The sequence below is a fragment of the Microcystis viridis FACHB-1342 genome (assembly GCF_014698335.1).
In the GTDB taxonomy this organism is placed as follows: Bacteria; Cyanobacteriota; Cyanobacteriia; order Cyanobacteriales; family Microcystaceae; genus Microcystis; species Microcystis ichthyoblabe_A.
On the sequence record NZ_JACJSV010000012.1, the window covers coordinates 1 to 57,036 of the forward strand.

Sequence of the window (57,036 nt, forward strand, 5' to 3'; positions counted from 1 at the left end):
TTTATAGAGTTTGTCAGCGAAACGTTTTTTTGTCTTTGCTGAAGCGGTAATCCGTTTGAGTTCTTTTTCTAGGGATTCGGGAATTTTTGTCCAATCAATTAATTGGTGAACTTCAGGAAAGAAGAAGTATAAAAACGCTTCAAAATACTCGCTTAATGCTTCTTTCCAGGGTTCATCATAATTGGCTGTTGTTTGGTTCATTTGAGTTGTCCGCTTACTCTTAGGGGTGAAGCGCGATAGCGTAACGCACCGATTTAATAATAGAGGTGGTGGTGGTAATCTGGGGATTTTGTGGTAAAAAAGTGGATATTTGTTCGATTCCGTCTTGATTGGGAGAGAGAATAACCGTGGCGACTTCTGGAATTACCCCAGCTTGGAGACTTTGATAATCGCTAACACCAGCATCGAGGAAAACTACGGTAGCGGTTAAACGCTGATTTCTCGCACTATCCACCCGATTAGCTTGACTCAAGCCATCAGATTGAGCAAAATTGAACAAAACATCGTCAATAGCAGGAAAGCTCGGCAAAAGGGTAGAAGTCATGACGTTAACTGCAAAGGTTTATTGCTAACAGTTTTAGCCCAACAATCCCGAATTTTTCAATACCCCTGTAACAGAAATTAATATTTATTACAAGAAAACGGATTTCTTGAGACAGTCGGGAAAACTATATATAGCGGTTTTCAGTCTGCTGAGGTACAAGAGTTATGGGTTTTAGGCAAGAGGCAAAAGGCAAGAAAAATAGGTGTACCTCACTAGCTTAGGAAACGCTATATTCATAATTTATCATTCATAATTCATCATGCCCACGGGAGCATTTTTGGCGATTAATCCTGTTCCTCTAGCCATTTTTGCCAGAGATCTGGACGACGTTCCTTAGTGCGATCGAGTTGTTGTTGATAGCGCCAATCAGCGATATCCTGATGATTACCCGATCGCAAAACCGGCGGCACTTGCCAACTGCGAAAGACCGGCGGCCGGGTATATTGGGGATAATCCAATAAACCTGCCTCAAAACTCTCCAATTTCAACGATTCTGCCTTACCTACCGTCCCGGGTAACAACCGCGTCACCCCGTTAATAATCGCTAAAGCCGGGATTTCCCCACAAGTTAGGACAAAATCGCCTAAAGATACCTCTCTAGTCACCAAATGCTCACAAACCCGCTCATCTACCCCTTCATAATGGCCACAGATGAGAATTAACTGCCGATAACTACCGGCCCAAGTTTTCAGTAAAGCTTGATTGAGAGGTTCCCCCTGGGGAGTCATCAGCACGATCTCCCGGGGTGGTAAAGTTTCTAAAGACTCGATCGCCTCAAAAATTGGCTCTGGTTTTAATAACATTCCCACACCACCACCGTAGGGTTCATCATCGACGCGACGGTGTTTATCGTGGGCAAAATCCCGGAGATTGACCAAATTTACCCTAGCGATGTCGCGTTCGAGAGCTTTTGCCAACAACCCCGACCGCAGCGGTGAAGTAAAAAAATCGGGAAAGAGAGTAATAATGTCAAACTGCACGGGGAAAATTAAGGCCTAGACTGGGATAGTGTTTAATGTATCATTTTGTCACGGTTCGATCGGTTAAAATCTTGCTAATTTGGCGCTAGTCTATCTCAATAACATGATAGACTATCCTGTACTGTCTAGGGGTTTTTCTGGCTCTAGCTTGAGTGATCGAAGTCTAGCCTAGACTAAAAGTTAACTAACAGTCCGTCATTGCCAGTGGATCGAAGAAAATTGCTAAAATCGCCTCTACTATTGCTTGATGTCCCGAAAAATATTCCTAAACCGCATTTTTTTCCATCAACCGTTCAGGGAAAATAAGATCAAGATACCTGTCCATCTTCCCGAAAAACCTTCCATCCCTAAAAATGTCTATTCGTTCAGTGACATGATCATCGAGCTAGAAACCCAACACCACCAAAATCCTACCCCCGTATCTCTCAAAACGGCGATTTTAGTCATTGGAGGTGCCGAGGATAAAGTCCACGGTAAAGAGATACTGCATACCTTTTGGAATCGCGCTGGGGGTAGCGAAGCAGTGATCGCTATTGTTCCCTCCGCTTCCAGAGAACCGGTTTTAATCGGCGATCGCTATCAGAAGATTTTCGAGGAAATGGGGGCAAAATACGTCAAAGTTATCGATATTCGTGATCGCGTACAGGGAGAAGACCCCCAATTTCAAGCCTACATCGAAGAGTGTACAGGTGTATTTATGACCGGAGGCGACCAGCTGCGTTTATGCGGTTTGCTCTCCGATACTCCCCTGATGGAAAGAATCAGACAAAGAGTGCAACAGGGAGAATTAACCCTGGCCGGAACTAGCGCCGGGGCCGCCGTTATGGGTCATCACATGATTGCCGGGGGCAGCAGTGGGGAAGCACCCAATCGGGCCCTAGTGGATATGGCCATGGGATTAGGTCTCATTCCTGAAGTCATTGTCGATCAACACTTCCACAATCGCAACCGCATGGCCCGGCTAATGAGTGCTATCTCCGGTTATCCCGAACGTTTAGGAATTGGCATCGATGAGGATACCTGCGCTATGTTTGAACGGGATGGCACGATGACAGTAATCGGCTGCGGTACAGTGACGGTAATTAATGCTAGGGAAATGTCCCACACCAACCACCATCACGTCACCGCTAACGAACCCCTGAGTCTGCATAATCTGCGGGTACATATTCTGGCCTACGGTGATGGCTATCATCTCAAAAAACAGCAAGTGATCCCTAAATTGGGGTAAAAAAACTCCTGAAAAACTGTTCACGATGAACAGTTTACCGATCTCGGAAAACCAGACAATAAACAACGGCTTCTTTGTGCTTCTCAACAGCGAACATCAGCTATATCATGAAAATTCTCAGAACCCAAACCCTGCGCGGTCCCAACTACTGGAGTATTCGTCGCGACAAGCTCATTGTTATGCGTCTGGATCTCGAAGATCTCGCAGAGAAGCCATCGAATGAAATCCCCGGCTTTTACGAGGGATTAATCGACGTTCTCCCCAGTTTAGTCGAACATTACTGCTCCCCCGGTTATCGCGGCGGTTTCTTTGAACGAGTCCGCACTGGCACTTATATGGGCCATATTATCGAACATATCGCCCTAGAATTGCAGGAATTGGCGGGAACTCCCGTCGGGTTTGGTCGCACTAGAAGCACCTCCACCCCCGGAGTCTATAACGTGGTGTTTGAGTACGTTGACGAGCAAGCGGGACGTTATGCGGGTCGGGCTGCCGTGCGTTTGTGTCAATCGATTGTCGATACGGGAACCTATCCTAAGGAAGAATTGGCCCAGGATTTAGCCGATTTACGCGATTTATGCAATAATGCCTCCCTCGGTCCGAGTACCGAAACTATCGTCAAAGAAGCACAAGCTAGAAATATTCCCTGGTTACTCCTGAGCGCTCGTGCCATGGTGCAATTGGGCTATGGTGTTCACCAAAAGCGCATTCAAGCCACTTTAAGCAGTTTTTCGGGGATTTTAGCCGTTGAGTTGGCCTGTGACAAGGAAGGCACGAAAACTATCCTCAAGGATGGTGGGATTCCCGTCCCCCGGGGTACGGTGATTCAATACTTGGATGAGTTGTCAGCGGCAATCGAGGAAGTGGGAGGATTTCCCATCGTGATTAAACCCCTCGATGGCAACCACGGCCGGGGCATCAGCATCGATGTTAAAACTCAACAGGAAGCAGAGGAAGCCTATGATCTAGCCAGTGCCGCCTCGAAAACTCGCAGCGTGATCGTAGAAAGGTACTATAAAGGCAGTGATCACCGAATTTTAGTCATAAACGGCAAAGTCGCCGCCGTGGCCGAACGGATTCCCGCTCACGTCGTCGGTGATGGGCGCTCAACTATAGAAGAATTAATCGAAATTACTAATCAAGATCCCAACCGGGGTGACGGTCATGCCAACGTTTTAACTAAAATAACTATTGACAAAACCGCCCTTAATGTGCTAGAGAAACAGGGCTATGAATTAACCAGCATTTTAGCCCACGGAGAGATCGCCTATCTGCGGGCCACGGCTAATTTAAGCACCGGCGGCATCGCCGTGGATCGTACCGACGAAATTCACCCCGAAAACGTCTGGATCGCCCAAAGAGTGGCAAAATTAATCGGTTTGGACATTGCCGGGATCGATGTGGTCACAGAGGATATCCGCAAACCCCTGAAAGAAGTGGACGGGGTAATCGTAGAAGTCAACGCCGCCCCCGGTTTTCGGATGCACGTCGCCCCCAGTCGCGGTTTACCCCGCAATATCGCCGCTCCAGTTATCGATATGTTATTCCCCCCCGGGACTCCCAGTCGCGTGCCAATTCTGGCAATTACGGGAACTAACGGCAAAACCACCACTAGCCGCTTAATCTCTCATATTTGCCGGCAAACGGGGAAAGTAGTCGGATTTACCACGACGGACGGCGTATATATCGATGATTATCTGGTAGAAAAGGGCGATAACACCGGTCCCTACAGTGCCAGTATGATTTTGAAGGATCCCACAGTAGAGATTGCTGTGTTGGAAACGGCCCGGGGTGGTATCCTGCGATCGGGTTTAGCCTTTAATCAGTGCGATGTGGGGGTGGTGTTAAATGTGGCCGCCGACCATTTGGGTATCGGTGATATCGACACCATCGAACAAATGGCGAAGGTAAAAAGCGTTGTGGCCGAGGTGGTTAGCGCCGAGGGTTACGCGGTTTTAAATGCCGATGACCCCTTGACCGTTAGTATGGCCGAAAAAGTCAAGGGAAGAGTCGCTTATTTTTCCATGAGTCCCGATAACCCGATTATTCACGACCATATCCGTCGCGGTGGCATGGCCGCCATTTATGAGAATGGCTATCTGTCGATTCTAGAGGGAGAATGGACGCTGAGAATCGAGGAAGCAGTCAATATTCCCGTGACTATGCAGGGAATGGCTCCTTTTATGATTGCTAACGCCTTGGCCGCCTGTTTAGCCACTTTTGTGCAGGGTATCGATATCGAGTTAATTCGCCAAGGGGTGCGGACTTTTAAACCTTCCGTGGCCCAGACCCCCGGTAGGATGAACCTGTTTGACTTGGGACACCATCACGCTTTAATCGATTATGCCCATAATCCCGCCGGATACGAAGCCGTCGGCGGTTTTGTCGGCAATTGGTCCGGCGAAAAAGTCGGCGTGGTTGGGGGGCCGGGCGATCGACGGGATGATGATTTAATTTTATTAGGGAAATTATCGGCGCTTATGTTCGATCGAATTATTGTTAAGGAAGATAACGATACTCGCGGTCGCCGCCGGGGGGAAGTGGCCGATTTAATTCTCCGGGGAATTAGCGAAGAAAATGCCAGTTTGCGTCCGGAAGTTATTCTCGATGAAACGGAAGCTTTAGAGAAGGCTTTAAGCACGGTTTCTGAGGGTGGTTTAGTGGTAATTTTCCCGGAAAGTGTCACCCAGGCGATCAATTTGATTGAGAAACATCGACCCCTGACCGATAATCAGGGTTAAAAGTTGGGATATTCTGCCTATAGAGTCACTTCTAGCCCGATGGTCTGTTCCCCTGTCTAGGCAATGGTTGATCTACAATGATTATTGTAGGCTTTCATCGAAGGAATAATAATATTGATGCAGTTATTCACCATCGGTCACTCTAATCACGAAATTGCCTCATTTATGCTTCTACTTAAGAAGCATAATATAACTGCCCTTGCTGATGTTCGTTCTCATCCTTATAGCCGATTTCTCAAGCATTTTAATCAGTCAATATTGTCAAATGCTTTAAAAAGTGAAGGCATTTACTATGTGTTTTTGGGCAAGGAATTAGGAGCCAGACCGAGCAGCGAAGAATGTTATGTCAATGGTAAGGCTTTATACGAAAAAATTGCTAAAACATCTGCTTTTAATCATGGAATTGAACGAATTTTACAGGGAGTGAAAAAACATCGAATTGCCCTTATGTGTGCGGAGAAAGACCCGATTGAATGTCATAGAGCGATTCTGGTTTGTCAACATCTACGTCATTGCGATTTAGATATTTATCATATTCTCAAAAATGGTGACTTGGAATCTCATGACCATCTGGAAGAAAGAATGCTGTTTAAACATAGTTTGACAGATTTTTCAGCAAGTAGTCAAAAAGAAATTCAGCTTTCTTTATTTGTCGAGCCAAATAGCAATCTTCTCACAAAAGCAGAATGTTTGGAGAAAGCTTATAAGCTTCAGGGTGATGCAATTGCTTATATAGAAACAAGTGGTAATTATGATGAACAGGACAATCAATCTCTTTACAATCGGCTTTACTCAAAAGACTGCACAGAAGTTCTTTGATGACTTACAAAAAGCTGGCGTTAAGAGAGTTATAGATACTCGTTTAAATAATGTTTCCCAATTAGCAGGATTTAGTAAAAAAGCTGACCTAGAATATTTTTTAAAAGTCATCGGTGGAATTGAATATGTTCATGTTTTAGACTTAGCTCCAACTCAAGATATTCTTGATGAATATAAAAAGAAAAAAGTTGATTGGACAATATACGAACAAAAATTTAGACAACTTATTAGTAGCCGCAGGATTGAAACAAAAGTTTCTCCAGATGTAATTAATAATGCTTGTTTACTCTGTAGTGAGGCAAAACCTCATAATTGTCACCGTCGTTTAGTGGCCGAATATTTAAAGGATAAATGGGGGAATGTCAATATATGTCATCTCTGAAAAAAATTGTCTGTCTTGCTAATTCATGGAAATTAAATGAACGCTGTATCGCTGGAATTGATATTAGTTCAGGAAATTGGGTTCGTCCTGTGTGTGATTCTCTTTATCCAGAAGATGGCAGGGTTCCACGATCAGTTAGACTAATTTCTGGTAAAGAACCAAAAGTTTTAGATATTCTCGAAATTCCCCTTGCTGATACTGGCAATGATTTTGGGTTTGAATCGGAAAATCTTTCCGTTTTACCCGGTGAGTGGAAATGTGTAGGTAGATTCAATATCAATGATTTGGGAAAGTATTGTAGAACCCCAACAAAAATACTGCACAATTCAATTAAATATGTTAATCCTTCTTATTTGAAAAACCTTAATTTCAATCAGCGTTATACTCTCCAGTTGATTCATGTGCAGAGTTTTAGAGTATATCCAAAAGAAAATTCAAAAGTAAATTTTGAGTGGCGTGGCACAATTACAACAGCGAATGGTAACAGTTTGACAGAAGCAAAGATAACTGATCCCGTATTTGTCGAGAAATTAAATACAGGCTATCAACCTCAGCAAAACTGTTTTGTTACCGTCAGTCTTAGTCTGCCTTGGATCTCTTCGGCAAATTGGGAAGGAGAAGCTCCCTGCTGGAAATTAATAGCAGCTGTAATTGAATTATAGGAATTACGGCTAGACAACTTTTTTATAGGTTGTTGGCTCGAAAAAATCTCTGTTCGTGAAATTTTCAGAGCTATGAACAGTTGAGTTTAACAGACTGAAGTGGGCGAGGTAAATTTAGCATAAATGCTGGAGCGATCAAGCGAAAATAAGGCTCTTCTCAACTTTGTGTGATAAGTTTAACTTATATAGTAGCGATCGATCTTTGTGTTCTCTGTGTCTCTGTGGTTCCTTCCACTCCCTCGCCCGCAAGACTGTATCTTAGAATACATTTTACCCACCAAATCCAAAAGAACCCCATTTCCCTATCCTTGTCAATTGTGGATCAAAGCAGCTTGACATCCATATCTTGATAAAGTTATCAAAGTTACTCTGGTTTGAGACTATCTAAAATTAATTGTATATCTAAATCAAGAGCTTGAGCAATTTGTTCGATCGTTAATCCTAATCCTATTAGTTTGGGAACAGTTTCTAGTTTTGCTTTAATAACATTGTTTTCAGTTTTATAAATATGATAATTTTCTATTTCTCGATTATTAGAAGGGTTATGACAAAAAGTAACCTGATCAATTTTTACAGAATTTACTATGTTATTGGTACTACTCGTGGTAATAAATCTTTCAATTGCTGATCGAACAGTTGATTTATTTAATTCTTCCCCTAACACTTCCGAAAGAATGCGCCAAAGTTCATAGGCTTTATCTCTGGCATGACCTTCAGAACAATTATATTCTTCTGCTATTTTTGCATATTTCTGACCATCAAAAACGTTCTTTAAAATCCCTAATTGCAATGTATCGAGATGCTTTCCCGTGTGGTCAAAAACCAGATTATCAATAAGTGAGAAGACTTCTTGGGTATCCATGGGAGTAATGTTAAGATTTGGGGACATAATACCGTCATTATCCGTTATTTTCCGATATTTGTAAACATAGTTAACAAAACTTCCGACAATATCCGTTTTTTTCCGTCTTGAAATAATTTTAACTGGTTGATACATTGTCGGTAGTGTGGCTTGTTAGTTGTGTCAAATTTTCAGGAAATAAAATTATGCTCTATCCAACAAAAAAATCAATCAGTGTGTTGACTTTAGCAGGGTGTTTTTCAATCCTCCAGTTTACAGTAGGGGTAACTAATTCTAACGCACAAAGTAGTGAAGTTCAGCAATTATTGAACGAATTAAACCTTATGGAGCGGGAAGCTGACCCGCTAATACAGCAAATGATAGCTGAAGACTGGCAAAGAATTTATAGGCTTTCTTGTCAAGGATTAATTCAAGAGGCCAATCAACTCACGAAAAATGGAGATTATTGGGCGACTCAAGTTAATATACCACATTATGCAGCTAGGGCATCGGGAAATTATGCCGCCTCTGAACGGAGATATCAAGAATATAATAGAAGATGTCGGTAATGCCAGTCCATTAATCGGGTGTATCTCAAAATGTTTTTAACCTCAAAGTCAAATCAAACTTATCGCTCAATTTGGTAAAAATCACATGAAAAGTATTCTCGTAACAGCTTCAGCATTTTTATTGGTCATGTCTCCTGTTAACCAAGCAAAAGCTTCTACTCCTGATAATGTACAAACTAAAAACATATTGTGTTTAGACGTGTCAACAAATCAAACTTTTGCTAATACCGAAACTATTTTGTTGGTACAGCAACCTGTGGACCCGGTGTATATTGCTCCATCAACAGGACCAGAGAGCAACTGTACTTATTATATAGTGCGTGGTAAAGATGGAAAAATTTATGACTGCCGAAAATGTACATATGGCGGGCCGTATTGTTTTAGAAGAGAGTAGTGCGACTGTTATTTAAGATTCTAGACATCTGGTCAACAGAACTTCTCGCAATACTTCACTTTTCATGTCTCTGGGGATGCAAGAGAAAACCCTATCCCCATTAGACGATTTAGGTTTAAGGGAAAAATGAAAAATAAACTACTATTGATCTTGAATGTCTTAAACTTATGTTTTTGCATAGCTTTAGCTACCTTGTTGGCTATTATGGGTGAGCCAATACCTGCATTTTTGATCGGATTTATTGTGTTTATCTTCCTAGGGATAGTTCTTGGAATAATCTTCCCAAGTCGGTAGCCTTAATATCTTAGCCCAGACTCTTGAAAAATGGCTTAAATTCATTTTAAATAGGTTGTTATAAACTTACTACTGTTGCTGTTCCTTTTGTTACTGTTGCCAAAACTTCTAAAACTTTAGGAACCAAAGGCTTTAAATCAGCCAAACGATTTGATTGTGATTGTAAAATAATAATAGCTAGATTAAACTGCGGTAAATTTTGCTCAAACGGCAAATTCTTATCCACTGTAATAAAAATATCAAATTCTTGTGAAGCTAAACCTAACAGTTGACCATTCTTGATCCCAGTCCATCCCATTTGCGGAACAGTTTTGATATTATAACCTGTAAACTCCCTCATTAATCTTCGGTCAATACATTCATCTAAAAGAAGCCTCATTTCACGCTACCCTATCAATAAGCTCTTTTTCAAATTCTGCAAGTAAGCTAATAACTTGTTCTCTTGTTACCGTTGGAAAACCCTCTAAAAAATCATCAATTGATTCTCCTGCTTTAAGATAATCAAAAAGTGTTTGTATCGGAACTCTAGTACCTGAAAAAACAGGAACACCACTCATAGTTTCAGGAGATACATGGATAAGAGGCGAATATTTAGCCATTTTGATTACCTTCTTAGCTTCTACAGAGTAGATTAACCCAGAGCAATACGTCTTGTCTTTATATTCTAGCCTAGATTCTTGAAAAATGGGTTAAACTGATGCTAAATAGGGTTTGCTGACAAAGTACGGGCGAAGCATTCGGGCAATAACCTATCGGTGAAACCGTAGATTTTTTATCCGAATGCTTCGCCCCTACAGGACGCGGGCCGATGAAGACGCAAGGTTTTGAAGCACGATTCTCTCAAAATCTTGCACCTGTGGGAGCGAGAAAAGCCACAAAACCCTTACCTTGCCTACATTTCACCTTTATTCAGCAAACCCTAAATAGGTTAGGGAAGTGACTTTCAGTTAATGATGCTAAAAATGAACAATAATCTAAAATCAAGCCGATAATGACTAAATGCAACCGACGGAAGCCCAACTTAGACAACTCTATCAGCTAATTTCAATAAAGTCCGAAAACTATGGACGGGTAGGTTCTTTATGGGAGGGGAGGTCGGCGACGACCTTCTCGACCCCTAACTATCAGTCAACGATTTTTAAAAGCTTCGATCGCCGCTGGCAAAGTATAGTAAATTCTCTCCTCGCTAATTTTATCTAACAAGCGGGAACGTTGCAATTCTAAGTACAGATCGTGTTTAACCCTAGCGAGGGCGAAAACTATACCCTGTCTTGATAATTCTGCCGCTAATTCCTCAAGAATCTCCACTGCTGTACTATCCAATTCCCCAAGGGCCTCCGTATTCAAGACAAACCATTCTACCGGTTTTGTCTCCCGGGCAATGGCACTGAGAGCGCGACGTTTAAAGTCGGCCGCATTAGCAAAAAATAAGGGGGCATCGTAACGATAGATAACTAACCCCGGTATTGTTTGCGCTTCCGGCCAATCCTGGAGCGCGTGTAAACCCATCACCCCCGGAACCGTACCCAAGACGGCATCATCAGGCCGAGTAATGCGGGCCAATAAATCGATAACCGAGAGACCGATGGCGATAGCAACCCCGCTTAAAATCCCCGTGGTTAGCACCCCCACCATGGTCAGGACAGCGAGATTAAACTCACTATTGCGAAAGCTTTTTAGTCGTTTAGCGCCGGCGATATCCAGCAGTTTACAGGCTGCATAAATCACCAGCGCACCCAAGGCAGCCTTGGGAAAGAGTGCCAGTACTGGACCGAGCAGGAAAATGACCGCCACCACCACCACTGCCACCACCAGGGAGTAAATCTGACTTTTACTGCCCACAGAATCCCCCACCGCAGTGCGACTGGCGCTGCTGCTGATGGGAAATCCCTGACAAAAACCCGCCGCCAGATTCCCCAGTCCTAGGGCTAAAAATTCTTGATTGGCATCGATTTCTTGGTTATGACGTGCGGCGAAGGCTCTAGCGGTCAAGACGTTATCGGAATAGCCGACCAGGGCAATGCCGACGGCCGCGGTTCCTAGGGGTAGTAATTGGGAAAAATCTAGGGTTGGTAAGCCAAAATTAGGCAAAGTCTTGCTAATTTTCCCCACTACTGCCACCCCCTCCCCATCGAGATGGAAGGTGGCGACGGCGAGGGTTCCCAGTAAAACTGCCAGCAAGGGACCCGGTGCTTTGGGAAAATATTTTTGGATGATAAATAGAAATAGTAGCAGCAATAGAGCTAGGCTAAGGGTTGGCCAGTGCCATTGGTTTATTCCCCAGAAAAAAGCGAAAATTTCTTTAAAAACCGTATTTTCACGGATTGACAAACCACTAATTTTACCCAGTTGTCCCGCAATCATGATCACCGCCACTCCCGCCATATAACCGATTAGAATCGGTTTGGAGAGTAAATTAGCTAAAAATCCCAAGCGGGCGATATAACCAACTAAACAGATTAAACCGACCATTAGGGCTAAAAAAGCCGCTAAACTGCCGTAATTTTCCCCTTGAAGGCTCACCAGAGGTGCGATCGCTGCCGCCGTCATCACTGCCGTGGTCGATTCTGGTCCGAGGGATAGTTGCGATGAGGAGCCGAAAAGGGCGTAAACTAGGGCGGCTGGCACGAGAGTCCACAATCCCACCACGGGATCGACCCCGGCCAGGTCGCCGTAAGCCATACACTGGGGAATAGCGTAGGCTGCCACGGTGACACCGGCGAGTAGATCTCGGACTAGCCACTGCCATTGATAGGAGCGCAGGTTTTTTGGCCCGGGTAAATCAGAAAAATCGACTCGTCGGGAGTTTTTACTCATAGTTTTTCTCTCTTAACGGCGACTTAAGGGACTTGCGTGGGAATAATATCCCAGCCAGAAAATCGCTCTGTAGAAGAATCAGATCAGCCAGATGGCACATGATCAAAGCGCAAGTCCCTTAGCTGCGGGGGCTCTCCAAGGCTCTCGCCCCACTTAGGGTGATCAGCAAACCTGAGCGAGCGGAGGGCGCAAGCTTTGCGCCCCTACAGTAACGGATTTTGTCCACAATGTAGGGGCGAACTGCGTTCGCCCAAAAGGTACATTATCAAAGCGCAAGTCCCTAACCTAATTTTAACGGAAGAATTGGCTAGGAAAAGCCTTGAGGCTGAGACATTTTCTGTCAGCAGGATATTTATACCATTTTAGCCGTAATTTTAGTTAAACTGGCTAAATATACTCGGAAATATCCTCTTGACAATCATCGGCTAAGTATGATAGAGCGCGGAAACGTAAACCGACTAATTGTTCGTAGAGAGGATTTAACTTGCACAGAGGCGGAATATGGACTAATTTATGGCCAAAAAGCACGATATCGCGTTCAAAAGGACATTGAGGCGGCACCATTTTGCAGATAAACCGGGCCAAGCGCGGATCGTGCATTTCCACCCCATCTAACCAGTCTTTGAGGGGATGCAGCAGATCTGGGTGGGGATGTTCGGCACTGATAAACTCGGATTTATTCGCTTCTGTGGTAATTTCGGGAATTTCACAGATAGTATGTTCTAAAGCTGACAAGGCCTCGATTTCTAACCCGAAAGCATCCCGATAACTACGCAGTAATTGCGCTTCTGCGGGGGAATAAACGCCATCGGCGATCGCTACCATAACCGCCGTGCGGAGGAAGTTTTCTGATATTTTGGGGTCATGACCGAAACTTGCGGCCAATTCTTCGGGACTAATCGATTGATAGAGAACGTGGTCGTCATCTAATTCTAATTCGTGAGCGAAACGGGCGATCGATTCCTGCTCGCTGGTGCTATAATCCCCATCAGACCAGGCAATTGTCAGTAATCCCCGTAACCAGTCCCTAACTTGTTCGTTAGTGTAGCGGTATTGAACAGAGCTAACCATAGGTATGTATTGCTAAAACTGATTCTAGTTTCTCAATTTAATTCTACCCATCGCCCCTGGATTCTAGTGGCTCCTGTTCATATCATTTAACTATAGCCAATAACCCCATGGTCAGATCGGAATTTTTCGTTTTTCAGCCAGCATAATCGGGCAATTTTCGCCCCTAGGAGCAGGGGTAAGTGGTGCTGCTTCTTGTACCTTCCCCAACCGCGTCAGTCCTACTGAAAAGGCGGATTCCTAGGATTAACGGCCAATACCGAGGTAACGGAAACCAGCTGCTGTCACCACCGCAGGATCGAGGAAATTGCGACCATCAATTAACACGGGTTCGCGCATGGTTTTAACCATTTTGCCGTAGTCGAGACGGAGGAATTCTTGCCATTCCGTCACCACCACCAAAGCGTCACAACCATCGGCCAATCTTTCTGGATCCGATTCGATAATCACACCGCTTAAACCGTGACTTAAACCACTTTGGGAAACGATCGGATCATAAGCTTTTACCTTAGCACCTAAACGATTTAACTGTTCGATCATGGTTAAAGCCGGGGCATCGCGCATATCATCGGTATCGGGTTTAAAAGTTAATCCCAACAAACCGACGGTTTTACCCTTGAGGATTTTTAATTCCTGTTGCAGTTTTTCGATCGCGATTGTCCGTTGACGTTTGTTAACATTGATAGCGGCGTTAAGTAATTCCGTTTCGTAACCGTAGTCTTCTGCGGTATGTACCAAAGCCGACACATCTTTGGGGAAACAGGAACCCCCCCAACCGATCCCGGCCGAGAGGAACTTGCTGCCGATACGGGAATCTAAACCGATACCTTTAGCCACTTGGGTGACATCGGCCCCCACGCGATCACAGATATTAGCTACTTCGTTAATAAAGCTAATTTTGGTGGCTAGGAAGGCATTAGCGGCGTATTTAATCATTTCCGCCGAACTGAGATCCGTAACCACCACGGGAACGGGAGGCAAGGAGGGATCGTCAGCGAATTGGCGTTTAACCAAAGGAGCGTACAATTCCTTCATCATTTCAATAGCTTTCGGGTTATTACTGCCTAAAACAATGCGATCGGGGTTAAAAGTATCATAAACTGCCGAACCTTCGCGTAAAAATTCGGGATTGCTGACCACATCGAATTCCGCTTCGATGCGTTCTAGTGTACTAATACCGCCACCAGCGGCCACGAGATTTTTTTGTCTCTCGGCCACCCCATCGAGGACGATCATCCGTACCCAATCCCCAGAACCGATGGGAACGGTAGATTTATTGACGATTACTTTATAACCACCGTTGAGATGGGCCCCAATACCCCGGGCCACCGCTTCCACATAACGGGTGTCACTTTCTCCCGTGGGTAGTGCTGGTGTACCAACAGCGATAAAGAGGATTTCACCGTGTTTAACTCCCGCTTCTAGGTCCGTGGAAAATTCCAGATTGCCAGAGGCTGCTGAAGACTGCATTAATTCCGATAACCCCGGTTCATAGATGGGGGATTGTCCCGATTTCATTAATTTGACTTTTTCTTCATTGTTGTCAATACAGATGACATGATGGCCGATATGTGCTAGACAAACCCCAGTGACTAAACCCACATAACCCGTTCCGATAACACAAACACGCATGATAATCACTCCAGTGACAATTAAGTTAATTTTATTGATTAGGGATTAGCTTAGACGAGAACGGAAATCCTCGATCGTCATTTTTAAACCCTGACTTAGAGGAATAGTGGGACTCCAATCCAGATAGGTTTTAGCACGAGTGATATCCGGTTGTCGTTGCTTGGGATCATCTTCCGGTAGTGGTTTATAGACTAATTCGGCATCGGGATTAATCATGCCTTGGATCACTTGCGCTAATTCCAGAATTGTGTATTCGTCGGGATTGCCGAGATTAACTGGCCCGATAAAGTCCCCATTCATCAAACGCATTAACCCTTCCACTAGGTCAGAAACATAGCAAAAACTGCGGGTTTGGGAACCTTGACCATAAACCGTCAGGGGTTCACCGCGCAAAGCTTGCACGACGAAATTACTCACCACTCGTCCATCGTTTTCCAACATTCGCGGGCCGTAGGTGTTGAAAATCCGGGCCACCCGGATATCGACTTTATGCTCCCGATAATACTCAAAAGCCAGGGTTTCCGCTACCCGTTTACCCTCGTCATAACAGGAACGCGGCCCAATGCAGTTGACGTTGCCTCGATATTCTTCCGTTTGCGGATGCACATCGGGATCGCCATAGACTTCTGAGGTAGAAGCGAGCAAAAATCGCGCTTTTACCCTTTTAGCTAGGCCCAGCATATACAGAGTCCCTAAAACATTGGTTTTAATCGTTTTTACTGGGTTATATTGATAGTGGATTGGGGAAGCAGGACAGGCCAGGTGATAGATCTGATCAACTTCTAGACGGATCGGCTCGGTTATATCGTGACGAATTAGCTCAAAATAAGGATTTCCTAGCCATTTAACGATGTTTCGGCGCACCCCCGTGTAGAAGTTATCCAGACAGATCACTTCATGACCCTGTTCCATCAAGCGATCGATTAGATGAGAACCGATAAAACCCGCACCGCCTGTAACTAGGATTCTCATGTAATTGACAAGTAAACATATAAAATTATTCTTAAAATACCCTTACGCTGGCTTTTTGGCAAATATTTTTTTTGACGGGGTGTTATCAGCGATCGCCGATTCAAGGCTAATGGCTGAATAATGGCTCGGTAATCCTTAAAATGGAAATAACACGCAAATTTGAGGCTAGATTATGACCAGTGCCGGGCAAAATAAGTTATTTATCCTGATCGATGGGCATTCTTTGGCTTTTCGTGCCTATTATGCCTTTGCTAAGTCTCGTTCTGGTCCTCTGCGTACTTCTACCGGCATTCCCACCAGTGTTTGTTTTGGGTTTTTAAATTCTCTGCTGCAGTTACTAGAAACTCAAAAACCCACTTATTTAGCAGTTGCTTTTGATTTAGCAGTCCCTTCTTTTCGCCATGAAGCTGATGTTAATTATAAGGCTAATCGGCAAGAGACTCCCGAAGAATTTCGCCCCGATTTAACTAATCTGCAAAGTCTCTTGGCAGCGATGAATATTCCTGTTGTGACTTCTCCGGGTTATGAAGCAGATGATGTTTTAGGAACTTTGGCAAAACAGGCCGGCGATAATGGTTATACAGTCAAGATTTTAACAGGCGATCGAGATTTATTCCAATTGGTAGATGAGGAGAAAAAAACCACGATTCTCTATCTGGATATTAATGCGGTCAAAAGTACATCGGGACAGGGTTATACAGAATTTAATTCCCAAGCTGTCACGGAAAAGTTAGGGGTGACACCAAAACAGGTAGTAGATTTTAAAGCTCTTTGCGGTGACAAGTCTGATAATATCCCCGGGGTGCGCGGAATTGGCGAAAAAACAGCGATAGATTTATTAAAAAAATACGATAACTTAGACGATATATATACCAATCTGGAATCGATCAAGGGAATGGTAAAAACTAAATTATTAGAGGGAAAACCCGCCGCCGAAAGTTCTCGCTATTTAGCCAAAATTGCCCTTGATGCCCCCGTTAGTCTCGAAGAGGATAAATTTCGTCTCCGAGGTTTTGATCGGCGTTTAGTTAAACCTTTATTGGAAAGATTAGAATTAAAGAAAATTCTCCAGAAACTCGATCAAATTCAACAGCATCTAGGTGGCACTCCTACCCTAGAATTAACTAGCGATGCTGATTCTAATCAATTGTCTCTGTTTGATTTACCCCCTATTTCTCCACCAGTTCTAATTGCTCCGGAAATTATTGATACTATTCCTAAGTTAGATGCTTTACTGGCCAAATTAACAACTTTCACTAATCCACATTTTCCTGTCGCTTGGGATACCGAAACCACAGATTTAAATCCTCGTGTAGCCAAATTGGTCGGGATCGGTTGCTGTTGGGGAAAAGAATTAAATTCTATGGCCTATATTCCCATCGGCCACCAGAGCGGTGATAATTTAAATCTAGAGATAGTCCTCGAAAAATTACGCCCAATTTTAGCCAGTGATAATTATCCGAAAGTCTTCCAGAATGCGAAATTTGATATTGATGTTTTTTATCATCAAGGAATTACCGTTAAAGGTCTAGTTTTTGATACTATGGTGGCTAGTTATGTCCTCCATCCCGAACTAACTCATAATCTCGAAGATTTATGCGATCGCTATTTGGACGGTATCAGTTCCCTTAGTTATAAAAGTCTCGGTATTCCTACGGGAAAAACTATCGCTGATTTAGATATTACCACCACTGCTAACTACTGCGGATTAGATGCCTACGCTACCTATTTACTTCGAGAAAAATTACAGGCAGAATTAACTAAAATTCCCCCTTTATATCAATTATTCTCAGAGGTAGAATCTCCCTTAGTCATGGTGCTGTGGCAGATGGAAAATTATGGTATAAAAATTAATATTAACTATCTAAAAAACTTTTCCCAGCAACTAGAAAGAGACTTGGCAGACATAGAAAAAAATGCCTACGAATCTATCGGAGAAACTTTTAATCTTAGCTCTCCTAAACAGTTAAGTGAAATCCTCTTCGATCGATTAGCACTCAACCGCAAAAAATCCAGAAAAACTAAAACAGGTTACTCCACCGATCAAAGTGTTTTAGAGAAACTACAAGGAGATCATCCCTTAGTTGATTATATCCTTGAACATCGCACCTTATCCAAATTAAAATCCACCTATGTGGATGCTTTACCGAAATTAGCCGAACCAAAAACCGCAAGAGTGCATACAGATTTTAATCAAACCATCACCAGCACCGGACGCTTATCATCCTCCAATCCTAACCTACAAAATATCCCCATTCGCAGTGAATTTTCTAGACGAATTCGTCAAGCTTTTATTCCCGAAGATGGTTACTTATTAGTGTCAGCGGACTACTCACAAATCGAGTTAAGAATTCTCGCTCATCTCAGTCAAGAACCAGTTTTATTAGAAGCTTATCGTAGTAATCAAGATGTTCATAAAGTCACCGCTCAATTGCTCTTTGATAAAGGGGAAATTACCTCCGAAGAACGCAGTTTAGGAAAAACAATTAACTTCGGAGTTATTTATGGCATGGGAGCGCAAAAATTCGCCCGTGAATCGAAATTAACCGTAGAGCAGGGCAGAAAATTTATTGAAAAATATCATCAACGTTATGCCCAAGTATTTGAGTATTTAGAGAATAGCAAAAAACAAGCAATTGCTCAGGGATATGTAGAAACAATTTTGGGTAGAAGACGTTATTTTAACTTCGATAATCCCCTCTTAAAAAGACTGCGAGGACTGTCCTTACATGACATCGATTTAGATAGCCTCAAACTCAACAACGAGGAAGCACAATTATTAAGATCGGCTGCTAATGCGCCCATTCAGGGTTCCAGTGCTGATATTATTAAAGTAGCGATGGTAAAATTGGCCGAGGTACTGCAAAATTATCGAGCGAGATTACTGCTGCAAGTCCATGATGAATTAGTCTTGGAAGTACCGAGGGAAGAATGGCCATCCCTAGAGTCAAAAATCAAGACGACTATGGAAGAAGCTGTCTCCTTGACGATCCCTCTCTTGGTAGAAATTAAAGCCGGTGACAATTGGATGGAAACCAAATAAAACTATGATCGAAAACAGACAATTTTTAACCCCAGAAGAATCCGCAGATGTGGACGCTGCCCTCTTGACTTCTCCCGAAAAATTCCTGACTCGTTTAACGATTTCTTCCCTACGCTTATTAAAAATCATCGCCGAAGATACGGGAGTAACCCTAGAAGAACTAACCCATAAACAGGTCATTCAATGGCTAGAAAAAGATAGTAAACTGCGTCGGGAACAGGGGATCGAAGCGGCAGTGCTGAAATGGTAAATAAACTCTTAAAAAATCAGCTACCCCTGACAATTTATGCTAGTTTTTAGCTATAAAGTTACTGGAGTTACAACAATGACAATTACCCTAAAAGTTCCTAGTATTGCCTGTGAAGGTTGCGCTAATACCATTACTAAAGCGATTAATAATCAGCAACCAGCAGCCCAAATATCGGTGGATGTAGCCAATAAAATCGTCACCGTAGAAACCACCGCATCCCCCGCAGAAATTGCCCAATGGATCAGCGAAGTCGGCCATACTGTTGAGTCTAGCAGTGAGGGTTGACATCCTCCCCCGTTAAAAATAGACCTCTGGTAAAAATCAAAAATTGTCGTGATTATTGTTGAATATCATCTCGAATACTGCGATATTTCTTAGCAAGAGTGCGGAGATTTCACTTGAATGTTGCCGAGGCTAAAACTTGAATTATCGGTTGATTAGTCATCTTCTAACCCTTCCCAAAGTTGAGAAACGGGAATGGTTTGTCCTGTCATGGCTTCATGCCAAGCTTGCCGAAAGTCTGCTAAAATTTCTGCTTGAGATGTATCTTGGGTTTCCTCCTCTGGGATGAGAATAATAACTTCTACACGGCTGTTTTTGTCTATGATTAAAGGATGATCTAGGGTGAGTTGTCCTTGTTCATCAATGGTTGCCATAACCTTGAGTGCTTTCATGTTTCTCTGCTTGAGTGGGTTAGTTCAATATCTAAATGCTGCTAATTTTCCCAAAGTTTTACCTGCTCAGAATCTTTTCTAGTTCTTTAACTAAAAATGGTAAATCATTTTTAACAGTATTCCAAACAATATCTTCATCAACATTTAAGTAATCGTGTACTACTTTGCTCCGCATTCCGACGACTGCTTGCCAAGGAATTGTTGGATAATTCTCCCGAAAGTCTGGTGATACACGACGCGCTGCTTCTCCGATAATTTGCAATAAATGGGTGAGGGATAACCGTAAAAGTTCGTTATTATCAAAATCTTCTCGACTGACACCTTCTACAAAGCTAAGTGCTTTATTTGCTGTGTCAATCATGTGTTGAACATACACTTGATTATCTTTTTGCGACATAACACACCTCTGCTGTTGCTAAAACACGCTCACGAATATGATGATTAAGAGATTTGATGGTAACGAGATCAATAGTACGTCCATCAAATAATTGAGATAGTTCTTCTTGAATTTGATGAAGTTTGAAAAAACTGGGGGTAAAACCAAGTTCAAACTCAACGAGCAGATCAATATCACTATCTGCGGTGAAATCATCTCGTAAAACTGAACCAAATAAGGAAAGTTTATGAATATGCCAATGTTGGCAAAGTTGTGAGAGTTTTTCTTGAGGAATTTTCATATTTTTGTGTTGATCAGATTAGTTTTACTCCCAAGCTTTCTAGTTGTTGATTTATCCAAGCGGTTGCCGTTTCTTCATCGGTTTCTAATAAAGGGTCTATTTAGAGATTTTTTGCAACTTCATCCCTATTTTTCTCATTTTTGAACTCTCAAAAATTAATTATCCAAGAAGTCTAATCGAAGATTTTAACCGAGGCTAAAACTTCTTCTTTGAGCATAAGTATAGCTTTTGTCATTGCGTTTGTTAGAGAATTAATATCTTTGAGGACATAATCTAAATATCCATTATTAAGTGCAATATGAGCGCGAGGCCAAACATCACAATGAGGCCAAGAAGCATCTGAACATTCAATGTGAAGGTGTAAGCTTTGTTTATATTTAGCATGAGCAGCATCATCAGGTTCATTAGGATCGCAATGAAGTAAACAAAATTCTTTTTCTGCTGGTTCTGGTAAGGTTTTATCAATGATATAAAAATGAAGATAAGCACGGTCTAGATAAAATTTTTCTTTTTTGCCTTGATAGGTTTTATACCATCTTTCATAATAGGTAGCTTGTAAGTCAGGGACAAAAGTTTTAAAACGGCTCTCAGTATATTGATTCGTTGTTGATTGATAAGTATCTTTGACAGACGCAACATATTCGTCACCTTTACTAACAGGTTGAACAAATAGCTTATTTTTTAAAACAAGTGGCCTTAGCATCTTTTTAATTAATTGAGGACGCTCTTTCAAATCTTGAGAGTTTATTTCAATTCTCATCTTTTGTATTCATACACCATAAATAGAACAATCTTCTTCAGTAAATCCGTAAAGCTTAGAGACAGCTTTATCAATTTCAATTTCAAGTTGAATTGCTTCTTTTCCTGATGCTAAAAAACGCTGATCAACAAGACGTAAAAGCTGAGACATATCAAAGGATGACACTTTTGTTGGATCAGGAACAGGAGTTTTTAAAAGCGTTTTTGGTTCTAACATTGAGTAACCACTACCATATTTATGCGAATGTTCAGAAATATAGCGATAGCAAATACTAGAATTCAAAATTGCGACAAAATACCGCAGTAAATCACTCTCCAGTTGACGATCTTTAGGATAAATAATTGGGGAACGAATAACAGCAAACTTGCCTTCAATATCAAGGGAAAAACGAGGCATAATTGACAAATGGGGACTAATAATTTTAGGTCTAAGTAAATAATCACAACGGGGGCTATCTAATTGCCACCATGATTTATTTTCCTTTTTTACGGCGTAACGAGATTCTAACATTTCTTGATGTAGTAACAAATATTTCCAAGTTTTGGGATATTTATTTCTAATCTCATCCTCTTCCAATAATTTTTCCTCAAAATAAGGATAAAAAAGATATTGACTAACTTTCTGAGGAGTAGTATAAACTTCCATTTCTCGATCAGATAAATAAGGAATAAAAATAGCTTCCTCTCCTTTAGGAATATGAGATTTGGATACAATAAATACCTTGTTGTTGCCAGTTTGCACTCCAACGCGAATATTCATAAACTCTGAAAGTTTTGGTAAAGTTTCTAGCTTTTGTTGAATTCGAGCAATTGAAGGAGGTTTGATCAACCAGTCTTCCCCATTAAAAGCATTTTGAGGAACTTTAAAAACACTGTAAAATTGACTTTCTACTTCCCTTCCTTCTACAACATCTTGTAAAGCACGTCCCACTAATTCTTGACAATGAGAAATCGTCGCTAAAGGTTCTGGTTGTACATTAAATCGCTTCTGAAAAATGAGAAGAACAATGTAAGTATCTACTTGACCAAAAATTGGGATAGCAGATAGATCAACTAAGCAACGAATCCAAGCTTCTTGGGTGATAAGTTGACGAATTTTAGCATCACTTTTTGACAAAAGAAATTTATGAGGTAAAACAAATAATCCATAACCACCCGGTTTTAATACTTCTAATGCTATTTTGATAAAAGCTAAAGATAAATCAATTCTTCCCCTTCCATCATCTCCCATAAATTGTGCAATTCTTTTTCTCATTGCTTCTGTTTGATCCGACAAAGCAACAAAGTGGGGATTAGTAATAACTGCACTAAAACTCTCTTTTAATTCGGGATGATCTTGATAGTATTGAATTGACTCTGCTGTTTTAATGGATAATTGTGACGGTAATTGATCTGTCAAAACTAAGTGAAGAAGTGAAAGAGATAAAAGTGCCGCTTGACAAGCATTAGGATCAACATCCAATCCAAAAACATTCTGAAAAGCTGATTGAATCAATTCAGTTGTAACTTCTCCCTGCATAGGATCACACTGAATTTCTAATAAAGTTCTTACAAAGATTCCTGAACCGATAGCAGGTTCTAACGTTTTTAATTGTTGAAATTCAATGGGAGGCATTTGTTCCCGTAGATACCGAGCAAAAAACCTCGCAATAAATTGAGGAGTATAAATACTTCCATAAGCTTTATTTCTCTGCTCTGTTGGTAGGGGGGGAAATAAGCTTAGTTGATCGGATTCTTCAACTCTTAAAATACTGGTATATCTTTCATAAATTCGACTAAGAGCGTGTTTAGAAATGAGAGAAAAATCATATTCGTAAGGTCTTGCAGATTTAATTCTATAAAAATCCTGCAGCAAAGCTTTCACAGTTTGAGTATTTAAACTATCAAAAGCACTGAGTAAGGAGCGATCAATTAAATACTCAGGTATGTTAGTTTGTCCAAAATCTTCAAGAGTTTTAAGAATTGACTCTCGAATGGTTAAGGAATTGCTGTTATTTTTTAAGAAGGTTTCAAATAGGGTATTTGAATTAGAAAATTCGTCATACCTTTGGGGATATAAGCGGCGATAATTATCTTCAACGGCTCTCGTAAAAATAATAGCATTAAACAAAGCCGAAAACTGTTGATTAGATATATTTTCTTCCATTTCGGCATATAGATTTCGCTTCCAGAATGAAATCGTTTCAATCAAAGCATCATCCAAAGCAGGAAGATTAGGATGATGGCGTTGCCCTGAAATGGCTTCAAATACTCCGCTTCTGAGATTGTCTAAATTTTCGCGAGAAATTGGATATGATTTTGCAATTTTTTCTGGGCTACATCTGTTAAAAACATAAAGGATTTTCTCGGATTCAACTTGAATATGCCAGTCAAGTAAATTATTATAGGAAATGCCCAAAAGATTTTTTTTCTGAGTATAATTAAGGTCGGCATAGGGTCTTTTCAAAAAAGTAATAACAGCCTGATGTTCTAATCCATGTTCAACAATAAGATGAGCATTGGCAAAATCATTCGTTGATGGAATATCTAAGCTATCACTGGGTGTCCATTCAAAATTATAGGCAAAATCATTAAGTATTTTCCTAGTACGATCTACAGTCAGCAATGTCGATGACGATGGTGCTGTCAGTTCCATTACTATACTGTAAAGATTTTGTACCATGACAACGATTATCCTTGCTATCGAAACTTTATATCTCCATCAAACAAATGTATCATACTCAGGCAGAATTAGAAAAGTATTTTGACTAGGTTGTTATGGTCATTTCTTTGATGACCGTTAATGGCGATCGCATTTGGGGCAGCTTTGCCGTTCCCATTCTCCCAACTCCCACAAAGCAGCAATCTTCAATCTCTTACCACAGTTCCGACATTGAGACAATTGGGGAAGTGAGGGCAAAGATTAACTGATGGCTGTGGCAATTGTCCGTGACTCAATATCTGTAATAATCTAATAAAGCCCTTGTAAACCTTCTTTAAGCTCTGGGTTTTCGTCTTGATCGAGATGCACAAAATCGCCCTTAGATGAGAATTAGTTTACAAAAATTTACATTTGGAGATAAGGAGCAATGAGTCAAGTTTCCGGTACAGATGTTCCCGATTTGGGTCGTCGTCAATTTATGAACCTGTTGACCTTTGGTACAATTACCGGAGTAGCAGCGGGGGCTTTGTATCCGATTGTTAAGTATTTTATTCCCCCCTCGGCCGGTGGTACGGGTGGCGGTGTCACCGCAAAAGATGCCCTAGGCAATGATGTGATTGTCAGTCAATTTCTGACCACCCATAACGCTGGCGATCGCACCTTAGCCCAAGGCTTAAAAGGCGACCCCACCTATTTAGTCGTCCAAGAGGACAAAACCCTGGCCAACTACGGAATTAACGCCGTCTGTACCCACTTAGGTTGTGTGGTGCCTTGGAATGCCAGCGAAGAAAAATTCATGTGTCCTTGCCACGGTTCCCAGTACAATGCCGAAGGAAAAGTAGTTCGCGGTCCAGCGCCTCTATCCTTAGCCCTCGCCCATGCCAACGTCACCGATAATGATAAAGTCGTCTTCTCCACTTGGACGGAAACCGACTTCCGCACCGGCGAAGAACCCTGGTGGTCCTAGATTATTCAATGTGACGAGATTTGGAATTATTCGACCTATAGAGATGAGAACATTCAACTTTTTAAGCTTCCCGCAAGTCCACAGACAGGCCCTAGTGAAAGCTGTCCTCGTGGCGATCGCTACCGTTTCCCTACTCCTAACCAGCGATGTCATTAACCCCCAATCTGCCCAAGCATATCCTTTTTGGGCGCAACAAACCGCCCCGGAAACCCCCAGAGAAGCAACAGGTCGGATTGTCTGCGCGAACTGCCATTTAGCCCAAAAACCCGCCGAAATTGAAATCCCCCACTCGGTATTACCCGATAGCGTCTTTGAAGCAGTAGTAAAAATCCCCTACGATCCCGCCAGTCAACAGGTGTTAGGAGACGGATCCAAGGGGGGTTTAAACGTCGGTGCAGTCTTAATGCTACCGGATGGTTTTAAAATCGCGCCCCCCGATCGCATTCCCGAAGAAATGCAGGAAAAACTCGGTGGAGTCTATTTCCAATCCTACAAAGAAGGTCAAGATAACGTGGTTATCGTCGGCCCCTTACCCGGTGATCAATACAAAGAAATCGTTTTCCCCGTCCTGGCCCCCGATCCTAGCCAAAATAAAGGTATTCACTTCGGTAAATATGCTGTGCATTTAGGGGCCAATCGTGGTCGCGGTCAAGTGTACCCCACCGGTGAACCCAGCAATAATAACGCTTTCAAAGCTTCTACCGCAGGTACAATTAGCCAGATCAGCAAAACCGAAGCCGGTGGTTATGAAGTCACCATCACTTCCCAAGCTGGCCCCGTGGTGGAAAATATTCCCGCAGGTCCTGAGTTAATCGTCTCGGAAGGTCAAGTGATCGAAGTGGGACAATTTTTAACCAGTAACCCCAATGTTGGCGGTTTTGGTCAAAAAGAGACGGAAGTTGTCCTACAAAATCCCGGCCGGATCAAAGGATTAGTTTTATTCCTCGGTGGCATTATGTTATGCCAAATCCTCTTAGTTATTAAGAAAAAACAAGTGGAAACAGTACAAGCGGCCGAAATGAATTTCTAATCGCAATATTTCGGTTATTTTTGCTAGAAAGCGGGTTATTTGCCCGCTTTTTAGCTTTGAGTCAGGAAAATGCTCACCGCTCGCTGCCGTCTGATACAATCGGTTCAGCTTAACCGATAAGTGTCAATTTTTTATGAATCAGTCGCTTGTTCCAGTCATTCTCGCCGGGGGTAAAGGGGAACGTTTTTGGCCTCTCAGTCGTCTAGCGCGTCCGAAACAGTTTCTCTGTCTTGATGGTAGTGGTCGCAGTCTTTTACAAGCAACGGCCGATCGTCTATTATCTTTAGGGGCAGGTTGGGAAAATCTCTGGGTAATTACCGCTAGTGCGATCGCTGATGGTGTCCGCGAACAACTGCCCGATTTACCGGAGAGTAACCTATTAGTGGAACCGGTGGGCAAGGATACGGCCCCGGCTGTGACTTGGGCTACTTTAGAAGTGATAAAACGTTATGGTAAAGAAGTGGCGATCGGTTTTTTTCCTGCCGATCATTATATTGGTAATCAAGAGGCTTATATTAACACTTTAAAAGCGGCCGTAGAAGTGGCCGTCAGCCAAAAAGCGATCGTTACTTTAGGAATTAAACCCGATTATCCCTCCACCGGTTACGGTTATATCGAACAGGGAGAAAATCAAGGCGAATTTAATGGTTTACCCGTCTATAAAGTGAGTCGTTTTACGGAAAAACCCGATCGCACCACGGCTGAAAAATTCCTAGAAACGGGACTTTTTAGCTGGAATAGCGGAATGTTTATCTTTCAGGGACAAGTGGTTTTAGAGGAGCTAAAAACCCACGCTAATAATATTTTACAACCTCTGAGCGATCGGGGCATCGCTGCCTATGAGGATTTAGAGAAAAAAAGTATCGATTATGCTTTGATGGAAAAAACCCAACTCGCTTACGTTTTACCCGCTAATTTCGGTTGGGATGATCTGGGAGATTGGAATGCTCTGGAAAGATTACTGGAAGCAAAGGGCAAAAATATTGAACTGGCCAATCATGTCGGTTTGGATACGGAGGGGGCTATTATCTATGCTAGTGATGAGGAAGAAGTGATCGTTACTATTGGTTTAAAAGATCTGGTAATTGTTCGCGACGGTAAAGCGACTCTCGTTGTCCACAAAGATCGTACCCAAGATATTAAACAAGTTCTCAAGCACTTACAAACCGATCCCAAATTGGAGAAATTGTTATAGGATCGATATTAGTTACCAGCTTTTTCAGTAATCAGTGATCAGTAAACAGTAATCAGTGAAAAGACAGTAGGAAACCTCTATTTAAGTAAGTAGTTATAATTAAATTGAAGATAGATTTTGTCTCTGATCCCCCCTGCCCCCCTTGATAAGGGGGGTGTCCATCCCCCCTTAGTCCCCCCTTGATAAGGGGGGTATTTGATAATTTTTAACGCCTACCTACTTAATACTGCTCACTTAAAACTCAAATCTGATCACTGGTAACTTACCCACTGATAACTGATAACTGATCACTGATAACTGATAATACCGTGTTCTCACTCCCCCAAACCAGTCAAAGACAAAAAGAAATCCTTGAGATAGTTCTCGGCAACGGTTGGGACTATATGCGCGGGGTTTTAACCCTAGGAAAAACAGAAAATCCCCAGATTCCCACCCCAGAAGTTCTCAAAAAAATCCTTGTGGAATTGGGTCCTTTTTATGTCAAATTGGGACAGTTACTTAGTACCCGTCCCGATCTGCTACCCGCTAATTATATCGAGGCTTTAACTGCCCTACAAGCGCAAGTTCCTCCCGTTGCTTGGACAGATATAGAAATAGTCATCACCGAACAGTTAGCAAAACCGATCGAACAGGTATTTAAGTATATTAATACCCAACCGATCGCCGCAGGATCGATCGGGCAAATTCATCGGGCAACTTTATTATCTGGGGAGGAAGTAGCGATTAAAGTCTTGCGTCCGGGGATCGAAAAAATTGTCGCCCAAGATAGTGCCTTAATTAAGGGAATTGCTGATTTAGTTGCCCTCACAGAATTTGGTCAAAGTTATGACGTTGTTGACTTAGCAGAGGAGTTTATTAAAGCAGTTAATGCGGAATTAGATTTCACCCAAGAAGGTCATTATACTGACCAATTACGCTATAATTTAACCCAGAGTCGGTGGTCAGAACCCAAACAGTTAGTTATTCCTAAAATTTATTGGCACTTAACTAATTCCAAGCTATTAGTGTTAGAATGGTTAGAAGGAAAACAAATTTTAGAGGCTGATGTTTCTAGACCGCCAACTGAGCAAGCAATTTCCCAAAGAAAAAGTGAAATAACTAGAATTTTGTTTCGGTCATTTTTTCAACAAATTTATATTGATGGCTTCTTTCATGCCGATCCTCACCCGGGTAATATTTTCTATCTTGACGATGGTAGAGTGGCTTTAATTGACTGTGGTATGGTGGGCAGATTAGACCCGCAAACTCAACAAATTTTAACAGAATTGTTATTAGCAATTGTTGACTTAGATGCGAAAAGATGCAGTCAACTAACTATTAAACTGTCCGAGTCAGTAGTTCCGATTACTTTAGTACAATTAGAGGTGGATTATGAGCGGATGTTGCGAAAATATTATAACCTCAATTTAAATCAAATTAACTTTAGTGAGGTGGTTTATGAACTTTTGCAAATTGCCCGTCGCAATAGAATTAAACTTCCGGGTAATTTAGGTTTATTTGCCAAAAGTCTCGCTAATCTAGAAGGAACTGCCCGAAAATTTAATCCTGATATTAATATCCTGGAAGAAGTTAAACCGCTATTAACTAATATTCTTGAACAACAGTTAATCGGTAGCACTCCCCTACAAACTGCCCTAAGAACAGTTTTAGACTTGAAATCTTTTTCCCTGAAATATCCCCGTCAAATTGAAGTTTTACTAGATGGTTTAACCTCGGAAACTTTAAATGTTAATCTGAAAATTCGCGACTTAGATAATCTCCGTCGCAGTTTAGATAATTCCGCCAATCGACTAGCTTTTAGTGTGATTATTGGTTCCTTAATTATCGGGGCCGCCATTGTCACAGCCAGCACCCAATCTCGGCAATTAACTATTATTAGTACCGTATTATTTGCTACAGCTAGTTTTATCGGTTTATGGTTAGTTGTCGGTATCCTGCGATCAGGAAGATTGCGCTAGAAATTCTCGCCATTAAATTAAGATTTGTTGTTGTAAAAATTTCGCCCACCGACTAGCCAATTCAACTTCAGTAAAGGGAATTTTTTCAGGCGATCGCTCCTTAAAAATAAATTCTAGAAAAGGGGAACCCTGCGGGGGAAGAGCATCTAAATCCACCACTTGATTATTAACTAGCAGACGGATTTCTTTGACCTCCTCTAGGGAAAAAGTTTGTAAATTGATCACTCCCTTACGAGTTGGTTTTCCCCAAGTGATAATTTTATCTTTTTGACCTAAGACAGAATATATATCATACTTAGCTCGCTCGAAGTTTTCCGCCCATTGTCGATAGATTTCCACTTTTTGGTATTCATTCCAACCACTCCAAGCCAACCAAATAAATAGAATTAATAAAGGTGTCCACAATAACCCGCGTTCCATAAACTATCTCTCCAAAATTCTGGCCAATTAATCGTATTTTAGGCTAATTTGCAGCCAGGAATTATCAGCCGTCGGCCTTTTTTCCCCACTTCCCAACCCGAAACGGTCAAACCCTTTGCTAATTTTTGGCTTTTTACTTGCTATAATCGAGTGTCGAATTTGAGTAGGAGACGGGAGAAAATGGCCGATTGGCAGGAAATAGAGGGGGGGATCACGGCCCCAAAAGGATTTAAATCCGCAGGGATGGCTGCGGGGCTAAAACCGTCCGGTTTGCCCGATTTAGCCCTAATTGTCTCGGAAACAGAAGCGATCGCCGCCGGAGTCTTTACCACCAGTCAAGTGCGGGCCGCTTGCGTCGATTATTGCCGTCAACGCCTACAAACTAAAGCCAGCGCCAGGGCGATTTTGTGTAATGCCGGCCAAGCAAACGCCGCCACGGGGGAAGCTGGATGGCAAGACGCTCTCGATAGTGCCGCCGCCTTGAGCCAAGTTTTAGGGATTCCCGCCGATGCAATTTTGCTGGCTTCTACGGGAGTGATCGGGCAACGGATTCGCATGGATGCGTTAACCGCCGCTTTACCGACCTTAGCAGGTTTATTGTCGGAAAATGGCGGCGAAAGCACGGCCCAGGCGATTATGACCACGGATCTAGTCCCCAAATCGATCGCCTTGCAAACCACCATCGATGGTCGTCCGGTCACAATTGGGGGAATTGCCAAGGGATCGGGGATGATTCACCCGAATATGGCGACGATGCTCTCCTTTATTACCTGTGATGCCGCAGTATCGACGGTTCTCTGGCAAAATATGTTAAGTCGGGCGGCTAATAAAAGTTTTAATCAGATTACGGTGGATGGGGACACCAGTACCAATGACAGTCTGATCGCCTTGGCTAATGGTCAATCGCGCACCACGGCGATCACAGAAATGGGCCGGGATGCCCAAAAGTTAGAGGCCATGTTAACGGAAGTTTGTCAATACCTGGCCAAAGCGATCGCCCGGGATGGGGAAGGAGCCACCTGTTTAATAGAAGTGCGGGTTTCGGGGGCGGCCGATGATCAGTCCGCTCGTCAGATTGCTCGCACCATTGCCGGTTCTTCCTTAGTAAAATCGGCGGTTTTCGGTCGGGATCCCAACTGGGGACGAATTGCGGCGGCCGCGGGCCGGGCCGGGGTTGTCTTCCATCAAGAAGACCTACAAATCAAGTTAGGCGACTTCGTGATGATGGAAAATGGTCAACCTCTGGCGTTCGATCGAGCTAGTGCCAGTAATTACCTGAAAGCGGCAGCAAGCGGGGATTATTTACGAGAAGATACCGTTTTAATGTCTATCTGTATCGGTAACGGTTCGGGAACAGGTACGGCCTGGGGTTGCGATCTTAGTTACGATTACGTCAAAATTAACGCCGAGTACACCACTTAAAGCGATCGATTCTCTAAACAGGCTCTCTTGTCCTTGCTGGATTGTATCCCAACAGCTTGATCAAAGGTTGACGTTAGGCTCTAGTCTATACCGACAATCTCGATGATCGATCCTGTTGATTACACAGCATCCGAGAGAGCCGATTACCCGATTAACAGATAAACTTTAATGGTTGGATTTTACTGAATTTCAACCAACCTCGAAAACAGTTTTGTTAGTCCCTCAGTCCCTTGGCAAAATCCATCTATTGGCGGGGAAAACGCTGCATGGTTCCGAGAAAATCACCACGAATTCCTTTAGAATTGCACCAGATCAAGGCTCACGAGTTTTATCAAAAACGGCTGGCATCGGGTAAAGAAGGCAATGAGATAGATGACTGGCAGCAAGCGAAAGAATATTTGAGCCAACATCCCAGAGCGATTTTTGCTTGGAATCTAAAGATGCCCTATCGCGGGGGAAAAAGGCTAATTAAAAGATTGTTGCTATCGCTCCAGTCTCTTGTCAGAGTTGCTTGGAAACTGCTAATCTTTCCCTTCTGGCTATTTCAGCAAATACCGGGGCTTTTTGCCCGTGAAGACAAAGACAGCCGCACCTTTGCCATTGATGTGGTCAAAACGATTATTTCTGCCCTGGGATTAATTGCTACCCTTTTCGCAGGAATCGGGCTTTTTGTCAATTATCTCAATTCTCAAGCGGAAAGGCAACTGACTCAGGAACGTCTTATTACCGAGCGCTTCTCGAAAGCTGTCGAGCAAATCGGTAATCCTAAAGAGGAGGTGGTAATTGGCGGCATTTATTCCCTAGAGCGAATTGCCAAAGATTCTCCCAAGGATCAATGGAGAATTATGGAAGTGCTGACTTCCTACATTCGTAAAAATTCCCCCATTCCCTCGAATATTCAACAACTGGAGCCAGAGGAAAGAGAGAAGGCCCTAGAAAAGCTCCCTTCCGTGAGTATTCCAGTTCAGGCCGCTTTAACGGTAATCGGCCGGCGTAAAGTTGAGAATGACCAAGCTGGGGATAATTTGGCTGAAACAACTGACCCTAATAAAATTAAAATTCTTGATTTAAGTCGGACAAATTTGAGGGGAGCCAAGCTCAACGGAGCCGACCTCAAGGGAGCCAACCTCGACGGAGCCAACCTCAACGGAGCCAAACTCTGGGTAGCCTACCTCAACGGAGCCAACCTCAACGGAGCCAACCTCAACGGAGCCAAACTCTGGGTAGCCTACCTCAACGGAGCCAACCTCCTCAACCGAGCCAACCTCAACCGAGGCATCCTCACCACAGGCTGGCTCATCGCCAACCTCGACGAAGCCAACCTCAACGGAGCCAACCTCAACGGAGCCGTGGGTCTTAATCCAGAACAAATTAAATCGGCCTGCTTTTGGGAAAGGGCAATATACACGGAAGCCAAGTGGGATGAAGATACAGAATTATGGGTGGCTGCTGACCGGGAAGCCAATCAACGAGAAATCGAGAAACTCAAAAGGGACAAAAACTCAGATCCGCCAAATCCGATCGATTGTAATACTAAATAGGGTTTGCGGCAAAAAGTAGGGGCGAAGCATTCGGATAGGAAATCTCCGGTTTCACCGATAGGTTATGCCCAAATGCTTCGCCCCTACAGGACGCGGGCCGATGAAAACGCAAGGTTTGGAAGCATGATTCTCTCAAAATCTTGCACCTGTTTGGCGAGAAAAGCCACAAAACCCTTACCTTATCTACATTTCACATTTATTCAGCCAACCCTAAATATTATGAAAACTTTTCTGACTTTTCTTCAGCTATTTATGAATGTCTGAATGATGCCCATCTGAAACATAAAAAAGAACTGAATTCCTTGCTTACTCTACCATTTCAGAAGTTGAATAAATCTCAGATTATGAACGTCTAAAGTATAGTTGGTCGTTAATTGCCATGTCTGCTATGATACAATTAGGGGGTGCTGCTTTAGCAAAGATTGATAGTGAACACTCATTATTATATTAATAAATATGAATAAATATGAAGTAATTTAAGTTTCCAAGAGAATGAACCCGATCTTTTTTACTATGGGGGTAAAACTGATTTTCAATTTCTCAGCTTGAAAGGTGAACCCAGATTAAGCTATCTGAACAATAAGAGGACAAGCCAATGTTTGAAGATTTTACCTATATTACCGATGAGGCTTTTTTAGAGAATTATTGGTGGGAAGAAAAAGTTATCTGTTCCCACTGCCAAGGCAAAGGAAGAATCTATCTAGAGACAGAGAATGAATCCGTCCCCTGTAAATTCTGTGAAGGTGAAGGCATTATTCAACGAAAACAAAAGGAGACTAACTATTCCTAAAAATCTGTATAATTAGATACCATATATTAAAAATCTTCTTGAGTTAAAACCTCGGGCTGACATTGTTTAATTTCGCTGTTAATCCCCACAGCAGATTCCGATTGTAGGTCTTCGATATAACCGGATTGATGGGATAAAGCTTCAGAAAAACTCTCAAACGGACCGAAATAATAGAGACATTTCGGCTGGGTGGTGGTGATCTCTATCCACCAGGGTTGAGGTGGTAAACTAGGCTTAATGGAGACAGTTTCTGGGTCAAGAGGCTTTATACTGAGAATCCTGGCACCTTGGCGCAGGAGGCGCTGTGTTTCTTGACTCATGCGGCTTTTAGGTACTCGCAGGACTGTCCGGGAGAAGCGTTGAGGCAAAGAGCCAGAAGAACCGGAAAAAACAACTTCATAGAGAAATATTTGATTCTCTCCCTGATTATTAGCCTCTAGCATACAGAAAAGATTCTCTTTTGGGGGTAAGGGTTAAAAAAAACAGACGCTACTTTGAGCAGATGACTCAAGCAAAATCATCTCCTAACAGAGTAGCGCATCTTGATACCATAGCATAGAGCGGCAAAAAGTTAGGTTTTGACCTATTCTCCCCTCACAGCATGGCTTAAGGGGAGATTCTTCCACAGGAAGAACCCGATAGAGTTCTTTATGATGCTGTAGCCGGATATATGGCTGTTATCTTAATGGTGAGGTACAAAGTTTTTGTTTTCGGGAGTCGGTCGTCGATGCCCAATCCTGTTATACTTCATCTTTATGATAAACAATGTTAATAATATTGACGATAAATAGAGTTTTTTACCAAATATGCAGCCACCAAAATTAAGCTTAGGAACCAGATTATTTTTATCCCATCTCCTCGTTATGGTGGTGGGATTGAGTAGCTTTATTATCATTGCTAAATTATCTTCTCCCCGAATGTTTGTTTTGCGTTTGGAACAGTTAGAAAGGCAGGGATTTTTTACCGTGCGCTCGGCAAGAACTTTCTTGGTTAGGGGTTTTGAGACGGCTTGGGATAGTAGTGCTATTTGGTCATTTATTGCGGGAGGAAGTGCAGCTGGTTATCTGAGTTTTTTGGTTTCTCAACGCATTATGAAACCGGTAAAACAAATCAAACAAATCACTAAAAATTTTGCGGAAGGGGATTTATCGGCGCGAGTTCCAGAAAGCGAAATCCCAGAATTAAATCAATTAGCCATCAGTTTTAATCAGATGGCGATTAGTTTAGCCGATGTGGAAAAACGTCGCCAGGAATTAATCGGTGATCTTACCCACGAATTACGCACCCCTTTAACTGTGGTACGGGGATATCTGGAGGAATTAGCCGATGGTGCGATCGAACCTAATCCAGAACTTTATCAGAAATTAGTGAAAGAAACCCGCCGGTTAGAACGTTTAACCCACGATCTACAGGAGCTATCGCAAGCGGAATCTGGTTATCTCTCGATTAAACTGCAACCTGTTAATTTATTAACTTTGTTAAATTCTCTTATCGAAAAATTTGCCGATCAATTATTAGAAGATGGACCGACTTTACAGTTAGATTGTCCCCCCAATTTACCATCTGTCATGGCCGATCCCGATCGCCTCGAACAAATTTTAGTTAATCTGCTCGGTAATGCCATTCGTTACACCGATCATGGTGCAATTACCCTGCAAGTGACAAGGGACAAAAATCACCTACAAATTGCCGTTATCGACACGGGAATCGGCATCGCAGCAGAGGATTTACCCTTTATTTTCGAGCGCTTTTGGCGGGCCGATCGTTCTCGTTCCCGTTATTCTGGGGGTAGTGGTATTGGTTTAGCGATTACCCGTCGTTTAGTGGAATTACACCAAAGTCAAATGGAGGTAGAAAGTGAATTAGGTAAAGGCAGCACTTTTCGTTTTTCCCTAGCAATATCTCCGAATTGGGAGTAGGGGTTTTTTTAGTGATCGGTAAACAGTAATCGGTAAGGGGAGACGGGAGAAGGGGGAGATGGAGCGGTAAGAGAGAGTTTGAGCATTTGTACTAAAATATCTAATAGACATCTCCAAAAATTATAACCCAATCACAGCTTGCTTTTAGCTTTTGTACTAACTGAGTAGTTCTAAGCTGAAATGTGTATCTATCGTTGCTAATTCAATTTCACTGAAAAAATATGAAACAATTAAAATCATTTTTATTTGCTTAGATTCCTTAACTAGAAAAACTTTTAGTCTTAAGATATAGTCATTTCAGATAATTCTGATACAGTCTAGACTGGTTGAACCCTTATGAACTCTGGCATTGATATTCTCAATCCTAATTGAAATGACTATAATCTTTAGATGGAGGTCTAATAGGCAGTTTCAATGCAGTACGGCTGATAACCAGATGACTATTCAGGAGAAGACAAGTGGCGAAAAATCTGGCTGGCGATGGCTGCACTCCGGCGAATTTGTTCAATTTCGGAAAGACTTTGCCAATCTTCGGTGTCTATAGTGGTTTTGCTCTGGCCATTACGCATAGTATAGGCGTAGGGACGGGCAAAAACCTGTAAATCTTCTGGAGACCATTGGGGAAAAAGCTCGCTAAGACAAACAACAAGGCGATCGAAGTTATCTAATTGACTATTAACTAGATTTTCAGCACTTTCTACTAGACGATTTAAATGTTCGGCTGGCAGTAAAGAGGCAAATTTATCAAAGATATTAGACCGGGATGAAACGGAAACTGTCGGGAATTTTTGGTGTAAACTGCTAAAGAATCTATGAGCTTGTGCCTCGATCGCCGTCGCTTCTAGTCCTTCACACAGAGAAAAAGGCGTTTCTGTCACGTCTAAGGGATCATGACTCTCAACAGCGGTTACATCCCAGGGATAGGTGACTTCTTCTTCGATCAGGATTGCCAGAAGTTCCGCGTTAATCTGTTCGGATAGGGATAAATGGCTCATAAACGATACTCCATATTTTGGCCTTTGTGGCGTCCAATGAGTAACTACATCTCGGTTTTGACAATTCCCGAAGCTACCAACAGACTTCTGGTGGAAGCCAGACGAGAGGTACTCTTGCCATAGTAGCAATAATTAACCCCTGCATATTATAGCGGTTTTCACAGAAGGAGTCCCGATTGAAACGCTGAAACGCCTATCTATCAAGGGATTTACTATACCTTATGAGACTGAAAACCGTTATATTATTGATTACTTTTTGACTTTTGCCAGGGGTTGATGAGAAAAGTGACATAAACTTGTCAACGCCTGAATTTGGTTATTGGCTAACTCTTCTAGGTTAATTGATCGTAGCTCCTGAGCAATTGTACTAGGATAGATAGAATTGCTACGGCGTTTTATTGACTGGTGTGACTAGATAATTTTGCTAACTTTCTGCTGACATTTGCTCCCCCATCTCCCCACTCCCCCATCTCCCTAATCTCCTATGGCTTTTAAACAGGATTTAGTATTAGTACAGTCGCCAGGAATTACCAGCAGCGATCACTTAATTTACCCACTGGATTTTTGTGAGAGAATAGTTAGGGATAATTCTGCTTTGATCTATGATCAAAAAAACCTCTAGAAAACCACGCTATACTCAAATTCGCTGGCTCTGTCAAATAATTGTCGCCCTGATTGTATTCATGTTGCCGGGGACAATTACTCTGCGACTGGTTTTAGGGCTCTTCTCGACTTTGTGTGATAATTTTTGCTTATGGAATCGTGAAATGCTTATCGGGTAACACTTTTAGGACTATTTTGTCGAAGAAACTATCAGTATAGACCTCGTTTCCACACAGAAACCAGAAGAGCCGTTTTAGCTTTTCTTAATGCCTAAACCTTACCCGACTACACCCAGAAAAATCTGACTTAATCCTATGAAATTTGTACCGTTTGTCGATATTAATCAAAGATATTCAATGCCAACTACAGCATCTAAAGCTAGAGGATGGATGAAAAAAATTGGGCATACTTTTGTAATATTTGTTGTAGTTTTACTACTGACTCTCACCTCTCCTCTTTTGGGAATAGCTCAAAATCCGACACAACCGGAAAATAAAATTGACGGCTTTCCAGTTATGTTAGATGGAAAAACTCTCTTTTTTATCCGGCGGGGAGTTTCTTCATTTTCGGCGGAGGAGAGAGCTAACGCTATTACCCAGAGAATTGAAAGAATTGCTCAAAATGATTCTATTCCTGTTGAGAACCTGACAATTAAGCAGATTCCTGATGATAACTCACTTTATTTAAGTGTAGATCAAGAAGTAATTCTAACGGTGACGGAGCGAGATGCAAAAGCCTATCGTTCAACGCCGGAGGTTTTAGCTCAACAAGCTTTACAAAAAATTCAGGTTGCTATCGCTCAATATCGCCAAGATCGAAAACCCGAACAACTACTTAAGAACATCATTTATACGGTTATAGCCAGCTTTGCCTTCCTGATTATTAGCTTTGCAGTTATCAAAATTTCAGGGAAGCTATTTCCCTTTATTAGACGTTTGATTGAATCCTTGACACCAGGCATTCAAATCGGGAATGTTGAGATCATATCTTCCTCTAATATAAGCTTTTTTTGGTTGCGAGTTCTTCGCATAATTCGCTTCTTTGTTCTGTTTTTATTATTATTTAATTATGCCACATTTGTACTTCGTTTATTTCCCTGGACAAGAGTTTTTGGTGAGAGTATTTTAGGCTATTTTTCTCAATCATTAGAACTGGTTTTGTCGTCCATTGGCAAATATCTTCCCAATGCCTTTGTTATTGCCATAATCATTTTTATAACCTACTACTTAATCGGGCTAATCAAGCCCTTTTTTACAGCAATAGAAAGAGGAAATCTGGTTATTCCTGGTTTTTATACTGATTGGGCTAAACCGACTTACAATATCCTATTAGTCATAATTATTGCCATAGCAGCAATAGTTGCTTTTCCCTATTTGCCCGGTTTTGATTCCCCTGCTTTCCGAGGTGTTTCTGTTTTTCTTGGTCTTCTTTTATCCCTTGGTTCTACTTCAGCGATCGCCAATGTTATTGGGGGAATTATTCTTATTTATACCCGGGCATTTCGCATCGGAGATCACATTCAAATAGGAGATGTAATTGGCGATCTAATTGAAAAAAACTTCCTAGTCATCCGCATTTGTACTCCCACTAATAAAATCATTACTATTCCTAACTCATCTTTATTAAGTAGTAATGTGATTAACTTTAGTATTTCCTCGCGGGAATTAAACAGAAATCTAATTATTCAGACAACGATTACCCTAGGGTACGATCTGCCCTGGCGAAAAGCCCACAAAACCTTAATTGAAGCTGCACTAGAGACCGAGCATATTCTCAAAGAACCCGCACCTTTTGTCCTGCAAACTAGCCTAGATAATTTTTACATCAGTTATCAATTGAACGCTTACACTAACCAACCCAATTTAATGGTAATCATTTATTCAGAACTCCATCAAAATATTCAAGATAAGTGTAATGAAGCTGGGATTGAGATTCTTTCTCCCAGTTACACCTCCCTACGAGATGGAAATACAACAACCATTCCCGAAAATTATTTACCTTCCGATTATGTTGCGCCTCCCTTTCGCGTTCAATCTTCAGACAATCAGGAAAACAACACATTATGATAGTAAATCCGTTTTTAAGCACTCACTGTTGGCGGATTATTAATATGATGAGCCAATTCAAGTCTGAATTGCATCACTGTCCGATTTACCTTCATAGAATAGCTGATTTGGGGTACGATAATTAAGACATTTTCGAGGACGATTGTTAATAGAGTTTACGGCTCTTTCTACCTGCTCTAGCTTAAGGATTTTCAAATTCGTTACCCTTGGCAAAAAATTGTCTCAATAGTCCCTTAATCTGCTCGTTTAATCCCCTCTCCCAAGAACGATAAGGATCTGATTTGTTGTTGTATTGATCGGACAGTACCTGATCAGCCTTTCTTTGTTAACTATTGAGGTTGATGCGTTTCATTTTTGAATTGGCTATTACTTAAAAATAATTGTCTTAGTCAAACATTATAGCAGTTATCTTAATGGTGAGACAGGAAGTTTTTTTGGGGAGTCGATCATCAATAGCAAATTAGGTTGTACTTTATCCTGATGAGAAAAGCTGTAACACAACTAAGGTTTTTAAATTGAATAATCGATAAATTTCTCAATTTTATTGTCAAAATCAGTGAGTAAGGTCGCTTTTCTCGGTTTTAAATGTACCGTTTGTTCTGGTTGTAACTGTAATTGCTTGTACTCCTCACGATTGAGATAAGCCACCACCATTTCCCCATCGGCTAACATTAATTCTACTTGTATTTCCCAGCCTAAATGAATAACTCTTTTTACCACTGCCCAACTATTCAACCCATCTTGTTCGGGAATGATTTTGAGGTCGTGGGGACGGATAAAGACGGTGGAATTATCCCCCTGATGATACCCTTTTCCTAATCCTGCTAGATTAGGTAAAATATTCACTTCCCCAATAAATTGCATCACAAAAGGTGTAGCGGGATGATCGTAAATTTCGGCGGGAGAACCCACCTGTTCAATTTTACCATGATTCATCACGACAATCGTATCGGCCACCTCCATTGCTTCCTCTTGATCGTGGGTAACAAAAACACTGGTAACGTGAACTTCTTCGTGTAAATTTCTCAGCCATACCCTTAATTCTTTTCTGACTTTTGCATCTAAAGCCCCAAAGGGTTCATCTAATAATAATACATTCGGTTGAATGGCTAAAGCGCGGGCTAAAGCTACTCTTTGCCGTTGTCCTCCCGATAATTGGGCGGGATAGCGATCACCTAATCCTTGTAATTGAATTAATTCTAATAGTTCCTCAACTTTTTTCTTAATTACCGGCGATTTTTGCTGGCGAATTTTTAGACCAAAAGCAATATTTTGGCGGACAGTTAAATGTTTAAATAGGGCATAATGTTGAAAAACAAAGCCGATATTTCTCCGTCTAGGGTCCAGATGGGTGGTATCTTGTCCGTTAATGATAATTGCGCCACTGTCGGGAGTTTCTAATCCCGCAATTGAACGTAATAAGGTGGATTTTCCCGATCCCGATGGTCCGAGGAGGGCGACTAATTTGCCTTCAGGAATGGTTAAACTGATATTATCTAAAGCTTGAAAATTGCCGAAACGTTTGGAAACTTGGTGGATGGTAATACTCATATTTTTAGGTCTTTTGTAGTTAAGTAGTATGAATTTTGTGGGCGGTTTTACGTTCGAGAATTTCTTTGATAATTAAAGTAACTCCCGCTAGTAAGGCGAGAATAGCCGCCGCACTAAAAGCGGCGGGAGTGAGATAATTTTTATAAGCCTGTTCTACGAAAATTGGCAGGGTGGCAGTTCTCCCTAAAATACTGCCAGAAACCACAGAAACTGCCCCAAATTCTCCCATCGCCCGGGCATTAGTTAACAGCACTCCGTACATCAATCCCCAACGAATATTGGGTAAAGTTACGCGCCAGAAAATCTGCCAATCATTTGCCCCTAAAGTGCGCCCCGCTTCCTCTTGTTCTAAGCCAATTTCTTCTAAGACTGGGATAACTTCCCTAGCGACAAAAGGCATAGTAACAAATATGGTTGCTAATACCATTCCGGGTAAAGCAAAGAGTATTTTTATACTGAAAAGTTCTAGAAAAGAACCTAACCAACCATTGCGCCCATAGAGCAGTACAATCATTAAACCCGCTACCACGGGAGAAACGGCAAAAGGCAAGTCAATTAAACTAATTAATAAAGTTTTGCCGCGAAATTGATTGCGAGCAATTACCCAGGCTGCACAAAGTCCAAAAATTGTGTTTAAAGGTACAGTAATTAGGGCAATAATTACTGTTAATCTTACCGCTTCGATAAAGTCAGAGGTTCCCGCCGCTTCTAAAAAAGCTTGGAATCCATTGCGAAAAGCATAGTAAAATACTGCTGCTGCTGGAATAAATAATAACAGTGCCAGATAGACAAGGGCGATGATAATTAGTAGGGGTTTGTAATCCCACTCTTTCGGTTTAGTTGATTTTTTTAGACTCAGCATTTTTGATCTGTCTCCAGTCATACTCCAATATTTTTTACTCTTTACTTAACTCTGTATTTTTGGCCCCATTGCTGCAGGAAATTAATTACTACTAACATGAACAAAGAAACCAGTAATAAAACCATGCCGATTACTGTCGCCCCTGTGTAATCATATTCCTCTAGTCTTTGGAAGATTAAAACTGGGGCAATTAAATCCTTAAAGGGAATATTAGATGAGATAATAACTACAGAACCATATTCGCCGATCGCTCTGGCAAAACCGAGGGCAACTCCTGTTAAAATAGCGGGTAGTATTGTGGGAAAAATCACTCGCCAAAAGATTTGCCAAGAGGAAGCACCGAGGGATAAAGCCGCTTCTTCTACCTCTTTTTCCATTTCCTGTAAAACTGGCTGTAGGGTGCGGACAATGAAGGGTAAAGCGATAAATAACATCGCCACAAAAACCCCTAAAATGGTAAAGGATATCTTAATACCAAAGGGGGCAAAAAATTGACCGAGCCAACCGTTATCACTGTAAACTGTGGCGAGGACTAAACCAGCAACAGAAGTGGGTAAAGCAAAGGGCAAATCTACACAAGCATCGACAATTTTTTTACCCGGGAATCGATACCGCACTAATACCCAAGCGATAATAGTGCCGAAAACTCCGTCAATTAATCCGGCAATTAAGGAAGTAAAAAAAGTGACTTGGTAAGCAGATAAAGAAATCGGTAAAGTGGCAATGCGCCAAAATTCGGCAAAACCAAGAGTTAGGGATTTAGCAAATAGTGCCGCTGCTGGTAAAACCAACAAAACCACTAGATAACTAATGGTAATTACCCAAGGAATAGAAACTTTTTTCAGGGGTTGACTGGGAGATAAAGATAATTGTGGGTTAGCCATTGTTAATTATTGCTAAGTAAGTAGTTCCAATTAAATAGAAGATAAATTTTGCCTTTGATCCCCCCTGCCCCCCTTGATAAGGGGGGTGGGGGTCTGCCTTGATAAGGGGGGTGCCGATTAGAGATTACCAATTGTCCGCTTCTTCAAGAACTTGTGCTGAATCATACCAAACTTCTACATCTAAATCTGCCAGATAGGAAAGGGCATTTTCTATCCCTTGGGAGTTGCCTTGTAGTTGTAGATCAAACCAGCCATCTTGATTATTATTGGCAGCTAACAAAGCGGAAAATATATTCACTTTTAGACCTGGAAAAGACCCTAAACGTGCTATAATTGGCTCGTTAATATATTGTTTAGGAACCCGAATTTTTATCCGTCGGGACGTGGGGCGATCAAGTCCCGATTGATCGAGATGTAAATCACTTTGGGGATGATTAATAGTCTGCCATTGAGGTTGATTATCCATGGTTTTTCTCCTTAAGATTTACCAGCTTTAGTCAGAATTTTATCGAACAAGGCTCCATCTTCAAAGAATTGTTTTTGTACCTTATCCCAACCGCCTAAATCCTGCACGGTAAAGAGATTTTTTATCTGAGGAAATTTACTCTCAAACTCTTTAACTATCGTCGGTTCAACGGGACGAAACCCCACCTTAGCAAATTCTCTTTGGGCTGCGGGAGTAAATAAAAACTGCACAAAAGCCTCGGCCACTTTTCTCGTACCTTTTTTATCCACATTGGCATCAACAACCGCCACGGGATTATCAATAGAAATATTATAATCAGTGGGAACAGTGTAGGACAACTTCTCGCCTTTTTGGTTAGCGAGAATCATCTCATTTTCGTAATTAATCAGCACATTTCCCTGGCCTTGTTTAAAAAATACATCACTAGATTCGCGAGCATCTCTAGGTAAAACTGGCGCATTTTTAAACACTTTTTCGACAAAAGTTTGCGCTGCTTGTTCACTGCCTCCCGCTTGCGTCACCGAACCCCAAAGAGCGAGAAAATTCCAGCGCGCTCCGCCAGAAGTCTTGGGATTAGCAGTAATAACTTTAATATTATCCTTGGCTAAATCTGACCATTGATTAATTTTAATATTGGCATCACGAGGAACAAAAGCCACTACAGATTTATGAACAATAGAGTCATTGGGTGCTTCTTTTTCCCAACCGGGTTGAATTAATCCCGCTTGCTCAATTTTCTTGGTATCCAAAGCTAAAGCCAACGCTACCACATCCGCTTCTAAACCATCGATAACGGCACGAGTTTGGGAACCGGAACCGCCATAACTCTGTTCAAAAGTGACTTTTTGCCCCGTTTTTTGTTGCCATTCCTCGACAAATTTGGGAATGATTTTTTCGTAGGCACTTTGGGTGACAGCATAGGAAACAAGTGTCACAGTCACGGGTTTTTGGCTGTCATTGCCGCTATTGGTGGGGGATGAGGTACAAGATGCCAGCATTCCTCCCGTCAGGACAGTTGCCATGAGTAGGGATAAACAAGACTGGGATGACTGCATCGGCGGCGCTCCTAAGCTTTACTCTGAGGTTGTATCTGTTTTCAGGTCTGCTTTAATCCTACAGCACAGGAAATAAAATTTCAATACATTTATAAAACAAATTGGGAATAAGGCGATAACAAGGGAAACTGTGAGAAGATAAAATCAGTGCTACATCTAGGTTTGAGACTATGGGCAAGAGCGTCAAGGCCAAAAAAACAACCCTCCTACAACAACTGATTAACCAGAGTTTTCTCTTTCGCGGACTAGAGGAAGCTTGGTTAAGTCAGTATCTCGATGCCGACAATCTCAAGTTAGAGACGCTATTTTCCAATCGTCCCGTCTATACGGCTTTTCTACCCGATGAATTTCTAGATGTTTTGTATGTGATTTTGAATGAGGGTGTAATCGTCGTCCGCAGCACCCCCCTCGACCGGATTATTGCCATTACCTACCCCGGTGGCTGTTTTGGTATGAGGAGTTTACCCTTTAGTTATGGTTTAGCCAGTCGCGCTTTTCCCTGTTTGGTGGAATCCTATAAAACTACCCACGTCCTGAAAATTCCCTTATCGGCGCTAGAAAAGATTTACAACGATAACGAAAGTTTTCGTCAACGGTACTGTTTTTTATTTGAATTACAGCAAAAATTCGAGTATCATTTGCTTAATTGCAGTAGCTATCCACCCCAAGCTGTAGCCACTTTACTGAGAGCTTTAATCTATCAAGAAAGAGAATTAGGCAGTCAACCAGATGCCGAAAATATCTATACTTTTGATTTATCCGTCGATGTGATTGCTCGCGCTTGTCAACTCAATCAACGCACCGTCGAACAGGTATTAAAAGGATTGCAAAACGTGGGATTAATTGCCTCAGAATCGACGGGGGATTTAATTCGGGTACTGGATGCCGAGGGTTTAAAAGAAGTTTACAGTGCCACCAGAGATAAAGTTAATTGGTGGCCCCTAAGATAAGTAGGTTTGGCCTTATTTATTATTGCCATTGACAGCGCTTTAAGGCATCTTCGGCAGCCGCTTTGGTGGCATCCTGTTTCCGTTTGCCTTTACCTGTACCATAGAGAAGGTTATTAACCCGCACTTCGGCAGTAAATTCCCTAGCGTGGGGGGGGCCAGTAACATCAATGATCGCATATTCTGGATTAGAGGCGAAATTGGCCAGCGCCCACTGTTGAAAGAGATTTTTGGCATCGATAAAAGATGGCGATTCCGATTGTTGAGAGACTAAATGAGAGGCAACAGGGATAAAAAGCCCGTGCAGATAGTTTTTAACCGCATTTAACCCCGAATCTAGATAATAAGCCCCAATTATCGCTTCAAAAGTGTCCGCTAATAGGGTAGGATTTGATCGCCCCCGATCTTTAATTGCTCCCTTGCCTAAACGCATTAACTCCCCCAGGCCGATTTCAATGCCTAATTGCGCTAATTGTTCTTCTTTGACCAAATTTGACCGCAAACGGGTTAATTCGGCCTCGTTCATGGCGGGATATTTTTGATACAATAGTTCGCCCACCAAAAAAGCCAAAATCGCATCGCCTAAAAATTCTAGGCGCTCGTTATTTTCCGTCAATTCCGACTGTTCATTGACATAGGAACGATGGGTTAAAGCTTGGGTGAGAAGGAGAGCATTTTGAAAAGGAGGCAAACAAGACATTACAGAAATGATCAAGTCAAGAGCATTTCTTATCTTAATCCGACCCCACCTCGAATAGATGAGACGAACGATCCTTTTTTTACTGTTTTTTCCGGCTAGTTTAGGCATAATCTCCCAAATCTTCTCACCGGAAAACCTATCCGCTGCTATTCTTGCCCTAGGTATCCTGGGGATGTGTATGGAACAGGCACGCATGGCGGCGGTGGACTTGGCAGAAATTGCCCAATTTCAGCAAAAAACCAGCGATCCTCGCCTCGATCGCTTTTTTATCGTCACAGTTAGTACAATTGTTTTAGAATTATCGGGCTTTTATGTGGCTGCCCTCTCGATAGGATGGGGAGCTTTAATAGTTTTAGTCAGTCAAATTTGGTTTCAATGTTTAGCCAAGATTCAACTGCAGCCAAGCACAGAAAAAATTATTGACCATGGCATAAGGCCACGTTTACCCATCTTACTCGCTGACGGAATCGGCATAATCTTCGTGGCTTTCTGGTTAGCCAAAATCGCTCCCCTAATTATGGCCATAACTTTAACGACAATGTTATTAATCTACGGCTCTATTAAGTATAGACCTCTGGCAAAAATCAAAAATCTTCCCTTAGTTGAGGAGTAAGTAGCCAGTATTCGGTCGTCAGGAGAATCAAGAATGAGCTTTAATCAACTAAATTCTCTACTTAGAGATTTTATGCCTATTTTTCTCATTTTTGAACTCTCAAAAATTAATTATCCAAGAACTCTCCTGTAGTCCCTCGAAATTACCGCAGAAATCGAGTGCCTTAATCAACCCGACAAAAAGTTAATTTTAGAGAGAATTCCCCCAGATGAAACCATTACCCATTATTTTATCAGTAGTCCAGACGCAGGAGGCTCTCTTAGGTTTGGTGGGTAAAATGTATTCTAAGATATAGTCCTGCTGGCGAGGGAGTGGAAGGAACCACTCCAGACACAGAGGACACGAAGATTGATCGCTTCTATAGTAAGTTAAACTGACCACACAAAGAATAAGAGAGCCGTACCCCGAATGAGGTATTCTGTGAAGTTAGATCAAATAGTGATGGAATTCAGACTTGAATTCCATCACTGTTATATGCTGGTCGGCTTCAAGGGTCTCGGTTTCATCGAAAATTTGGGTCTGAAACCCCGTCGTTCTACGACGGCTTTACTGTTAAATATGAGCATCGTTTACGAAATATATGCTAAAATGTGAGGTATGGAAAAAGCCTATTCGTTTCGATTTTACCCCACACCCGAACAAGAGTCGCTATTGCAGCGCACTTTGGGCTGTGTAAGATTAGTTTACAATAAAGCTCTCCATCTCAGAACACAAGCTTGGTACGAAAAGCAAGAAAGAGTAGGCTACGCTCAAACTTCTTCAATGCTAACCGATTGGAAAAAGCAAGAAGAATTAGACTTTTTAAACGAAGTTAGCTGTGTACCTTTACAACAAGGGTTAAGACATTTACAAACAGCTTTCACTAACTTCTTTGCTGGTCGTACTAAGTATCCTAACTTTAAGAAAAAACATCAGGGAGGAAGTGCCGAATTTACCAAATCTGCTTTTAAATTTAAAGACAGACAAATCTATTTAGCTAAATGCACAGAACCTTTACCTATTCGATGGTCAAGACAAATACCAGAAAGCTGTGAACCAAGCACAGTAACAGTCAGATTACATCCTTCTGGACGTTGGCATATTTCAATTAGATTTGATGACCTAACAATTAAGCCTTTATCAGTAACAGATAAAGCCATTGGAATTGACTTAGGAATTAGTAGCCTTGTGATTACCAGCGATGGTGACAAAGTATCTAATCCCAAGCACTTTAAAAAGCATTATCGGAGACTGCGAAAAGCGCAAAAAAATCTTTCTAGAAAACAGAAAGGCTCAAAAAATCGGGAAAAAGCGAGAATCAAAGTAGCCAGAATTCACGCTCAAATCACCGATAGTAGAAAAGACCATTTACATAAGCTAACCACTCAATTAGTTCGTGAAAACCAAACGATTGTGGTTGAGAATTTAGCCGTCAAGAATATGGTCAAAAACCCGAAATTATCTCAGGCAATATCTGATGTAAGCTGGGGAGAAATAACCCGACAATTAGCCTATAAATGCCGTTGGTATGGGAGAAATTACATCGGAATAGATAGATGGTTTCCTAGCTCAAAAAGGTGTAGTAATTGCGGGTATATTGCCCTTGAAAATGCCGTTAAATGTTCGAGAATGGGATTGTCCAGACTGTGGGACGCACCATGACCGAGATATTAACGCCAGTAAAAATATTTTGGCCGCAGGGCTTGCGGTGTCAGTCTGTAGAGCAACCTGATGACCAGAACAGAGTAAATCTGTTAAGGCAGGTGCGAAAAATCCTTCGGGAAAGAAGCAGAAACCTAAATCGTGAGGTTTGGGAATCACCGTCCGTTTACGGCGGTGAGGATGTCAAGAGCCTTCAAGCCGACATTTTAGGTAAAGACTTTCAGGGTGTTTTGCTTGACGACTCAAATGGACTTGCTATCGGAACAATAAAAGCTTAACTTTCTGTGCGCGATGCTAAATAACAAACTACAACTTCTGTTAACCAGGGTAGGCCCATGGGCCGTTGCTGGTCTGCTCGGCGGTTTGATCGGCTCTCTGGCTGCGGTACTGCTGACTGAGGCAATTAAGCAAACCCTGAGAATTGCCTCTGACCTAGGTAACTTTTGGCTACTGCTGCTGCCGCTGGTGGGCGTTACCTTAGCAGTGCTAGTCCTGTTTGGACTGGGTAAGGGCCAACCTGTGCAGACCTTAGCTCCCCGCGAGGCCACTGCCTCTGGCCGCTGGGGTTCTCTCATGGCCTGGTACTCCTTCCCCCATGACATTGCTCGCGCCGACCTGACCGGTGACGTGGTGAACGCATCCGGCGCCGAAGAGCGCTTCCCCTGGAATCTAGCCCCCTTGCGCGCCCTGGCCATCCTCTCCACCGTTGGACTGGGTGCGCCCATGGGAACAGAATCACCGGCGGCTCATATTGGCGTGGCGACGGGAACCTGGTTGGGTAGCATAAATCCAGCCCTGCGTCAACTGGTGCGGCCTCTGGCCATCGGTGGCGGTGCGGCCAGTGTTTCTGCCCTGATGGGAATCCCTCTGGTGGGCAGCTTTTTTATGTTTGAGTTGAGTCAGCGACGCCAGGTTCCGATCACCCCGGAGCGGGCAGCGGCGATGTTAGCCGGGGGACTGGTGGGATGGGGAGTCAACGCTGCCTTTAAGCTGCAACTGATCCGGCTGGTGGTGCCGCAGGTTGCCCCGACTGACTTCTGGGATGCGGTGGGTGCCACTTTATCGATCGGAGCGATCGCTGGCATGATTACAGCCCTCACCGGTGAGGCGATCTACTGGGCCAGAGGCTTGCGGGACAGGCCTGGCACTCGTCTCCTCATTGGTGGCCTGATGATGCTGTTCTTGGCGATCGTGATCGGACGGGTGGCGACTCCGGCAGCGGCTTTTGGGCCGGGGGGAGCTGCTATCGTCTGGGCCGAAAACATTAAAACAACTCCTTACCATCTGTTAGCGGTAGCTCTGCTCCGGGCCGCGGCCACCACCGCTGCGGTTTTAGCCGGGGGCTGTGGCGGCGTGTTTGTCCCTTTTCTGGCGATCGGCGACCTCAGTGGCCGGGTGTTCGCCACCACCTTTGAGATTTCGGGGGATCTGGCGGGTGCGGCGGGGGCAGCGGCCGGTATTGCTGGTGGCTATCGCCTACCTTTGACTGCCGTAGCGATGGTGCTGGGGGTGGGGGGGCCGGGGGCAGCCCAGCTAACCTGCCTTGCTACAGTGGTGGTTGCTGCCCTTTCGGGATTGGTGGCCGCACGGGCAGCCAATCAACTTTCTAGTTCCCTCCGGGCAATGATCCGCTAGAAGCCACGGTCAGGGGAATTACTGTGATATCTAGAGGGTGCAAGTTCTTTGCGCCCCTAATTTTGGGATTGTTGTCTAACGCAATCTACCAGATCAGCGATCGCACTCAACTTAATATCAACAGACTTTCTGTTTCACTATCAAAAATCAAATATACACAACTCTGTGGGATTGCTTCCGTCATCTTCTAATTTCAGAATGTCTTGATATTCCCTAAATTTATTGCCAATAATAGAATAGGTTTGTTCAGGAAGTAAAATTTTTATTCTCATAAAACTATTGCTATAATTACTCCAGAAAAGCTGGCGATTTATAAGTTGCTTTTCATCATTATTTCCAAGGTATATATTATTGACAATTAAGTTCACTAAGTCTCGAAAATTGTTATAATTAATAGCTCCTATTAAATTTCTAAAGTTTTGCCTAGCTACTAGAGAAATAAGAGCTTGTTTCTGATGATTGTTATAATTATTTTTTAGCCATGAAACTAATAGTGGAAATTTAATAGCAATATCTATCGAAAGATTACTTAAAATAAAATCAACCGAAGAAGCTTGTTCTCTCTCTGGCATTTGATCAAGGCAACGCAATAACCAATCAACGGTATCGCTATTTACTTGATTGCTCTTGATAAAGTACGGAGAAATTTCTGAAATATATTCGCTAAAAATTGGGATAGGCGGTAGTGTATATTTATCTCTATTTACTAATTCACTAGGCGTTAAGTTTCGATACTGTTGCAATTGAAAAAACGGCAAGGGTAATCCAATGAAATAGATCATTGTCCCAAATAATGTTGAAGATCGTTAAAAATGACTGCATTGTGTTAGGTTACTCAAATATTTGTAGGTAGATTACTGCTTTACTTTGGTACAAATTGTACTTGACAAACGACACGGAGTATAGAGTGCCAGCTTGACAACCTTTGAGTCGGTCTCGGAGACACTCAATGGGTTAACCTAAGAATGAACAGCGGTCGGCATTCCCCAGTTAGTTATTATGGCAAAAGGCTTTGGTCAGCTAGTTTTGACCCGCCAGCAGCAACAAGAAGCAAAGCTCTTGAGAAAGATTGTTCTTCAGCATTTTCAGCATTTGCCAGACCCCAGAGTCAGCCGCAAAAAAGACTATACCTATAAAGTCCCTTCAATTTTACGGCGAATCACCTCCTCCATTTGACGTAAACCCTCCTCCGTACTAGGGAAATTATACCTGATCGCATTCGGATCACGACGACTCATCAACGCCCGCAAAGCCTCATCATCCTCACGGTGTTGTAGAACATAGGCTCTGAGAGTGGACTTGCTCATTTCGTTAAAATTAGGCTTCATTTGGCAAAAACTCCCAATTTCTATCGGCATAAATAATCAATTCAATGTCTTCACCTGCCAAGATATAAATTTCGCCCCGTAACGGGTCAAATCGGAATAAAACAATGTCCCGAAATCCATCCGAGAGACTTTGGCAAAGCTCAACCGACTTAATAGCTTGCTGTGTGGTTAACGAAAACAACTTACCTCCAAATGATAACACCTTTTCAGTTTACTCTAATTACCCTCAACTCTCACAAGCCCACTCATTAGTAAATTCTCAAAAAGTGCTGGTAGAAAAGCCATAGCCTAGTACCTAGGCGGTCAAACAGCCTAAGTAATACCAAATCCGCCTTGGAAAGTAAAGTAACAAATTAAGAATAAGTAAGCCAATGATAGTTGGTCAAGTTTTTCTGAGAGGGGGACAAGCGAGCTAGAAGGTAGATAGGGCAAGCAATATCGCTCTTTGTCCTTTGATGTAATCCTTCAACCGATAGCGGCTAATTTGCATTAGCTCTTCTATATTTTTTTGGAACATTTGATGTAGCTGGAGCCAATGATAGAGATGTTGACCCACATAAAAACTGCTGTGTCTGCGTTGACCTTTATATCTTTTTTCAGGTCTTGTGACATATTTTTGGATTCCCATGTCCTTAATTTTTTTACCTTGTAGTGTGGCACTTGTATAGGCGATAGCTATAACAATTATCAGCTTTGATAGGTATTTCGGTGCTAATTGAGAACCTTCTAAGCTATAGCCTCCCGACTTAAAATCTCGAAACATCTCCTCAATATCAAATCTTTTTTGATCGGCAATTATTGCCGTCTCTAAATCTCCAAAATTTGTCAGAATATACCAAGGTTCTTTTGTTTGAAAACCCCCATAGTTTTTTTCCACTTACCCGCTAAGTTAAACTCGACAAATCCCTGCTCTTTTGTAATATTGACATCCTTCAAAAATAGTTGAGTTTCTGGACTTAAACTTAACTCTCTCATTTCCTAACTCTCTCATTGCTTGATAAATTCCTTCTTTTGTCTTCACATTTGTACTTTGTTTTTGTCTTAAACAAAAGTATAAACTCTGCTTCTGAAACCACTTTCCAAGACTAACCGAGCAAAATTTTCTATCTCCTAATACCACTATTTTATGACCTGATAGCACCGTCAATATTTTCCCCAATACTCGATGCTGTTCTTCGAGATTACTACTTCCTTTTTTATCTAATATCTCCCAATAGATTGGGATGGCTCTCTTGTCATAAATTAGACTCACCATCAAGATATTAATTGCTCCCCAACTCGTCCGGTCTATGGCAATATATACTAATCCTTTTATTGTGAATCTCTGCTGCTGTTTTAACATCTCTTTTAGGCAGAGAAACCAGATTTTTTCAATATTCAGAATTTCCAGCTTTAAAAATCTTTTTAGTTTTTTTCTCCGACTCTCAAACAGGATTGGTATTGGTAGTGCTTCTGCTAATATCTCTAACTTAGCTTGCTTTAGTATTTGCCAGGTTCCAACTATCATTAACAACAGTAGATATCCGGCTCGTCCCAGTTCATTTTCTAACACTTTCTGGTATAGTTCACTTATCATTTTCGTTATCTAGGTCATACATAGTAAATATGACTTATCTTTTTTGGGAGTCTGTGTCTGTATTCCATGCTAAATGAGCTTTTCAGCTTGCTTGTTCCCCTGTCAGAAATTTAGCTCTGCCCTTTTTTCTCTTTCCTTGGCATCTATTTCTTCCATTTCTGCATTTTGGACTAATTCTTTGGCTCTTTTTATCGTCATGGGAACTCTACTTATCCATTTTAGATGTTGAATTAGTTAAAGATTCTCTTGACTATATAAGGCACTGTCACAGACCATAATACTGTCAAATTTTATTTGTTTTTTAAATTCTACTAAGATTTTGCCAAAGACAGCTTACCCTTCTTCATTTCCATCTCCAACTCTCACAAATAATGGTACGTCTCCATCCTGGGTTGTTATTAAGTCTAAGACGCATTCTTTCAAATCTGGTCGATGGTCACGAGAATATCCTTTGGTAATAATTATTGGTCTTTCTTTGATAATCTCTTCTTCTTTTTTCTCTTTTTTTTCTTCACTTTTATATTCTCCATCTAGATGAAATGATGTGGCATCTAGATGAGAATATTTTGTCTCTATTTTAAATTTGTTGATTAGCATTTCCCGCTTCTTGCACCGTCAAAACATCATGCCCCAAATTTCTCAACAATTCCACAACCGGCAAAGGAAACTGCTCATCTGCGTAAAAACGTGCCATCCCCTAAACTGCCTCATTCTGCTCAATGAGCAAATCAATCTCATCTTCATGAGCTGCCGCATATACCCAAGCATTAGCTAAATCCGTAGCCTTAATAGTCGGATAACTTGTTAATAAATCAGCATCACTATAACCAAGACGACGAGCTTCTACTAACACCCAAACTGGAATTCTTGTATTGGCAATGCAAGCTTGTCCGCCGCAAACTTTAGGCGTTTTCTCAATTCCCTGCCAATCACCACCCAGACTTTGAGCGAGTAACTGGATTACCTGCACTTTTTCGCTAGGTTTGAGGGCAAGAAGTTGCTCTTCTAACTCTTTGATAATCACAGGCTTAAATCCTCATAAAGTTTTGGCCAATTATCCTTAATCATTTTACCAGAAAATTTGGGTTGAAAACCTCCCACTTTTAGTAGAGTGTAAGGTGCGTGTTTGCGGCTATCAATTCGGTCAAAAAACTAAAATTAACAATCCGCTTTAACGCACCACCTTTATCATTCGGTTTGCCTGTGTCTCCCCAGGACTTTAACCCTCCCTTATTTTGCTCTTTTGCCCTTTGTCTCCCGCCTAGCGGCGGGTCGATTTTTTTGAGAAAATTGAGGTAGTGTTAAATCGATCGCCACAATCTCTACATTGACGTTTTGGTTTACCATTATCTGTAGAATCATTTTTGCTGAAGTTTGCGAATCTTTTGTCAGAAGACAAGATTCTAAATCTTTTAAAATGCCTCTTAGCTGACAGCTTAGTCGAATAAATCTACATTTCATAGCCAAATTTATTGGCATCTACTTCTTGTAAATTAATATCGATTAAACCGTATTCTGACCAGCGTTGAGAAACCTTGACCGCCATGGCCGGATCCGACTCCAAAGGTTCCCCCCACTCGTGGTCAGTTTCAGGATACATTTTTGTCGTGGCATCAATTCCCATTCTCCCCCCCAAACCGACCTTTTCGCTGGCAAAATCGAGGCTATCAAAGGGGGTTTCCGGGAGAATAAACACATCGCGAACCGGATCCACTTTAGAACTAATTGCCCAAACCACTTGCCTGGGGTCGCGAATATTAATCTCCTTATCGACGACGATGACAAATTTAGTATAGGTGAACTGGGGTAAGGCACTCCAAAAAGCTAAGGCCGCTCGCCGCGCTTGTCCGGGATAGGCCTTATCAATGGAGATAATCGCCGCTTTATAGCTTAAAGCTTCCATCGGTAGGAAAAAATCCCTGATTTCCGACACCTGTTGCCGTAAAATCGGCGTATAAATACGATTAAGAGCGATCGCCATCATCGCTTCTTCCTTGGGAGGACGACCGCTAAAAGTGGTTAAATAAATGGGGTCGCGACGATGGGTCATGCAGTGGAAATGAATCAGGGGTGAATCTTCCACACCGCCATAGTAACCCATGTGATCACCAAAGGGTCCATCTGGCAATACCTCTCCGGGGGTAATTGTTCCTTCCAGGACGATTTCTGCGTCGGCCGGCACTTGCAAATCGAGGGTTTTACACTTGGCTAACTGTACCCCAGAACCACCGTACAATCCCGCAAACAGCCATTCTGACAGATCTACGGGGATAGGAGTGGCAGCGGCCATGATAATTAGAGGATCAACCCCCAAAGCGATGGCTATTTCTAGTTTTTTGCCCATTTGCGCCGCTTTTCGCAGGTGACGCGCCCCACCGCGCACGGATAACCAGTGGACGGTCATGGTATTGTGAGACTGTAGCTGTAAGCGATAGACACCGACGTTAGGGGTTCCCGTTTCGCAATCTTTAGTAATTACTAGCCCTAGGGTGATAATCTGGCCTGCATCGCCGGAATAGGGGCGAATCATCGGAATTTTCTTTAAATCTACTTCATCCTCCTCTAAAATTACCTGTTGACAGGCAGGGAAAAAGTTACGGTTGGGTTTGGCTTTCAGGACATCAAACAACACTTTACCAAAGTCGATCGCTTGGGAGAGTTTTTTCGGCGGTTTCGGTTGTTGCAAGAGGGCGAGTTTTTTGCCTAAATCTTCCAATTCTTCGGGTTTATTCAGGTTCATCGCCCAACAGATGCGTTCTACCGTTCCCATCAGGTTAATAGCGACGGGAAACTCGGCCTCTTGCACGTTTTCAAACAGTAGGGCTGGTCCCCCCACCTGCAGCATCCGATTAGCGATCTCGGCAATTTCTAAATCGGCAGAGACCGATGCACTAATGCGGCGTAATTGGCCACGATCTTCTAAAAGCTTAATAAATCCTCGTAAGTCTCTAGCCATGATGAAGAAATGTAAATAAATCCCTGTCTCTATTATCTCTTAGGGCGGCAGTTTCGGTGGGGGATAGTCACCGGTTTGAGAGTTGGAGGGGATTCTCGTCTAGAATTAAGTAAAAAAATCCCCATCTTGCCAGGGTCATTCCTAACCCTAAATTTATGCTTATCCAGCCAGGAGGTCAACATGATTAAGGATATTGAAATTAGTAATTTTAGATGTTTTGAGCATACCAAAATTGAAGGTTTTGAGCGAGTTAATTTAATTGGCGGTAAAAACAATTCAGGGAAAACTGCCCTATTAGAGGCAATATTTTTATATAGTTATCCCTATCCAAATACTATTCATCCCTACATCAGAGGAATTATTCGTAGGCAATCTTTAGCAGTTGTTCAGGCTGTTCCCAAAAATGCTTGGGATGATTTATTATTCAATCTTGATAAAAAAAATATTATTGAGTTAAAAGGCTCCCAATCTAACCAAGGAGATAAATTGGTAAAAATATCGATTTCTAGTTCTCTTAAAGATAGTATTCTAGGAATCTCTGAAGACTTACAAAAATTATACGATTTTATCGCTAAAAATAAATCAGTTATTTCTATCTTAAATATTCACACAAGTTTTGACCATGATAATGACTCAAATGATGGTCAACTGAACTATTTTTTAATTGCTAGTTCTGAGGGAATACTCGCTTTACCTAATGGGGGTGATGAGGAACCAGTAATCATTGCCGCATCTGTCAATAAATCTTTGGAAGAATTGAGCGAGTCCTATACTAAAATAGTTTTTAATGAACAGGAAGAAGAAGTGCTAAAAGCTCTACAAATTCTCGATCCGTCCATTGAAAAAATAGAAAGTTTTTTTCTGGGTGAACCAAATTTATATCTGAAAAGAAAAGAGAGAAAACGCCTACCCATATCTCTGTTTGGTGAAGCTATTAATCGTCTGATAGAGATGATTTTTGCTCTACTCATCAATCCTAAAAAAATTATTTTTATCGATGAAATAGAAAATGGTCTTCACTATACTGCTTACCCAGATATTTGGAAAACTTTATTCCGATTAGCTATCGAACTAGATAGCCAAATTTTTGCCACAACCCATAGTTTAGAGATGATCCAAGCTTTTGCCGATGTGGGGTTAGAATATTATCCAGAACAGGGGGCCTATTTTGAACTAGCAAGGAGTCCCAGAACTGATAAAATTATCGGTATTAAAAGTGAATTAGATATCTTAGATTACGCTCTCAAGCATAATGATCGAATCAGAGGTGAGTAGAATCGTGGCTAATGTAATAATTGTTGAAAGTCAAGATGATGCGGCTTTTTTACGAGCTATTATTGAGCATATTAATGAATCGAATCATTTAAGGATAACTATTGTTGAATTTTATATTCTAGACGGAATAGAACGAGAAAATTATCGTAGCCTTGAACAACGACTGAAACGACTTAATAACACCCTGCTCAAAGATGATATTCAAAAGATAGGTATTGTTTTAGATTTAGATGAACAAACCAGAGAAGAAAGACTTGCTCTGGTTAGTCAATGTATTCAAAGAGTTTTTAGAGAAGCAGCCAGGATAGATGATACCCAAAAGCTATTTCAATTAAATGCTTCTACGAATACTCAAATAGGTTGTCATTTTCTTCATGTTAATGAACAGGGAGAACTAGAGACAGTGTTGAGAGAAATTAAAACCCAAGATTCTCCCCATGCTGATTGTGTAGAAGCTTGGCGATCCTGTCTTGCACAAAAAAATATTGATATAAATCGTAAAAAAATTGATAAATTGTGGATTCAAAACTATATCAGGGAAGATACACCATCACAGAATGAAAAAAGAGAGGCTAAGAAATATTGTAATTTATCCCATGCTTTAACCAAAAAAGACATTTGGAACTTTGAGCATGAAGTATTAAATGAACTCAA

Annotated in this window: 58 protein-coding genes and 5 pseudogenes (1 of these 63 only partly in view); 29 read left to right on the plus strand and 34 right to left on the minus strand. The window is 42.0% G+C overall.

From position 1 onward, the window contains the following. The 3 genes and pseudogenes from H6G40_RS06175 to trmD all read right to left on the minus strand — a co-directional run. Positions 1-201 (minus strand): annotated as a pseudogene (locus tag H6G40_RS06175) (transposase); the annotation flags it as partial. Between the two features lie 19 nt (positions 202-220). Further along, positions 221-544, minus strand: a complete 324-nt coding sequence (locus H6G40_RS06180) for a DUF4347 domain-containing protein (protein WP_002736749.1) — start codon at positions 542-544, stop codon at positions 221-223. A 284-nt stretch (positions 545-828) separates the two neighbouring features. Beyond that, positions 829-1,524 carry a tRNA (guanosine(37)-N1)-methyltransferase TrmD gene (gene trmD, locus H6G40_RS06185; RefSeq protein WP_069473912.1) on the minus strand — a complete coding sequence of 232 codons (696 nt, stop codon included), beginning with the start codon at positions 1,522-1,524 and terminating at the stop codon, positions 829-831. A gap of 373 nt (positions 1,525-1,897) precedes the next feature. On the opposite strand from trmD, the gene H6G40_RS06190 reads away from it, so the two are divergent. From H6G40_RS06190 to H6G40_RS23185, 6 genes are all read left to right on the plus strand, one after another. Further along, a complete protein-coding gene (locus H6G40_RS06190) occupies positions 1,898-2,752 on the plus strand; it encodes a cyanophycinase (RefSeq protein ID WP_002754723.1) in 855 nt (284 codons plus the stop codon). Between the two features lie 107 nt (positions 2,753-2,859). Further along, positions 2,860-5,493, plus strand: a complete 2,634-nt coding sequence (gene cphA, locus H6G40_RS06195; RefSeq protein ID WP_190537422.1) for a cyanophycin synthetase — start codon at positions 2,860-2,862, stop codon at positions 5,491-5,493. A 117-nt stretch (positions 5,494-5,610) separates the two neighbouring features. Continuing rightward, positions 5,611-6,312, plus strand: coding sequence for a DUF488 domain-containing protein (locus H6G40_RS06200; protein WP_002736234.1), 702 nt, complete (start codon positions 5,611-5,613; stop codon positions 6,310-6,312). Then, positions 6,248-6,694, plus strand: a complete 447-nt coding sequence (locus H6G40_RS06205; RefSeq protein WP_002738277.1) for a DUF488 domain-containing protein — start codon at positions 6,248-6,250, stop codon at positions 6,692-6,694. The genes H6G40_RS06200 and H6G40_RS06205 overlap by 65 nt, the downstream gene beginning before the upstream one ends. After that, complete coding sequence (locus H6G40_RS06210; RefSeq protein ID WP_242028720.1) at positions 6,682-7,356, plus strand: dual OB domain-containing protein; 675 nt, start codon at positions 6,682-6,684, stop codon at positions 7,354-7,356. The genes H6G40_RS06205 and H6G40_RS06210 overlap by 13 nt, the downstream gene beginning before the upstream one ends. A gap of 167 nt (positions 7,357-7,523) precedes the next feature. Further along, positions 7,524-7,706 (plus strand): hypothetical protein, encoded by a 183-nt coding sequence (locus tag H6G40_RS23185; RefSeq protein ID WP_238560447.1) that lies wholly within the window; start codon positions 7,524-7,526, stop codon positions 7,704-7,706. 14 nt (positions 7,707-7,720) lie between these two features. Here H6G40_RS23185 and H6G40_RS06215 read toward each other — a convergent pair whose 3' ends face one another. Next, complete coding sequence (locus tag H6G40_RS06215) at positions 7,721-8,218, minus strand: helix-turn-helix domain-containing protein (RefSeq protein WP_190537432.1); 498 nt, start codon at positions 8,216-8,218, stop codon at positions 7,721-7,723. Positions 8,219-8,403: 185 nt separating this feature from the next. Between H6G40_RS06215 and H6G40_RS06220 the strand changes: the two genes are divergently transcribed. Both H6G40_RS06220 and H6G40_RS06225 read left to right on the plus strand, forming a co-directional pair. Next, a complete protein-coding gene (locus tag H6G40_RS06220) occupies positions 8,404-8,766 on the plus strand; it encodes a hypothetical protein (protein WP_190537426.1) in 363 nt (120 codons plus the stop codon). 85 nt (positions 8,767-8,851) lie between these two features. Then, positions 8,852-9,160 (plus strand): hypothetical protein, encoded by a 309-nt coding sequence (locus H6G40_RS06225; protein ID WP_146220266.1) that lies wholly within the window; start codon positions 8,852-8,854, stop codon positions 9,158-9,160. 352 nt (positions 9,161-9,512) lie between these two features. On the opposite strand, the gene H6G40_RS06230 is transcribed toward H6G40_RS06225, so the two are convergent. The 6 genes from H6G40_RS06230 to H6G40_RS06255 form a co-directional block, all read right to left on the minus strand. After that, positions 9,513-9,833, minus strand: coding sequence for a DUF5615 family PIN-like protein (locus H6G40_RS06230; protein ID WP_002781446.1), 321 nt, complete (start codon positions 9,831-9,833; stop codon positions 9,513-9,515). Between the two features lies 1 nt (position 9,834). After that, entirely contained in the window at positions 9,835-10,053 is a 219-nt protein-coding gene (locus H6G40_RS06235) for a DUF433 domain-containing protein (protein ID WP_002781447.1), read from the minus strand. A 529-nt stretch (positions 10,054-10,582) separates the two neighbouring features. Next, positions 10,583-12,271 (minus strand): SulP family inorganic anion transporter, encoded by a 1,689-nt coding sequence (locus tag H6G40_RS06240; RefSeq protein WP_123230467.1) that lies wholly within the window; start codon positions 12,269-12,271, stop codon positions 10,583-10,585. A gap of 387 nt (positions 12,272-12,658) precedes the next feature. Then, positions 12,659-13,342, minus strand: coding sequence for a Mo-dependent nitrogenase C-terminal domain-containing protein (locus H6G40_RS06245; RefSeq protein WP_002738062.1), 684 nt, complete (start codon positions 13,340-13,342; stop codon positions 12,659-12,661). 243 nt (positions 13,343-13,585) lie between these two features. Continuing rightward, a complete protein-coding gene (locus H6G40_RS06250) occupies positions 13,586-14,971 on the minus strand; it encodes a UDP-glucose dehydrogenase family protein (RefSeq protein ID WP_002736537.1) in 1,386 nt (461 codons plus the stop codon). Positions 14,972-15,016: 45 nt separating this feature from the next. After that, positions 15,017-15,943 carry a UDP-glucuronic acid decarboxylase family protein gene (locus H6G40_RS06255; protein ID WP_002736922.1) on the minus strand — a complete coding sequence of 309 codons (927 nt, stop codon included), beginning with the start codon at positions 15,941-15,943 and terminating at the stop codon, positions 15,017-15,019. 172 nt (positions 15,944-16,115) lie between these two features. Here H6G40_RS06255 and polA point away from each other — a divergent pair, with 172 nt between their 5' ends. From polA to H6G40_RS06270, 3 genes are read left to right on the plus strand one after another with little or no spacing between them, the layout of a single operon-like run. Continuing rightward, a complete protein-coding gene (polA, locus tag H6G40_RS06260) occupies positions 16,116-18,986 on the plus strand; it encodes a DNA polymerase I (RefSeq protein ID WP_069473908.1) in 2,871 nt (956 codons plus the stop codon). 4 nt (positions 18,987-18,990) lie between these two features. Continuing rightward, the gene (locus H6G40_RS06265) at positions 18,991-19,236 is read left to right on the plus strand and encodes a hypothetical protein (protein WP_002736270.1); all 246 of its coding nucleotides are present in this window, start codon (positions 18,991-18,993) and stop codon (positions 19,234-19,236) included. 36 nt (positions 19,237-19,272) lie between these two features. Further along, positions 19,273-19,521 (plus strand): heavy-metal-associated domain-containing protein, encoded by a 249-nt coding sequence (locus H6G40_RS06270; protein ID WP_002759990.1) that lies wholly within the window; start codon positions 19,273-19,275, stop codon positions 19,519-19,521. Positions 19,522-19,673: 152 nt separating this feature from the next. On the opposite strand, the gene H6G40_RS06275 is transcribed toward H6G40_RS06270, so the two are convergent. The 5 genes from H6G40_RS06275 to H6G40_RS06295 form a co-directional block, all read right to left on the minus strand. Further along, entirely contained in the window at positions 19,674-19,910 is a 237-nt protein-coding gene (locus H6G40_RS06275) for a type II toxin-antitoxin system RelN family antitoxin (protein WP_002754695.1), read from the minus strand. Between the two features lie 58 nt (positions 19,911-19,968). Further along, positions 19,969-20,307, minus strand: a complete 339-nt coding sequence (locus tag H6G40_RS06280; protein WP_069473907.1) for a HepT-like ribonuclease domain-containing protein — start codon at positions 20,305-20,307, stop codon at positions 19,969-19,971. After that, positions 20,291-20,587 carry a nucleotidyltransferase family protein gene (locus H6G40_RS06285; RefSeq protein ID WP_002754691.1) on the minus strand — a complete coding sequence of 99 codons (297 nt, stop codon included), beginning with the start codon at positions 20,585-20,587 and terminating at the stop codon, positions 20,291-20,293. The genes H6G40_RS06280 and H6G40_RS06285 overlap by 17 nt, the downstream gene beginning before the upstream one ends. Before the next feature lie 172 nt (positions 20,588-20,759). Continuing rightward, positions 20,760-21,347, minus strand: coding sequence for a hypothetical protein (locus H6G40_RS06290; RefSeq protein ID WP_069473906.1), 588 nt, complete (start codon positions 21,345-21,347; stop codon positions 20,760-20,762). 9 nt (positions 21,348-21,356) lie between these two features. After that, positions 21,357-24,008 carry an Eco57I restriction-modification methylase domain-containing protein gene (locus H6G40_RS06295; RefSeq protein WP_081330794.1) on the minus strand — a complete coding sequence of 884 codons (2,652 nt, stop codon included), beginning with the start codon at positions 24,006-24,008 and terminating at the stop codon, positions 21,357-21,359. A gap of 95 nt (positions 24,009-24,103) precedes the next feature. Between H6G40_RS06295 and H6G40_RS06300 the strand changes: the two genes are divergently transcribed. From H6G40_RS06300 to H6G40_RS06320, 5 genes are all read left to right on the plus strand, one after another. Next, entirely contained in the window at positions 24,104-24,256 is a 153-nt protein-coding gene (locus tag H6G40_RS06300) for a hypothetical protein (protein ID WP_170863890.1), read from the plus strand. 158 nt (positions 24,257-24,414) lie between these two features. After that, positions 24,415-24,954 carry a cytochrome b6-f complex iron-sulfur subunit gene (gene petC, locus H6G40_RS06305; protein ID WP_016515068.1) on the plus strand — a complete coding sequence of 180 codons (540 nt, stop codon included), beginning with the start codon at positions 24,415-24,417 and terminating at the stop codon, positions 24,952-24,954. Positions 24,955-24,997: 43 nt separating this feature from the next. After that, positions 24,998-25,984, plus strand: coding sequence for a cytochrome f (gene petA / locus H6G40_RS06310; RefSeq protein WP_069473904.1), 987 nt, complete (start codon positions 24,998-25,000; stop codon positions 25,982-25,984). A 133-nt stretch (positions 25,985-26,117) separates the two neighbouring features. Continuing rightward, positions 26,118-27,179, plus strand: coding sequence for a mannose-1-phosphate guanylyltransferase (locus H6G40_RS06315; RefSeq protein ID WP_069473903.1), 1,062 nt, complete (start codon positions 26,118-26,120; stop codon positions 27,177-27,179). Positions 27,180-27,487: 308 nt separating this feature from the next. Beyond that, positions 27,488-29,137 carry an ABC1 kinase family protein gene (locus H6G40_RS06320; protein WP_069473902.1) on the plus strand — a complete coding sequence of 550 codons (1,650 nt, stop codon included), beginning with the start codon at positions 27,488-27,490 and terminating at the stop codon, positions 29,135-29,137. Positions 29,138-29,149: 12 nt separating this feature from the next. Here H6G40_RS06320 and H6G40_RS06325 read toward each other — a convergent pair whose 3' ends face one another. Continuing rightward, positions 29,150-29,557, minus strand: coding sequence for a hypothetical protein (locus H6G40_RS06325; protein ID WP_002781465.1), 408 nt, complete (start codon positions 29,555-29,557; stop codon positions 29,150-29,152). A gap of 180 nt (positions 29,558-29,737) precedes the next feature. Between H6G40_RS06325 and argJ the strand changes: the two genes are divergently transcribed. The 4 genes and pseudogenes from argJ to H6G40_RS06345 all read left to right on the plus strand — a co-directional run bounded on the left by argJ (position 29,738) and on the right by H6G40_RS06345 (position 33,310). Continuing rightward, positions 29,738-30,979 carry a bifunctional ornithine acetyltransferase/N-acetylglutamate synthase gene (gene argJ / locus H6G40_RS06330; RefSeq protein ID WP_069473901.1) on the plus strand — a complete coding sequence of 414 codons (1,242 nt, stop codon included), beginning with the start codon at positions 29,738-29,740 and terminating at the stop codon, positions 30,977-30,979. Positions 30,980-31,245: 266 nt separating this feature from the next. Then, positions 31,246-32,520, plus strand: a complete 1,275-nt coding sequence (locus tag H6G40_RS06335; protein ID WP_190537428.1) for a pentapeptide repeat-containing protein — start codon at positions 31,246-31,248, stop codon at positions 32,518-32,520. A 212-nt stretch (positions 32,521-32,732) separates the two neighbouring features. Then, positions 32,733-32,876, plus strand: a pseudogene (locus H6G40_RS06340) (IS630 family transposase); the annotation flags it as partial. A gap of 239 nt (positions 32,877-33,115) precedes the next feature. Further along, on the plus strand, positions 33,116-33,310 hold the full coding sequence (locus tag H6G40_RS06345) for a hypothetical protein (protein WP_002737105.1): 195 nt from the start codon (positions 33,116-33,118) through the stop codon (positions 33,308-33,310). Positions 33,311-33,336: 26 nt separating this feature from the next. On the opposite strand, the gene H6G40_RS06350 is transcribed toward H6G40_RS06345, so the two are convergent. Next, positions 33,337-33,753: a DUF1816 domain-containing protein gene (locus tag H6G40_RS06350; protein WP_002737782.1), complete on the minus strand. Its 417-nt coding sequence runs from the start codon at positions 33,751-33,753 to the stop codon at positions 33,337-33,339. A 363-nt stretch (positions 33,754-34,116) separates the two neighbouring features. Here H6G40_RS06350 and H6G40_RS06355 point away from each other — a divergent pair, with 363 nt between their 5' ends. Then, positions 34,117-35,229 carry a sensor histidine kinase gene (locus H6G40_RS06355; protein WP_002736308.1) on the plus strand — a complete coding sequence of 371 codons (1,113 nt, stop codon included), beginning with the start codon at positions 34,117-34,119 and terminating at the stop codon, positions 35,227-35,229. Positions 35,230-35,669: 440 nt separating this feature from the next. Here H6G40_RS06355 and H6G40_RS06360 read toward each other — a convergent pair whose 3' ends face one another. Then, positions 35,670-36,224: a hypothetical protein gene (locus tag H6G40_RS06360; protein ID WP_069473957.1), complete on the minus strand. Its 555-nt coding sequence runs from the start codon at positions 36,222-36,224 to the stop codon at positions 35,670-35,672. Between the two features lie 917 nt (positions 36,225-37,141). Between H6G40_RS06360 and H6G40_RS06365 the strand changes: the two genes are divergently transcribed. Beyond that, complete coding sequence (locus tag H6G40_RS06365) at positions 37,142-38,893, plus strand: mechanosensitive ion channel family protein (RefSeq protein WP_176721621.1); 1,752 nt, start codon at positions 37,142-37,144, stop codon at positions 38,891-38,893. A 57-nt stretch (positions 38,894-38,950) separates the two neighbouring features. Here the strand turns inward: H6G40_RS06365 and H6G40_RS06370 are convergent. From H6G40_RS06370 to H6G40_RS06395, 6 genes and pseudogenes are all read right to left on the minus strand, one after another. Then, positions 38,951-39,167, minus strand: a pseudogene (locus H6G40_RS06370) (transposase); the annotation flags it as partial. Between the two features lie 236 nt (positions 39,168-39,403). Further along, a complete protein-coding gene (locus H6G40_RS06375; RefSeq protein ID WP_069473958.1) occupies positions 39,404-40,444 on the minus strand; it encodes a sulfate/molybdate ABC transporter ATP-binding protein in 1,041 nt (346 codons plus the stop codon). A gap of 19 nt (positions 40,445-40,463) precedes the next feature. Further along, complete coding sequence (gene cysW / locus H6G40_RS06380) at positions 40,464-41,306, minus strand: sulfate ABC transporter permease subunit CysW (RefSeq protein ID WP_046661095.1); 843 nt, start codon at positions 41,304-41,306, stop codon at positions 40,464-40,466. A gap of 41 nt (positions 41,307-41,347) precedes the next feature. After that, the gene (cysT, locus tag H6G40_RS06385) at positions 41,348-42,190 is read right to left on the minus strand and encodes a sulfate ABC transporter permease subunit CysT (protein WP_004159580.1); all 843 of its coding nucleotides are present in this window, start codon (positions 42,188-42,190) and stop codon (positions 41,348-41,350) included. Between the two features lie 124 nt (positions 42,191-42,314). Then, entirely contained in the window at positions 42,315-42,656 is a 342-nt protein-coding gene (locus tag H6G40_RS06390; protein ID WP_002802587.1) for an NIL domain-containing protein, read from the minus strand. An 11-nt stretch (positions 42,657-42,667) separates the two neighbouring features. Beyond that, complete coding sequence (locus tag H6G40_RS06395) at positions 42,668-43,711, minus strand: sulfate ABC transporter substrate-binding protein (RefSeq protein WP_069473959.1); 1,044 nt, start codon at positions 43,709-43,711, stop codon at positions 42,668-42,670. Between the two features lie 170 nt (positions 43,712-43,881). Here H6G40_RS06395 and H6G40_RS06400 point away from each other — a divergent pair, with 170 nt between their 5' ends. Then, a complete protein-coding gene (locus tag H6G40_RS06400) occupies positions 43,882-44,661 on the plus strand; it encodes a Crp/Fnr family transcriptional regulator (RefSeq protein ID WP_002794831.1) in 780 nt (259 codons plus the stop codon). 19 nt (positions 44,662-44,680) lie between these two features. On the opposite strand, the gene rnc is transcribed toward H6G40_RS06400, so the two are convergent. Beyond that, positions 44,681-45,358, minus strand: coding sequence for a ribonuclease III (gene rnc / locus H6G40_RS06405; RefSeq protein WP_002736100.1), 678 nt, complete (start codon positions 45,356-45,358; stop codon positions 44,681-44,683). Positions 45,359-45,416: 58 nt separating this feature from the next. On the opposite strand from rnc, the gene H6G40_RS06410 reads away from it, so the two are divergent. The 4 genes and pseudogenes from H6G40_RS06410 to H6G40_RS06430 all read left to right on the plus strand — a co-directional run bounded on the left by H6G40_RS06410 (position 45,417) and on the right by H6G40_RS06430 (position 49,247). Continuing rightward, entirely contained in the window at positions 45,417-45,971 is a 555-nt protein-coding gene (locus H6G40_RS06410; RefSeq protein ID WP_069473960.1) for a hypothetical protein, read from the plus strand. Between the two features lie 441 nt (positions 45,972-46,412). After that, the gene (locus H6G40_RS06415; RefSeq protein ID WP_176721622.1) at positions 46,413-46,565 is read left to right on the plus strand and encodes a hypothetical protein; all 153 of its coding nucleotides are present in this window, start codon (positions 46,413-46,415) and stop codon (positions 46,563-46,565) included. 3 nt (positions 46,566-46,568) lie between these two features. Further along, positions 46,569-47,757 (plus strand): annotated as a pseudogene (locus tag H6G40_RS06420) (RNA-guided endonuclease InsQ/TnpB family protein). A gap of 146 nt (positions 47,758-47,903) precedes the next feature. After that, a complete protein-coding gene (locus H6G40_RS06430; RefSeq protein WP_002794756.1) occupies positions 47,904-49,247 on the plus strand; it encodes a chloride channel protein in 1,344 nt (447 codons plus the stop codon). Between the two features lie 140 nt (positions 49,248-49,387). On the opposite strand, the gene H6G40_RS06435 is transcribed toward H6G40_RS06430, so the two are convergent. From H6G40_RS06435 to H6G40_RS06470, 9 genes and pseudogenes are all read right to left on the minus strand, one after another. Next, positions 49,388-50,029: an EH signature domain-containing protein gene (locus H6G40_RS06435; protein ID WP_069473961.1), complete on the minus strand. Its 642-nt coding sequence runs from the start codon at positions 50,027-50,029 to the stop codon at positions 49,388-49,390. Positions 50,030-50,377: 348 nt separating this feature from the next. Next, positions 50,378-50,575 carry a DUF6887 family protein gene (locus tag H6G40_RS06440; RefSeq protein WP_002736866.1) on the minus strand — a complete coding sequence of 66 codons (198 nt, stop codon included), beginning with the start codon at positions 50,573-50,575 and terminating at the stop codon, positions 50,378-50,380. After that, on the minus strand, positions 50,565-50,777 hold the full coding sequence (locus H6G40_RS24120) for a DUF6888 family protein (RefSeq protein WP_002736601.1): 213 nt from the start codon (positions 50,775-50,777) through the stop codon (positions 50,565-50,567). The genes H6G40_RS06440 and H6G40_RS24120 overlap by 11 nt, the downstream gene beginning before the upstream one ends. A 210-nt stretch (positions 50,778-50,987) precedes the next feature. Further along, positions 50,988-51,452, minus strand: a complete 465-nt coding sequence (locus H6G40_RS23190) for a hypothetical protein (RefSeq protein WP_242028721.1) — start codon at positions 51,450-51,452, stop codon at positions 50,988-50,990. A gap of 12 nt (positions 51,453-51,464) precedes the next feature. Then, positions 51,465-52,127 (minus strand): hypothetical protein, encoded by a 663-nt coding sequence (locus H6G40_RS23195; RefSeq protein ID WP_242028722.1) that lies wholly within the window; start codon positions 52,125-52,127, stop codon positions 51,465-51,467. Between the two features lie 132 nt (positions 52,128-52,259). Then, positions 52,260-52,745, minus strand: a pseudogene (locus H6G40_RS06455) (IS1634 family transposase); the annotation flags it as partial. Next, complete coding sequence (locus tag H6G40_RS06460; RefSeq protein ID WP_002737600.1) at positions 52,729-52,845, minus strand: DUF5615 family PIN-like protein; 117 nt, start codon at positions 52,843-52,845, stop codon at positions 52,729-52,731. The pseudogene H6G40_RS06455 and the gene H6G40_RS06460, both read right to left, overlap by 17 nt. A gap of 3 nt (positions 52,846-52,848) precedes the next feature. Then, positions 52,849-53,175: a DUF433 domain-containing protein gene (locus H6G40_RS06465; RefSeq protein ID WP_002774079.1), complete on the minus strand. Its 327-nt coding sequence runs from the start codon at positions 53,173-53,175 to the stop codon at positions 52,849-52,851. Between the two features lie 426 nt (positions 53,176-53,601). Next, positions 53,602-55,107 (minus strand): UbiD family decarboxylase, encoded by a 1,506-nt coding sequence (locus H6G40_RS06470; protein ID WP_069473962.1) that lies wholly within the window; start codon positions 55,105-55,107, stop codon positions 53,602-53,604. A 180-nt stretch (positions 55,108-55,287) separates the two neighbouring features. On the opposite strand from H6G40_RS06470, the gene H6G40_RS06475 reads away from it, so the two are divergent. Both H6G40_RS06475 and H6G40_RS06480 read left to right on the plus strand, forming a co-directional pair. Continuing rightward, positions 55,288-56,382: an AAA family ATPase gene (locus H6G40_RS06475; protein WP_069473963.1), complete on the plus strand. Its 1,095-nt coding sequence runs from the start codon at positions 55,288-55,290 to the stop codon at positions 56,380-56,382. Further along, positions 56,360-57,036, plus strand: partial view of a DUF3226 domain-containing protein gene (locus H6G40_RS06480; RefSeq protein ID WP_069473964.1) — the 5' portion only. 28 nt of this gene lie beyond the right edge of the window; 677 of the gene's 705 nt are visible here — the first part of the coding sequence; its start codon is at positions 56,360-56,362; its stop codon lies off the right edge, out of view. Before H6G40_RS06475 ends, H6G40_RS06480 begins: the two co-directional genes overlap by 23 nt.

Excerpts from the sequence above, each read along its gene's own strand:
- H6G40_RS06180 (WP_002736749.1), bottom strand. The coding sequence starts at position 544 with ATGACTTCTACCCTTTTGCCGAGCTTTCCTGCTATTGACGATGTTTTG.
- H6G40_RS06190 (WP_002754723.1), top strand. The coding sequence starts at position 1,898 with ATGATCATCGAGCTAGAAACCCAACACCACCAAAATCCTACCCCCGTA.
- cphA (WP_190537422.1), top strand. The coding sequence starts at position 2,860 with ATGAAAATTCTCAGAACCCAAACCCTGCGCGGTCCCAACTACTGGAGT.
- H6G40_RS06200 (WP_002736234.1), top strand. The coding sequence starts at position 5,611 with ATGCAGTTATTCACCATCGGTCACTCTAATCACGAAATTGCCTCATTT.
- H6G40_RS06205 (WP_002738277.1), top strand. The coding sequence starts at position 6,248 with ATGAACAGGACAATCAATCTCTTTACAATCGGCTTTACTCAAAAGACT.
- H6G40_RS06210 (WP_242028720.1), top strand. The coding sequence starts at position 6,682 with ATGTCATCTCTGAAAAAAATTGTCTGTCTTGCTAATTCATGGAAATTA.
- H6G40_RS06215 (WP_190537432.1), bottom strand. The coding sequence starts at position 8,218 with ATGGATACCCAAGAAGTCTTCTCACTTATTGATAATCTGGTTTTTGAC.
- H6G40_RS06220 (WP_190537426.1), top strand. The coding sequence starts at position 8,404 with ATGCTCTATCCAACAAAAAAATCAATCAGTGTGTTGACTTTAGCAGGG.
- H6G40_RS06225 (WP_146220266.1), top strand. The coding sequence starts at position 8,852 with ATGAAAAGTATTCTCGTAACAGCTTCAGCATTTTTATTGGTCATGTCT.
- H6G40_RS06230 (WP_002781446.1), bottom strand. The coding sequence starts at position 9,833 with ATGAGGCTTCTTTTAGATGAATGTATTGACCGAAGATTAATGAGGGAG.
- H6G40_RS06235 (WP_002781447.1), bottom strand. The coding sequence starts at position 10,053 with ATGGCTAAATATTCGCCTCTTATCCATGTATCTCCTGAAACTATGAGT.
- H6G40_RS06240 (WP_123230467.1), bottom strand. The coding sequence starts at position 12,271 with ATGAGTAAAAACTCCCGACGAGTCGATTTTTCTGATTTACCCGGGCCA.
- H6G40_RS06245 (WP_002738062.1), bottom strand. The coding sequence starts at position 13,342 with ATGGTTAGCTCTGTTCAATACCGCTACACTAACGAACAAGTTAGGGAC.
- H6G40_RS06250 (WP_002736537.1), bottom strand. The coding sequence starts at position 14,971 with ATGCGTGTTTGTGTTATCGGAACGGGTTATGTGGGTTTAGTCACTGGG.
- H6G40_RS06255 (WP_002736922.1), bottom strand. The coding sequence starts at position 15,943 with ATGAGAATCCTAGTTACAGGCGGTGCGGGTTTTATCGGTTCTCATCTA.
- polA (WP_069473908.1), top strand. The coding sequence starts at position 16,116 with ATGACCAGTGCCGGGCAAAATAAGTTATTTATCCTGATCGATGGGCAT.
- H6G40_RS06265 (WP_002736270.1), top strand. The coding sequence starts at position 18,991 with ATGATCGAAAACAGACAATTTTTAACCCCAGAAGAATCCGCAGATGTG.
- H6G40_RS06270 (WP_002759990.1), top strand. The coding sequence starts at position 19,273 with ATGCTAGTTTTTAGCTATAAAGTTACTGGAGTTACAACAATGACAATT.
- H6G40_RS06275 (WP_002754695.1), bottom strand. The coding sequence starts at position 19,910 with ATGAAAGCACTCAAGGTTATGGCAACCATTGATGAACAAGGACAACTC.
- H6G40_RS06280 (WP_069473907.1), bottom strand. The coding sequence starts at position 20,307 with ATGTCGCAAAAAGATAATCAAGTGTATGTTCAACACATGATTGACACA.
- H6G40_RS06285 (WP_002754691.1), bottom strand. The coding sequence starts at position 20,587 with ATGAAAATTCCTCAAGAAAAACTCTCACAACTTTGCCAACATTGGCAT.
- H6G40_RS06290 (WP_069473906.1), bottom strand. The coding sequence starts at position 21,347 with ATGAGAATTGAAATAAACTCTCAAGATTTGAAAGAGCGTCCTCAATTA.
- H6G40_RS06295 (WP_081330794.1), bottom strand. The coding sequence starts at position 24,008 with ATGGTACAAAATCTTTACAGTATAGTAATGGAACTGACAGCACCATCG.
- H6G40_RS06300 (WP_170863890.1), top strand. The coding sequence starts at position 24,104 with ATGGTCATTTCTTTGATGACCGTTAATGGCGATCGCATTTGGGGCAGC.
- petC (WP_016515068.1), top strand. The coding sequence starts at position 24,415 with ATGAGTCAAGTTTCCGGTACAGATGTTCCCGATTTGGGTCGTCGTCAA.
- petA (WP_069473904.1), top strand. The coding sequence starts at position 24,998 with ATGAGAACATTCAACTTTTTAAGCTTCCCGCAAGTCCACAGACAGGCC.
- H6G40_RS06315 (WP_069473903.1), top strand. The coding sequence starts at position 26,118 with ATGAATCAGTCGCTTGTTCCAGTCATTCTCGCCGGGGGTAAAGGGGAA.
- H6G40_RS06325 (WP_002781465.1), bottom strand. The coding sequence starts at position 29,557 with ATGGAACGCGGGTTATTGTGGACACCTTTATTAATTCTATTTATTTGG.
- argJ (WP_069473901.1), top strand. The coding sequence starts at position 29,738 with ATGGCCGATTGGCAGGAAATAGAGGGGGGGATCACGGCCCCAAAAGGA.
- H6G40_RS06335 (WP_190537428.1), top strand. The coding sequence starts at position 31,246 with ATGGTTCCGAGAAAATCACCACGAATTCCTTTAGAATTGCACCAGATC.
- H6G40_RS06345 (WP_002737105.1), top strand. The coding sequence starts at position 33,116 with ATGTTTGAAGATTTTACCTATATTACCGATGAGGCTTTTTTAGAGAAT.
- H6G40_RS06350 (WP_002737782.1), bottom strand. The coding sequence starts at position 33,753 with ATGCTAGAGGCTAATAATCAGGGAGAGAATCAAATATTTCTCTATGAA.
- H6G40_RS06355 (WP_002736308.1), top strand. The coding sequence starts at position 34,117 with ATGCAGCCACCAAAATTAAGCTTAGGAACCAGATTATTTTTATCCCAT.
- H6G40_RS06360 (WP_069473957.1), bottom strand. The coding sequence starts at position 36,224 with ATGAGCCATTTATCCCTATCCGAACAGATTAACGCGGAACTTCTGGCA.
- H6G40_RS06365 (WP_176721621.1), top strand. The coding sequence starts at position 37,142 with ATGAAATTTGTACCGTTTGTCGATATTAATCAAAGATATTCAATGCCA.
- H6G40_RS06375 (WP_069473958.1), bottom strand. The coding sequence starts at position 40,444 with ATGAGTATTACCATCCACCAAGTTTCCAAACGTTTCGGCAATTTTCAA.
- cysW (WP_046661095.1), bottom strand. The coding sequence starts at position 41,306 with ATGCTGAGTCTAAAAAAATCAACTAAACCGAAAGAGTGGGATTACAAA.
- cysT (WP_004159580.1), bottom strand. The coding sequence starts at position 42,190 with ATGGCTAACCCACAATTATCTTTATCTCCCAGTCAACCCCTGAAAAAA.
- H6G40_RS06390 (WP_002802587.1), bottom strand. The coding sequence starts at position 42,656 with ATGGATAATCAACCTCAATGGCAGACTATTAATCATCCCCAAAGTGAT.
- H6G40_RS06395 (WP_069473959.1), bottom strand. The coding sequence starts at position 43,711 with ATGCAGTCATCCCAGTCTTGTTTATCCCTACTCATGGCAACTGTCCTG.
- H6G40_RS06400 (WP_002794831.1), top strand. The coding sequence starts at position 43,882 with ATGGGCAAGAGCGTCAAGGCCAAAAAAACAACCCTCCTACAACAACTG.
- rnc (WP_002736100.1), bottom strand. The coding sequence starts at position 45,358 with ATGTCTTGTTTGCCTCCTTTTCAAAATGCTCTCCTTCTCACCCAAGCT.
- H6G40_RS06410 (WP_069473960.1), top strand. The coding sequence starts at position 45,417 with ATGAGACGAACGATCCTTTTTTTACTGTTTTTTCCGGCTAGTTTAGGC.
- H6G40_RS06415 (WP_176721622.1), top strand. The coding sequence starts at position 46,413 with ATGGAATTCAGACTTGAATTCCATCACTGTTATATGCTGGTCGGCTTC.
- H6G40_RS06430 (WP_002794756.1), top strand. The coding sequence starts at position 47,904 with ATGCTAAATAACAAACTACAACTTCTGTTAACCAGGGTAGGCCCATGG.
- H6G40_RS06435 (WP_069473961.1), bottom strand. The coding sequence starts at position 50,029 with ATGATCTATTTCATTGGATTACCCTTGCCGTTTTTTCAATTGCAACAG.
- H6G40_RS06440 (WP_002736866.1), bottom strand. The coding sequence starts at position 50,575 with ATGAAGCCTAATTTTAACGAAATGAGCAAGTCCACTCTCAGAGCCTAT.
- H6G40_RS06460 (WP_002737600.1), bottom strand. The coding sequence starts at position 52,845 with ATGGCACGTTTTTACGCAGATGAGCAGTTTCCTTTGCCGGTTGTGGAA.
- H6G40_RS06470 (WP_069473962.1), bottom strand. The coding sequence starts at position 55,107 with ATGGCTAGAGACTTACGAGGATTTATTAAGCTTTTAGAAGATCGTGGC.
- H6G40_RS06475 (WP_069473963.1), top strand. The coding sequence starts at position 55,288 with ATGATTAAGGATATTGAAATTAGTAATTTTAGATGTTTTGAGCATACC.